The organism is Flavobacterium sp. GSB-24 (genome assembly GCF_027924665.1).
Taxonomy (GTDB): domain Bacteria; phylum Bacteroidota; class Bacteroidia; order Flavobacteriales; family Flavobacteriaceae; genus Flavobacterium.
This window is the reverse complement of the sequence record NZ_AP027043.1, coordinates 4,786,110-4,843,780: the sequence shown is the minus strand read 5'-3', so window position 1 is coordinate 4,843,780 and position 57,671 is coordinate 4,786,110. Positions and strand designations below refer to the sequence as shown.

Annotated in this window: 45 protein-coding genes and 4 tRNA genes (2 of these 49 cut by a window edge); 25 read left to right on the top strand and 24 right to left on the bottom strand. The window is 33.2% G+C overall.

Translation table 11 applies throughout. From position 1 onward, the window contains the following. From QMG60_RS20395 to moaA, 9 genes are all read left to right on the top strand, one after another. Window positions 1-677, top strand: partial view of a sulfite exporter TauE/SafE family protein gene (locus tag QMG60_RS20395; RefSeq protein ID WP_281866225.1) — the 3' portion only. The gene continues 70 nt to the left of window position 1, outside the view; only the last 677 of its 747 coding nucleotides appear in the window; its start codon lies off the left edge, out of view; its stop codon occupies window positions 675-677. A 97-nt stretch (window positions 678-774) separates the two neighbouring features. Further along, entirely contained in the window at window positions 775-1,347 is a 573-nt protein-coding gene (locus QMG60_RS20390; RefSeq protein ID WP_281866224.1) for a molybdenum cofactor guanylyltransferase, read from the top strand. Window positions 1,348-1,352: 5 nt separating this feature from the next. Then, window positions 1,353-2,141 (top strand): uroporphyrinogen-III C-methyltransferase, encoded by a 789-nt coding sequence (cobA, locus tag QMG60_RS20385; protein ID WP_281866223.1) that lies wholly within the window; start codon window positions 1,353-1,355, stop codon window positions 2,139-2,141. A gap of 2 nt (window positions 2,142-2,143) precedes the next feature. Then, complete coding sequence (locus QMG60_RS20380; RefSeq protein ID WP_113679477.1) at window positions 2,144-2,383, top strand: MoaD/ThiS family protein; 240 nt, start codon at window positions 2,144-2,146, stop codon at window positions 2,381-2,383. A 6-nt stretch (window positions 2,384-2,389) separates the two neighbouring features. Further along, window positions 2,390-3,469 (top strand): HesA/MoeB/ThiF family protein, encoded by a 1,080-nt coding sequence (locus tag QMG60_RS20375; protein WP_281866222.1) that lies wholly within the window; start codon window positions 2,390-2,392, stop codon window positions 3,467-3,469. A gap of 8 nt (window positions 3,470-3,477) precedes the next feature. Further along, window positions 3,478-3,831, top strand: coding sequence for a lysozyme inhibitor LprI family protein (locus QMG60_RS20370; RefSeq protein WP_248727574.1), 354 nt, complete (start codon window positions 3,478-3,480; stop codon window positions 3,829-3,831). A gap of 24 nt (window positions 3,832-3,855) precedes the next feature. Continuing rightward, a complete protein-coding gene (locus QMG60_RS20365; RefSeq protein ID WP_115888586.1) occupies window positions 3,856-4,287 on the top strand; it encodes a molybdenum cofactor biosynthesis protein MoaE in 432 nt (143 codons plus the stop codon). Beyond that, window positions 4,287-5,201: a bifunctional molybdenum cofactor biosynthesis protein MoaC/MoaB gene (gene moaCB / locus QMG60_RS20360; protein WP_281866221.1), complete on the top strand. Its 915-nt coding sequence runs from the start codon at window positions 4,287-4,289 to the stop codon at window positions 5,199-5,201. The genes QMG60_RS20365 and moaCB overlap by 1 nt, the downstream gene beginning before the upstream one ends. After that, window positions 5,188-6,195, top strand: coding sequence for a GTP 3',8-cyclase MoaA (gene moaA / locus QMG60_RS20355; protein ID WP_281866220.1), 1,008 nt, complete (start codon window positions 5,188-5,190; stop codon window positions 6,193-6,195). Before moaCB ends, moaA begins: the two co-directional genes overlap by 14 nt. 218 nt (window positions 6,196-6,413) lie before the next feature. On the opposite strand, the gene QMG60_RS20350 is transcribed toward moaA, so the two are convergent. The 3 genes from QMG60_RS20350 to QMG60_RS20340 all read right to left on the bottom strand — a co-directional run bounded on the left by QMG60_RS20350 (window position 6,414) and on the right by QMG60_RS20340 (window position 12,191). After that, window positions 6,414-7,007, bottom strand: a complete 594-nt coding sequence (locus QMG60_RS20350; protein ID WP_281866219.1) for a hypothetical protein — start codon at window positions 7,005-7,007, stop codon at window positions 6,414-6,416. Between the two features lie 141 nt (window positions 7,008-7,148). Further along, on the bottom strand, window positions 7,149-8,579 hold the full coding sequence (locus QMG60_RS20345; protein WP_281866218.1) for a rubredoxin domain-containing protein: 1,431 nt from the start codon (window positions 8,577-8,579) through the stop codon (window positions 7,149-7,151). A 96-nt stretch (window positions 8,580-8,675) separates the two neighbouring features. After that, window positions 8,676-12,191 carry a nitrate reductase gene (locus tag QMG60_RS20340; protein WP_281866217.1) on the bottom strand — a complete coding sequence of 1,172 codons (3,516 nt, stop codon included), beginning with the start codon at window positions 12,189-12,191 and terminating at the stop codon, window positions 8,676-8,678. A 177-nt stretch (window positions 12,192-12,368) separates the two neighbouring features. On the opposite strand from QMG60_RS20340, the gene QMG60_RS20335 reads away from it, so the two are divergent. Continuing rightward, window positions 12,369-13,073 carry a Crp/Fnr family transcriptional regulator gene (locus QMG60_RS20335; RefSeq protein ID WP_281866216.1) on the top strand — a complete coding sequence of 235 codons (705 nt, stop codon included), beginning with the start codon at window positions 12,369-12,371 and terminating at the stop codon, window positions 13,071-13,073. Between the two features lie 78 nt (window positions 13,074-13,151). Here the strand turns inward: QMG60_RS20335 and QMG60_RS20330 are convergent, their stop codons facing one another. From QMG60_RS20330 to nirB, 10 genes are all read right to left on the bottom strand, one after another. After that, a complete protein-coding gene (locus QMG60_RS20330; protein WP_281866215.1) occupies window positions 13,152-13,772 on the bottom strand; it encodes a class I SAM-dependent methyltransferase in 621 nt (206 codons plus the stop codon). 3 nt (window positions 13,773-13,775) lie between these two features. Continuing rightward, on the bottom strand, window positions 13,776-14,489 hold the full coding sequence (locus QMG60_RS20325) for an endonuclease/exonuclease/phosphatase family protein (protein ID WP_134140055.1): 714 nt from the start codon (window positions 14,487-14,489) through the stop codon (window positions 13,776-13,778). Between the two features lie 143 nt (window positions 14,490-14,632). Further along, a complete protein-coding gene (locus QMG60_RS20320) occupies window positions 14,633-14,998 on the bottom strand; it encodes a hypothetical protein (protein ID WP_057116573.1) in 366 nt (121 codons plus the stop codon). Window positions 14,999-15,136: 138 nt separating this feature from the next. Next, window positions 15,137-16,396, bottom strand: coding sequence for an alginate export family protein (locus tag QMG60_RS20315; protein ID WP_281866214.1), 1,260 nt, complete (start codon window positions 16,394-16,396; stop codon window positions 15,137-15,139). Between the two features lie 95 nt (window positions 16,397-16,491). Then, complete coding sequence (locus QMG60_RS20310; protein ID WP_281866213.1) at window positions 16,492-17,976, bottom strand: MFS transporter; 1,485 nt, start codon at window positions 17,974-17,976, stop codon at window positions 16,492-16,494. Between the two features lie 97 nt (window positions 17,977-18,073). Next, complete coding sequence (locus QMG60_RS20305) at window positions 18,074-18,733, bottom strand: response regulator transcription factor (protein ID WP_057116570.1); 660 nt, start codon at window positions 18,731-18,733, stop codon at window positions 18,074-18,076. Between the two features lie 511 nt (window positions 18,734-19,244). After that, complete coding sequence (locus QMG60_RS20300; RefSeq protein WP_281866212.1) at window positions 19,245-21,053, bottom strand: ATP-binding protein; 1,809 nt, start codon at window positions 21,051-21,053, stop codon at window positions 19,245-19,247. A 9-nt stretch (window positions 21,054-21,062) separates the two neighbouring features. Next, the gene (locus QMG60_RS20295) at window positions 21,063-21,647 is read right to left on the bottom strand and encodes a DUF4202 domain-containing protein (protein WP_281866211.1); all 585 of its coding nucleotides are present in this window, start codon (window positions 21,645-21,647) and stop codon (window positions 21,063-21,065) included. A 178-nt stretch (window positions 21,648-21,825) separates the two neighbouring features. Then, window positions 21,826-22,203, bottom strand: coding sequence for a nitrite reductase small subunit NirD (gene nirD / locus QMG60_RS20290; protein ID WP_057116567.1), 378 nt, complete (start codon window positions 22,201-22,203; stop codon window positions 21,826-21,828). Between the two features lie 278 nt (window positions 22,204-22,481). Continuing rightward, entirely contained in the window at window positions 22,482-24,995 is a 2,514-nt protein-coding gene (nirB, locus tag QMG60_RS20285; RefSeq protein WP_281866210.1) for a nitrite reductase large subunit NirB, read from the bottom strand. Between the two features lie 267 nt (window positions 24,996-25,262). On the opposite strand from nirB, the gene QMG60_RS20280 reads away from it, so the two are divergent. Together QMG60_RS20280 and QMG60_RS20275 are read left to right on the top strand one after the other, a co-directional pair. Beyond that, window positions 25,263-26,039 carry an META domain-containing protein gene (locus tag QMG60_RS20280; protein ID WP_281866209.1) on the top strand — a complete coding sequence of 259 codons (777 nt, stop codon included), beginning with the start codon at window positions 25,263-25,265 and terminating at the stop codon, window positions 26,037-26,039. A gap of 106 nt (window positions 26,040-26,145) precedes the next feature. Next, window positions 26,146-26,577, top strand: a complete 432-nt coding sequence (locus tag QMG60_RS20275; protein WP_281866208.1) for an META domain-containing protein — start codon at window positions 26,146-26,148, stop codon at window positions 26,575-26,577. Between the two features lie 41 nt (window positions 26,578-26,618). Here QMG60_RS20275 and QMG60_RS20270 read toward each other — a convergent pair whose 3' ends face one another. Next, complete coding sequence (locus tag QMG60_RS20270) at window positions 26,619-27,902, bottom strand: DUF2130 domain-containing protein (protein ID WP_281866207.1); 1,284 nt, start codon at window positions 27,900-27,902, stop codon at window positions 26,619-26,621. A 232-nt stretch (window positions 27,903-28,134) separates the two neighbouring features. Then, the gene (locus QMG60_RS20265) at window positions 28,135-29,019 is read right to left on the bottom strand and encodes a LysR family transcriptional regulator (protein ID WP_281866206.1); all 885 of its coding nucleotides are present in this window, start codon (window positions 29,017-29,019) and stop codon (window positions 28,135-28,137) included. Window positions 29,020-29,234: 215 nt separating this feature from the next. Between QMG60_RS20265 and QMG60_RS20260 the strand changes: the two genes are divergently transcribed. After that, complete coding sequence (locus tag QMG60_RS20260; protein ID WP_281866205.1) at window positions 29,235-29,942, top strand: class I SAM-dependent methyltransferase; 708 nt, start codon at window positions 29,235-29,237, stop codon at window positions 29,940-29,942. A gap of 88 nt (window positions 29,943-30,030) precedes the next feature. On the opposite strand, the gene QMG60_RS20255 is transcribed toward QMG60_RS20260, so the two are convergent. The 3 genes from QMG60_RS20255 to QMG60_RS20245 all read right to left on the bottom strand — a co-directional run bounded on the left by QMG60_RS20255 (window position 30,031) and on the right by QMG60_RS20245 (window position 32,251). Next, entirely contained in the window at window positions 30,031-30,309 is a 279-nt protein-coding gene (locus tag QMG60_RS20255; RefSeq protein ID WP_281866204.1) for a putative quinol monooxygenase, read from the bottom strand. Between the two features lies 1 nt (window position 30,310). Continuing rightward, window positions 30,311-30,916, bottom strand: coding sequence for an NAD(P)H-dependent oxidoreductase (locus QMG60_RS20250; protein WP_113679454.1), 606 nt, complete (start codon window positions 30,914-30,916; stop codon window positions 30,311-30,313). Window positions 30,917-31,264: 348 nt separating this feature from the next. Next, the gene (locus QMG60_RS20245; RefSeq protein WP_281866203.1) at window positions 31,265-32,251 is read right to left on the bottom strand and encodes an aldo/keto reductase; all 987 of its coding nucleotides are present in this window, start codon (window positions 32,249-32,251) and stop codon (window positions 31,265-31,267) included. A 120-nt stretch (window positions 32,252-32,371) separates the two neighbouring features. Between QMG60_RS20245 and QMG60_RS20240 the strand changes: the two genes are divergently transcribed. Continuing rightward, window positions 32,372-33,217 carry an AraC family transcriptional regulator gene (locus QMG60_RS20240; protein WP_281866202.1) on the top strand — a complete coding sequence of 282 codons (846 nt, stop codon included), beginning with the start codon at window positions 32,372-32,374 and terminating at the stop codon, window positions 33,215-33,217. An 84-nt stretch (window positions 33,218-33,301) separates the two neighbouring features. Here QMG60_RS20240 and QMG60_RS20235 read toward each other — a convergent pair whose 3' ends face one another. Next, window positions 33,302-34,063 (bottom strand): C40 family peptidase, encoded by a 762-nt coding sequence (locus QMG60_RS20235; protein WP_281866201.1) that lies wholly within the window; start codon window positions 34,061-34,063, stop codon window positions 33,302-33,304. A 70-nt stretch (window positions 34,064-34,133) separates the two neighbouring features. Then, a complete protein-coding gene (locus tag QMG60_RS20230) occupies window positions 34,134-35,312 on the bottom strand; it encodes an acetyl-CoA C-acyltransferase (RefSeq protein ID WP_281866200.1) in 1,179 nt (392 codons plus the stop codon). A 237-nt stretch (window positions 35,313-35,549) separates the two neighbouring features. Between QMG60_RS20230 and QMG60_RS20225 the strand changes: the two genes are divergently transcribed. From QMG60_RS20225 to QMG60_RS20185, 9 genes are all read left to right on the top strand, one after another. Next, a tRNA-Ser gene (locus QMG60_RS20225) sits at window positions 35,550-35,633 on the top strand. Window positions 35,634-35,725: 92 nt separating this feature from the next. Further along, window positions 35,726-35,800: transfer RNA gene (locus QMG60_RS20220), tRNA-Pro, on the top strand. 32 nt (window positions 35,801-35,832) lie between these two features. Then, window positions 35,833-35,906 (top strand) — tRNA-Arg (locus QMG60_RS20215). Between the two features lie 54 nt (window positions 35,907-35,960). Beyond that, window positions 35,961-36,036, top strand: a tRNA-Lys gene (locus QMG60_RS20210). A 132-nt stretch (window positions 36,037-36,168) separates the two neighbouring features. Continuing rightward, window positions 36,169-37,371, top strand: coding sequence for a site-specific integrase (locus tag QMG60_RS20205; RefSeq protein ID WP_281866199.1), 1,203 nt, complete (start codon window positions 36,169-36,171; stop codon window positions 37,369-37,371). 211 nt (window positions 37,372-37,582) lie between these two features. Next, a complete protein-coding gene (locus tag QMG60_RS20200; RefSeq protein ID WP_281866198.1) occupies window positions 37,583-39,196 on the top strand; it encodes an N-6 DNA methylase in 1,614 nt (537 codons plus the stop codon). Further along, window positions 39,186-40,571, top strand: a complete 1,386-nt coding sequence (locus QMG60_RS20195) for a restriction endonuclease subunit S (protein ID WP_281866197.1) — start codon at window positions 39,186-39,188, stop codon at window positions 40,569-40,571. Before QMG60_RS20200 ends, QMG60_RS20195 begins: the two co-directional genes overlap by 11 nt. Continuing rightward, window positions 40,568-42,247: a restriction system-associated AAA family ATPase gene (locus QMG60_RS20190; RefSeq protein ID WP_281866196.1), complete on the top strand. Its 1,680-nt coding sequence runs from the start codon at window positions 40,568-40,570 to the stop codon at window positions 42,245-42,247. Before QMG60_RS20195 ends, QMG60_RS20190 begins: the two co-directional genes overlap by 4 nt. A gap of 1 nt (window position 42,248) precedes the next feature. Then, window positions 42,249-43,280: a hypothetical protein gene (locus tag QMG60_RS20185; RefSeq protein ID WP_281866195.1), complete on the top strand. Its 1,032-nt coding sequence runs from the start codon at window positions 42,249-42,251 to the stop codon at window positions 43,278-43,280. 1,281 nt (window positions 43,281-44,561) lie between these two features. On the opposite strand, the gene QMG60_RS20180 is transcribed toward QMG60_RS20185, so the two are convergent. Next, a complete protein-coding gene (locus tag QMG60_RS20180; protein ID WP_281866194.1) occupies window positions 44,562-44,810 on the bottom strand; it encodes a helix-turn-helix transcriptional regulator in 249 nt (82 codons plus the stop codon). 177 nt (window positions 44,811-44,987) lie between these two features. On the opposite strand from QMG60_RS20180, the gene QMG60_RS20175 reads away from it, so the two are divergent. Then, complete coding sequence (locus tag QMG60_RS20175; RefSeq protein ID WP_281866193.1) at window positions 44,988-45,443, top strand: hypothetical protein; 456 nt, start codon at window positions 44,988-44,990, stop codon at window positions 45,441-45,443. Window positions 45,444-46,448: 1,005 nt separating this feature from the next. Here QMG60_RS20175 and QMG60_RS20170 read toward each other — a convergent pair. From QMG60_RS20170 to QMG60_RS20160, 3 genes are all read right to left on the bottom strand, one after another. After that, the gene (locus tag QMG60_RS20170; protein ID WP_281866192.1) at window positions 46,449-47,243 is read right to left on the bottom strand and encodes a 4'-phosphopantetheinyl transferase superfamily protein; all 795 of its coding nucleotides are present in this window, start codon (window positions 47,241-47,243) and stop codon (window positions 46,449-46,451) included. Continuing rightward, window positions 47,230-51,246 (bottom strand): non-ribosomal peptide synthetase, encoded by a 4,017-nt coding sequence (locus QMG60_RS20165; protein ID WP_281866191.1) that lies wholly within the window; start codon window positions 51,244-51,246, stop codon window positions 47,230-47,232. The genes QMG60_RS20170 and QMG60_RS20165 overlap by 14 nt, the downstream gene beginning before the upstream one ends. A gap of 82 nt (window positions 51,247-51,328) precedes the next feature. Next, window positions 51,329-56,650, bottom strand: coding sequence for a polyketide synthase (locus QMG60_RS20160; RefSeq protein WP_281866190.1), 5,322 nt, complete (start codon window positions 56,648-56,650; stop codon window positions 51,329-51,331). A gap of 910 nt (window positions 56,651-57,560) precedes the next feature. On the opposite strand from QMG60_RS20160, the gene QMG60_RS20155 reads away from it, so the two are divergent. Next, window positions 57,561-57,671: the 5' end (the start) of a T9SS type A sorting domain-containing protein gene (locus QMG60_RS20155; RefSeq protein ID WP_281866189.1), read on the top strand. It continues 414 nt past the right edge of the window; 111 of the gene's 525 nt are visible here — the first part of the coding sequence; its start codon is at window positions 57,561-57,563; the stop codon falls past the right edge of the window.

Genomic DNA, 57,671 nt, shown 5'->3' with positions numbered 1-57,671 from the left:
CAAGCGTTGGGCACGGTGGAGCTTCGGGTTATTTGGCTTTGATGAGCATTTTTGCGTTTCCTATTTCGATTATGAAACCATCTGCTTTATTGTTGAATTTATTTGTTTCCAGTATTTCGTTTTTGTTTTACTACCGAAATAATTACTTTAAACCAACGCTCTTTTATCCGTTTGCAATTGCTTCTATTCCCGCCGCATTTATTGGTGGTTTTATAACTTTAGATAATACAATTTACAAAATAGTTTTAGGAATTGTATTGATTTTTGCGGCATTAAGATTATTCGGAATATTTAATTTTAAAGAAAAAGAAGAAGTAAAAATTAATTTACCTTTTGCATTATTAATTGGTTTTACCATCGGATTATTGTCCGGCATGCTGGGAATTGGAGGCGGAATAATTTTAAGTCCGATTTTATTGTTTTTAGGATGGGCTTCTGTTAAAGAGTCGGCAGCGATTTCGAGTTTATTCATTTTTGTGAATTCATTTGCAGGAATGCTGGGATTCTTTTTAGGAGGAAAAACAATTCCGATAGAAAGTTTTTATTTAGTTCCAATTGCCGTAGTAGGAGGAATGCTAGGCGGATTTTATGGAAGTGGTTCTTTTTCTAACCGAACATTAAAAATGGTTTTAGGAACAGTCATTTTGATGGCAAGTATTAAATTGATTTTTCCTTGAAATTAAAATATTACATGATTGCTATATGAAACATAGCCGACGGTTTCGACCATCGGGATAAAGATTGACAACCTGAAACGTGAAATAAAAAAAAGTCATGGAAGCACTAACAGTATTTATTCTTTGCGGCGGAAAAAGCTCAAGAATGCAGTCAGAAAAAGGATTGGTTTTGTTTCAGGATAAACCATTCATTGATCACATTATTCAGGCGATTCTGCCCATTACAAATCAAATAAAATTAATCACAGCATCTAAAAACTATGATTATCTGGAATATGAAAAAATACCAGATTTGATTGTAGATAAAGGTCCGCTGGGTGGAATTTACACAGCATTATCTCATTCTGAAACCGAATTTAATCTGATTTTAAGTTGTGATATTCCCTTGATTTCAACCGAATTATTGCAGGAGTTAATATCAAAACATACGAAAGAGGCGGGAATTACAATTTTTGCTTCAGAAAGTAAAACACATCCTTTAATTGGTATTTACTCGAAAAATATTGTTCCGGTAATAAAAGAAGCAATCGATTCTGATGAATTGAAAATGATGGACTTGTTAGCCAAATTACCGCATCAGATTATAAAAATAGAAGAAAGCGAAAATTTTCCTTTAACCAATATTAATTCAATGGACGAATTAGATGACCTCAATATCAATTTAAGTTAATTATTATGCGAAACTTAAAAACACCAAAATTGACGATTGTAGGCGCAGGTCCTGGAGACGTCGAATTGATCACAATTAAAGCCATAAAAGCACTGAAAAATGCAGACGCAGTTTTGTACGATGCTTTGGTTAACGAGGAATTATTAAACTACGCAGCAAATGCAGAAATTGTTTTTGTTGGAAAACGTCTTGGCTGTCACGCCTACACACAAGATCAGATCAACGATTTGATTGTGAGTATGGCAAAAACATATGGACATGTTGTCCGCTTAAAAGGCGGTGATCCTTTTGTTTTTGGGAGAGGAAGTGAAGAAATTGAATTTGCAGAACAATTTGGAATCGAAACGGCAATTGTTCCTGGAATTTCATCTGCTTTAGGAGTTCCTGCATCGGTCGGAATCAGCTTGACGCAGCGTAAAGTCGCCGAAAGTTTCTGGGTAATTACCGGGACAACTTCAGATCATAAATTATCAAAAGATGTTCAATTGGCTTCAAAATCGGCTGCGACCGTTGTCATTTTAATGGGAATGCATAAATTAGAGGAAATCATTTCTATCTATCAGGAAAACAGAAAGGATGACCTGCCAATTGCAATTATTCAGAATGGAACTAAAAATTCAGAGCAAAAAGTAATTGGAACTATCAATACAATTAGTAAATTGGTATCTGAAAAAAAGATTTCATCACCGGCAATTATAGTTATTGGAGAAGTAGTGCGAAATACGTCAAGCTGGATTTCGTATTTTCAAGAACATTTTGATGACGAATTTATATTTCAGAATTTAAATTTATAAGAATGATCGAGGTAAAATATTTTGGAGCTGTTGCTGAAAAAACAAAATGTGAATTCGAAAAGTTGTCTTTTTCCGAAGAATTATCACTGCAAAAATTACTGCAGGATTTAGACGAAAAATATGAATTTGAATCATTGAGTTTTAGCGTAGCTGTGAACCAAAAAATAGTTTCAAAAACTAAAGACCGCATTTTGATCGCAAGTGATATCGTTGCATTATTGCCGCCATTTGCAGGAGGATAAATACATATGGAAACATCAAATCGATATAACCGACAAATAATTCTTCCTGAAATAGGAGAGGAAGGACAATACAAATTACTGAAATCGAAAGTTTTGGTTGTTGGAGCTGGAGGTTTAGGCGCGGCAATTCTGCCCTATCTGGCTGCAGCAGGAGTTGGCGAAATCGGAATTATTGATGATGATCGTATTGAAATTTCAAATCTGCATAGACAGGTTATTTACAAAACTTCGGCTGTTGGAAAATCAAAAGCAAAAGAAGCCAAACTGATGATTTCAGAATTGAATCCGCAGGTAAAAGTAAAAGCATTTTCAGAGAAATTATCAGGGAAGAATGTTTTTAATTTATTCGAAGAATATGATATAATTGTCGATGCAACAGACAATATTTCAATTAAATATTTAATTAATGATGCTTGTCTGGTTTTAAATAAACCAATGGTTTATGGATCGATTTTTAGATTTCAGGGGCAGGTTTCAGTTTTCAATTATCAAAATGGGCCAACATACAGATGTTTGTATCCCGAGGAAAATAATAATGCTTTGAATTGTGAAGATGCCGGAGTAATCGGAGTTTCCGTTGGAATTATCGGAATGTTTCAGGCAAACGAAGTTTTGAAAATGATTCTTGGTATAGGAGAAGTTTTAAGCGGTAAAATATTAGTTTATAATATTCTAAATAACGAACAGCAGAAATATGATTTTGAAAAAAGCGATTTTCAAATAATAACCAGAGAAGCATTCGACCAAAAATACAATAAATCGGAAACCGAAGAAGTAAGTTTTGAATTGATTTTGGGTGAAAAACAAAACGATGCCGTTTTATTTCTAGATGTTAGAAATACTGATGAATCACCAAAAATCAATTTAAAAAATCAAATCCAGATTCCTTTAATGAATTTAGAAAATGAGATTGAAAAATTAGATAAAAATCAAACCATTTATATTTTCTGCCAATCGGGAATTAGAAGTAAAATTGCAGTAGAATTACTTCAAAAACATCAATTTAAAAATATAAAAAGTATTGCTGGAGGTGCTTTAGCAATGAAAGAATCGTTGCATGAAAAATCCATTCTAATTAATAAATAATAGCTACTATGAAAAAAGTTATTTTCGGATTGTTTTTATTCTTTTGTTTTTCTCAATTCGGTTTTTCACAAAACCAAGTTGATGCTACTGGTGAAACAGAGCTTTATGAAGCTTATGATAAAGCAGATAAAGAATTGAATAAAGTTTATAATCAGCTGAAAAATAAATTAGGAACAAAAGATCAGACAGCTTTAGTTGCTGCTCAAAAAGACTGGATAAAATTTAGAGATTCAAATTGTAAATTTAAATGCTATTCTGAAGGTGACGGTGGTGTTATAGCAAATAAAATGTACGCAGATTGTAGAATGCAGCTTACCATTAGCAGAACAAAGGAATTGAAAAGTTTGATGAATGGCTTTTAAAGTCCTTATTAAAAAAATTTAAAAATGAGTAAAAATGTATTTGTAGAAGGGCCAATTGCTCCTGAGTTTATAGCGGAATCTATCGCTAAACATCAATCCAAACATACGATTGGTGCGCACAATATTTTTTTAGGACAAGTTCGTGCCGATGTCATTCACGATAATACTGTAGTAGCGATTGATTATTCAGCGTACACCGATATGGCAAATGAAGCTTTGTACACGATTCGCGAAAAAGCTTTTGCTAAATTCGATTTAACCTGCATGCACATTTACCATAGTCTGGGCGTTGTAAAAGCAGGCGAAATTTGTTTGTTCGTGTTTGTTTCGGCAACACGCAGAAAACAAGTTTATGAAGCGACAGAAGCCATCGTAAACTGGATTAAAACCGACGTTCCGATTTTTGGCAAAGAAATGTTTGAAAACGATACATTTACTTGGAAACAAAATAGTTAATGGTAGATATTACACATAAAATAAGTACATTAAGAAAAGCAACCGCAACCGCAATTGTAAAAGTCAGCAGACAGGAAACGATTGATGCTGTGGTAAATAATTTGGTCCCAAAAGGAAATGTGCTTGAAATGGCAAAAACCGCGGGGTTATTTGCGGTTAAAAATACACATTTATCTATTCCGGATTGTCATCCAATTCCAATTGAATTTACTTCGGTGGAATATAAAATTGAAGGTTTGGAAATTCAGATCATATTCAATGTAAAAACCGTTTATAAAACGGGAGTTGAGGTTGAAGCCATGCACGGCGCATCTATCGTGGCGCTCACAATGTATGATATGCTGAAACCAATAGATAAAGAAATTGAAATTTCGACAATCAAATTAGTCAATAAAGAAGGGGGAAAATCTTCTTTTAAAAATAAATTTCCAACCGCGATAAAAGCAGCTGTTTTTGTTTGTTCCGATTCAATTTTTGCGGGTGATAAAGAAGATCGTTCCGGAAAAGCAATTGTTGAAAAATTAGATTCTTACGGAGTCGAAACTTCTCATTATGAAATCATTCCAGATGAACTGGATATAATTCAAGAGAAAACAAAAGCTTTCGCAAAAAATCATCAGTTAGTTATTTTTACGGGAGGTACAGGTTTATCGCCAAGAGATGTAACTCCAGAAGCGCTATCGCCGATTTTAGAAAGCAGAATTCCTGGAATCGAAGAAGCAATACGCAGTTACGGACAACAGAGAATGCCTTATGCAATGCTTTCAAGAAGTGTCGCTGGAACGTTGGGTAAAAGTTTGGTCTTGGCACTGCCGGGGTCAACAAATGGAGTAAAAGAGTCGATGGATGCTGTGTTTCCACACGTTATGCACGTCTTTCATATTTTAAAAGGAAAAAATCATGACAGCCTCTAACACTATTTTGACGGATGTTTTTGGGCGTAAACACAATTATTTACGCATTTCGCTACTGGAAAAATGCAACTTGCGTTGTACGTACTGCATGCCGGCGGATGGAATTGCGCTTTCTCCAAAAGCCAGTTTAATGACGGCTGAAGAGATTTTTGGTATCGCTCAGACTTTTGTAAAAAATGGTGTTGACAAAATAAGATTAACGGGCGGAGAACCTTTATTAAGAAAAGATTTTCCAGAAATAGTTTCTAAATTATCAGATTTAAATATCTCACTTTCGATAACCACTAACGGAATTTTAATTGATCGTAATATTGAAGTTTTAAAACAGTTTAAAATCCAAAAGATTAATTTGAGTTTAGATACTTTAGTTTCGTCGAAATTTCATTCGATAACACTTAGAAATCAGTTTGAGAAAGTAATTGACAATCTGCATTTGCTTTTGAATAATGATTTTAAGGTAAAAGTAAATGTGGTTTTAATCAAAGGATTTAATGATAACGAAATTGTAGATTTTGTTAAACTGACGCAGTTTCTGCCTATTTCTGTCCGATTTATTAAATTCATGCCTTTTGCAGGGAACGAGTGGGACAGGAGCAAAATGGTTTCACAAAAAGAGATTTTATCTTTGGTAGAAAATGCTTTTTCTTCAGATGAAATTCAAAAATTAGAAAACGAAAAAAACTTTACTTCTAGAAATTACAAAATAAAAGGTTTTCAAGGTGATTTCGGAATCATAAGTTCTATTACAAATCCTTTTTGTGACAGCTGCAACCGAATCCGCTTGACGGCAGACGGGAAAATAAAAAACTGTCTTTTTTCTAATTCTGAAACTGATTTATTGACTGCTTTTAGAAATGGAGAATCAATTGCAGATTTGATTTCAGAATCCATTCAAAATAAAAAGAAAGTCCGCGCTGGAATGGTTACCATTGACGAAATGGACGATCCAAAAAAACACTTTGATAATCGCAGTATGATTGCGATTGGGGGATAGGTTATTTAATTATGAATTGTGAATTGTGAGTTGTGAGTTGTGAATTGTGAGTTGTGAATTGATAGTTGCGATTTACAAATTGTTTTAACGATTGTCAGGCTGAGCGGAGTGGAAGCCTTTTACGGAACACGAAATTAGTATCTTTTTTTTGATGTTCATACATGCATTTATTTTAAAAAAAAAGGCTCAACCCTAAAGTTAAACCTTTTCTTCAGTAATTATTTTTTCTTTTTAGCCTTTGCTTTTTTCTTGGATTTAGCTTTTTTTTCTGCTGCTTTTTTAGCTTTTTTTGCCTTCTCTTTTTTTGCTTTTTCTTTTTTCTTTTCGGCTTCTTTTAGTTTTGCTTTCTTAGCTTTTTCTAATTTTTTGATAACAGCTTTAATCGCTTTTTCTCTTTTCTTTTCTTTTTCTTTTTTAGCTTTAAGTTTAGCTTTCAGCTTTGATTTTATATCATTGTTTTTACCAATTTTTTCAATTGTCACAACTGGTTGGTTTGCTTCAAAAGGAACTGGAATATCATTTGTCTGGATTTCAACAATTTCAGAAACAATAGGTTCTGTATTTTCAGGTGTTATTGCTTCTTTCTTTACGGTTGCTCTAGGTGCTCCTTTTACTGCCGCTCTCACAGGTGTTTTTGCTCCCGGTTTAACTGCTGCGGGTGTTTTTACAGCTGTTGTCTTTGCAGCAGTTCTGGTTGTTCTTCTAACGGTGGATTTTGCTTCTGGCTGTGTTTCTGTAGTTTGTTCTACAATTGTTTCTGCTGGAATATCGGTAGTATTTACAGCAGGGGTTTTAGTTGTTCTCTTTATCATAACTGTATTTTTATTGAGTAAAATAGACGATTACTAAGAGCTAAACAATAGCTGGAGTACAATGTTTGGATATAAATTCTTAGTTAAGCTAAATATACGCAATTTTTGAATACCCAAATGTTAAGTTTTTTGTAGAAAAAGCTAATGCTCAACGGCTTCCAAAGTTTTGAAATTACTTTTAGGAGCTTCGCAAAGAGAGCAGCAATATGTTTCTGGCAGATTTTCAAACAAAATACCTTTTGGAATTCCCTGAGTTTCATCTCCGTATTCAGAATTGTAAAGCGTTAAACATTCCTGACATTGATAAATATCTAATTGTGGTTTTTCTTTTTTCTGCGGATTCTCTGTTGTTTCTATTGTTGAATTTCCAAGCTCTTCAAAATATTTTCGGCTTAATTCAATTAAAATTGTCGGCAGTTCTAGTTTGTCAATATCCTGAGAATGTACAATATATTCTCGTGTGTTTGGGTCGAAATTTTTAGCAAAAAGAACATTATAAGTATCTCTGATTTTGATTGATTCTAAAGCTGCAGGAAGTTCGTTTTTTTCGATTACAATCGAAGTAAAATAGTGGCCATCACGATTGTATTCTGCAATTCCAAAGTTTAATCCGTATGTGCTGATGTCAAATTGGTCGAGTGTTCGCACCAGAAATGTTTTGAGATTCAATGCCCATTCCATTGCAACAGGCAAATGCCAGTTTAATTCTAGTAAAGAATGACGGACGTTGATTCCTCTTTTACCTAAAAATTTTTCCCATTCTAATTTGCGGTCTTTCGGAATTCCCTTAATAATGAATGATTTCCAAGGTGTGATACAGATTTTACCGATCTTGCATTCAAAACACAAATCACACATTTCTTTTAAAAAATCGAGATCGTACAAATTATTACGCCAGTATAATCCCAGCCAATATTGATCTATCCCCATTCTATTCATTCCTTCGTAATACGGAAACGGATAAAAAGGAACTTTCAAAGGTTTATCAATTGTTCGATTATTAGTATCTAATGCTTCACTGACCAAAGTAAAAAGTAATTCTATATCTATGGCAGTTTCGTCGGTTATTTTTTCAATTTCGTAATAGGTTTTGGCCAAATCCCAGCTGTAAATTAAAACAGGGTAAACCTGCATTTTTTCCCATTGGGGAAGACGAATATACAAATACCAGTAATCTTCGTGCTCTGAAGCAATAAAGTTTATATGACCTGTGAATAAAGGAACAAGCTGCTGTTTTGGATCTGTTATGTTGACTTTTAATTTGGGCTGTTCTTTAAATTCTTCTAAAATATATAAAAAACGATTTCCAGTAAGCCAGTTTGTATTTCTAAAAATATCTGTCGAAACATAAGAAGAAACAATATTATTCCCGCTTTTTTGATCTGGATAAACAAAGTGATGTTTGCCCAAAGTCGTTTTGTCCAATGATTTAAAACCTTGCGGAAAAATAATATCCTGTCTGGAACCAAAAGAAATGGAATCGAGACCTTCTTCCAATGCAATATCAATTACTTCTCGTAATTCCCCCGGCGAAATAACGCCTCCTTTTACTATTAATCTTGTTAGTTCCATTTTTTTTAGTTTCAATTTTTAGGTTTCAAGTTTCAGGTTTCAGGTTTCAGATGCACGTTCCAACAACTTGAAACTTGAAACCTGAAACAAAAAAACTCATCTACACTTCGCAAGAATCTCCTTAACCTCTGTTTTACAGCTGCCGCATCCTAATCCTGCGCCAGTGTTTTTGCATAGATCGGTAAAATCGTTTACGCCGCTTTTAATAGTTTCTTCTATATTTCCAGCACCAACCTGACTGCAGGAACAAACTAGTTTTCCTAAAACAGGTTTTGCATTTGAACTTCCTCTGAGTAATAAATTTCGTTTGTCTGATAATTCTATTTTGCTTTCGATCATCGTTTTGAATTCGGCAAATTCGTTTTTATCGCCCATCAAAATCGCGCCGACCAAAAGATCATCTTTTACGATACATTTTTTATAGTAACGTTTTTTCAAGTCTGAAAAAACAATTTCTTCGTATGAATCGTCGTTTTCGGGGATTTCAATATCACCAATACTGCAAAGATTAATATCTTCCAGTTTTAAAATATTCATTAAAATCGAACCTTTGTAATAACTGCTGATATCGCCCGCTAGAAAGTTAGCCAGAATATCGGCCTGTTCTTCGGCAGCAGAAGTGATTCCGAATAACTTATTATTGAATTCAGCTATTTCTCCAATAGCAAAAATATCGGGATTTGAAGTTTGTAAATACTGATTGACTTTTACACCGCGTCCGCAGGCAAGACCGCTTTCGCGCGCAATTTCAATATTCGGAATTGTTCCAATCGTGTACACAATTGCATTTGCAGTGATGATTTTACCGCTCTTTAAAGCTATTTCAATCTCATTCGGATTATCCGTTTCGAAAACCGTGCTCACTTCATTATCAAAATAAATCTGAATATCACGAAGCTGTACTTCTTCTGCCAAAAGCTTACTTGAAATTCGATCCAGCTGGCGTTCCATTAAACGTGAAGCCCTTTGAACAATTGTAGTTTTTACTTTTTTATGTTTTAAAGCTGCAGCTAATTCCAAACCTAATAATCCACCGCCAATAATCACAACATGCTGTTCTTCTGGAGGAAGATTGGTGCTGTCGAGATGTCTTTTTAAACGATCTGCATCTTCTTTACGTCTTACGGTAAATCGTCCTGGAAGATGTAATTGTGCATTTTCGGGCACAAAAGGACGGCTTCCAGTCGCTAAAATCAAAGAATCAAAAGTATGTGTCTCACCGTGACTGTCTACAATTGTTTTTAATTTAGTATCTACTTTATCAATAGAAACTCCAGCTTTCATGGTGATTTTTAGTTTATTAAAAGTTTCGCCGTCTTTTACTTTTAATAATTGTTCCCAGCTGAATTCTCCAGTCATATATTCTGGAAGTAAAACGCGGTTGTAAAACGGATTTACTTCATTCGAAAAAACAATGATTTCATCAGTTGTATTGAATTCACGATAATTTTGAATGAATCGGAAAGAAGCAGCGCCGGCGCCAACAATTGCAATCTTCTGGAAAGGTTTTACATATTTGGTAATGGAAACAGTAGTGAATTTAAAATCAGGTTCTTTTGAAATTGGATCGACTACTGTATTGGTTAAATTATTGGTTCGATTTAGATCATTTTCTAATTGTTTTCCCCAGTGCATTGGCAGAAAAACAACTTTTTCTTTTATAGAGTCTGTCACTTTTGCTTTTACACGGACTTCTCCTTTTTTGCTGGTAACAGTAACAATATCACCGTTTTTAATATCGTTTTTAAAAGCATCAATCGGATTTATTTCTAAAACAGGACTCGGAATATGTGTTAACAACCTCGATACTTTTCCCGTTTTGGTCATCGTATGCCATTGATCGCGAATTCGTCCTGTTGTTAGTATAAAAGGAAATTCCGCATTTGGCTGTACGGATGTATTTTCGATAGAAACAGGAAGGTTGAAAATAGCTTTTCCAGAAGGCGTATAGAATTTTTTATCGGTAAATAATCTAGGTGTTCCCGGATGTCCATAATCTGGAACCGGCCATTGAAAAGTCCCTTCGGTTTTTAAACGGTTGTAATTTAAGAACGAAATATCGATGTTGGTTCCTTTCGTAAGTGCACAATGTTCTTTGTAAATTTCTTCGGCGCCATTGAAATTAAATCCGTTGAAATTCATTTTTTTCGCAAAGCGAATTAGAATTTCAATATCTGGAAGCGCTTCTCCCGGCGCATTAATTCCTTTTGGTAAATAAGAAATACGACGTTCAGAATTGGTCATCGTTCCCTCTTTTTCCAGCCATCCCGCTGCAGGCAATAATAAATCGGCAAATTTGGCTGTATCGGCATTATGAGAAATGTCTTGGACCACAACAAATTTGGCGTTTTTAAGTGCTTTTTCAGCTCTTCTGGAATCGGGTAAACTCACTAATGGATTGGTGCAAATAATCCAAACTGCTTTCATTTTTCCCGATTCCAATGCTTCAAACATTTCAGTTGCTGTCAATCCAGGTTTATCTGAAATTTCGTCAACACCCCAAAAATCTGCAACTTCTTTTCGATGCGTCGGATTTGCAATATCTTTATGTGCTGCCAAAAGTGTTGCCATTCCGCCCACTTCGCGGCCGCCCATTGCGTTGGGCTGACCCGTTAATGAAAAGGGTCCAGAACCTGGTTTTCCTACCTGTCCCGTTAACAAAGATAAATTCAGCAAAGCCGTATTTTTATCAACCCCAACAGCACTTTGATTTAAACCCATTGCCCAAAGCGAAATAAAACCTTTTGCCTTACCAATAATGTCTGCCGCCAGTTTAATATCGCTTACAGAAATTCCACAGAGTTTAGAAGCTTTTTCTAAAGAGGTATTTAAAACTAAATCCTTATACTGTTTAAAGTTTTCTGCATTATTTTTTACAAAATCATGATCGACATAGCCTTTTTCGATGATTCGTTTGGCAATGGCATGATATAAAATAATGTCAGAACCTGGAATAATCTGCAAATGCAAATCGGCGAAAGCAGCAGTGTCTGTCCGCCTCGGATCGATTACAATTATTTTTATTTTCGGATTTTTCTCTTTATGTTTTTCAAGTCGTCTGAATAGAATAGGGTGGCACCAAGCAGGATTTGCCCCGGTAATTAAAAAAGTATCAGCCAATTCAATATCATCATAAGCAATTGGAACAGAATCTTCTCCAAAAGTTTTTTTGTAACCCACAACAGCCGAACTCATGCAGAGTCTGGAATTGGTATCGATATTATTGGTTTTTAAAAATCCTTTTACAAGTTTGTTTACTAAGTAATATTCTTCTGTTAAACATTGTCCAGAAATATAAAAACCAACGCTGTCTGGTCCGTGTTTTTTGATGATAGAAGAGAAAACAGCAGCAGCACGGTCAAGAGCGGTATCCCAGCTGACACGTTCCAGCGGATAAGATTTACTGCCCCGCATTTCGGGATACAGAATTCTATCAGATGTGTCGTTAACTACGTAGTGCAGATTCATTCCTTTAGAACACAGCATTCCTTTATTAACAGGATGGTCCTTGTCACCTTCAACCATTACACCGTTTTTGGTATCATTAGTTACGATTATGCCGCATCCAACGCCGCAATAGGAACAGGTGGTTTTGATCTTTGTATTTTGCATTACAATTCTGTTTTTGAATACTACTTTATCGAATCTGCTTCACTCTAGATGAATACGTAAACAAAAATAAGTATTATTTACGTATAAATACTTAATTTTTAAATTTATTTTTTTATTTTTGATGCAGTAAAATGACAAACAACAAATTAGTTTTTAATCTGCTAAAAATGAAAAGTCATGAAAGAAGAGCAAATTATTTGTTATTCCTGTACCAATGAAAATTGTTTCATAAAGAAACACTTGCATTTAGAACAGATGACGCAGTATGTTTCGAAAAAACAAAATCTAGTTTGTAAAAAATCAGATCGTTTTATTACGGAAGGTTCACCGCTGCATGGACTTTATTTTATCTGCAAAGGAAAAGTGAAAACAGTAAAGACGGGCATTAACGGCCGTGAGCAAATTGTCCGCCTGACAAAAAATGGAGACATAATTGGCTTTCGCGGATTTGGAACGGGGCAAAAGTATTTAATTGGAGCTTATGCCTTAGAAGATACTGTTCTGTGTAATTTCAGTAACGAAACAATGCTGGAAATTTTAAAAGAAGTTCCTGAATTTACATACGCTCTTATGTTGTTTTATGCCGATGAATTAAACAAAAGTGAAAACAACATTCGCAAAATTGCCCACATGAATGTCCGCGAACGTGTGATCGATTTATTGCTTTACATACATCGAAAATTTGGACAAATCGATGGTTTAATTGATATCGATCTTTCTCGCAAAGAAATAGCCGATTTTGCAGGAACCACAGAGGAACAGGCAATTCGAGTAATTTCGACTCTTAAAAAAGAAGCGTTGATTAAAACAGTTGGAAAACGAATTGGAATTCTAGAAGTTGCCACATTACGCTCCGAAATTATGGAGCATAAATATTTTTGATGTTAGGTTCTAAGTTGTTAGGATGCTAAAGTTTTGACTGTAGAGACGCACTGCAGTGCGTCTCTACTCGTATTAAATTTATTTTTTCCTGCCGATAAATCGAATTACAGAACCAGTTCCGTTATGGAATAAACCTTCATTAAGTTCAATTTCTTTTTCTTCCAATTCAATGATTTCGTAGTTCGGAAAATCGCTTTTGATTTCTTCAATTGAAAAAAGCGATTCAATATCTTTTGGTCCGCCCACTTTTTCGTTTATGGCAAGATATTCTAAATGCTTTTTGCTGAAAGCTTCAAAAATGATAATACCGTCTTCGCGGAGTAATTGATCCAGCTGTTTGTGGATTTCAGATTTAATTGCTGCAGGAAAATGCGCATAAATCAAAGCAAGTGTATCAAATTGTCCTGGCTGAAAGTTTAGTGTTTCCAGTTCACCAACTTGGTAATCAATAGAAACATTATTTGTTTCTGCAAGTTTTATAGCTTTGTTTTTTCCTTCTTCACTAATATCAAAAGCCGAAACTTTCCAGCCTAATTTTGCGGCAAAAACAGCATTTCGTCCTTCGCCTTCGGCAGGAAAAAGAACAGTGCCGGGACTTAATTTTTCCAGTTGTTCTTTTAAATAATTATTAGGCTCTTCGCCGTACGCAAATTCTTCACTGCTATAGCGGTCGTCCCATCTTTTTGTCCAGTTGTTCATGGTTTATATATTGAATTTAATGATTAAAGGTTTGTGGTCGCTGTACAAAGTCCAATCTTTGTAACTTCCCACTTCAACGCTTTCTAAAACTTCTATAAAATCATTTGAGACAAAGCAATAATCCATATGATAAGGCTTGTTTTCATGTCGGTACATATACAAAGTTGGATGTGCTTCTTTGCCTTGAATTTGATTGAAATATTTGTGATAGGTGCTGAAAATATTTTTATCTGCTAATTTGTTTACCACCGTCGTGTGATTTCCTTCTCGTCTCGGTTTGTCCCAAATCGTATTGCTGTTGAAATCGCCAATTAAGATTGTTTTCGTCTCTTTGATTAAATCGTCGTAATAATTAATTGCTTTCCACACTTGAGTTACATAAGCGCCATCTTTATCAGCGGGATTATTTGCCCAAACAGCAAACAAAGTAAAATTAACTTTTCCGCCTGTGACGGCTATGGGCAAAATATTTTTAAAGTCTGGATTATGGCAGTCTAATAATTGAAGTCGGTAGTCACTATAAGAAAAAACACCAATTCCTTTATTCAGATTGGCTCCGTACCAAATAATGTCATTTGGAGTTTGTACGCCGTTTGGGAATTTTAATTTTTCAGGACTTTCGCACTCCGAAATTACAGCAATATCAGGATTGTGAGCGAGAATGAAAGCTGCTTTTTTTCTGAATGCCATGTTGCAATTCCATGCGATGAGTTTCATTAGACTATTAAATTATTCTATCTCAAATATAGCGATTAAAGAGTAAAATAAATTCCTCCCAAATTAAAAAAAATACCCTTTTTCTATTTGGAAAAAGGGTACTGTATAAATTTCAGATTTATAAAATCTCTCTATTTTTAATCTTAACCAACGATTGTTGTTACGCCGCTATTTATGTCAATTTCTGCAAAATGATGTTTTCCCATTACGATAAGCAGTTTATCTGAATTATAACCTACATATCTAATTTCAGGTTGTCCTTTTTTTGGTTCTCCGCAAGCAGAAATTACATTGGTCTGCCATTTCAATTTGCTTCTTTTGTAAGCAGATATGGTTTGTAAATCCTTTTCAACATAATAAACTATGTTGTTTTTTTTAATTCCTCTTTTTTGCGTTTTTGCAAAATTTATTTCTGAGTTTTTTGAAATTAAATCATCATTGTATTTTTGGGCAATGCCAGGCTGGGCTACAATGAAAGTTAACATTGATAATTTTAAAAATGGTTTCATTAGGATAGAATTTGGGGTTCATAATCGGCTCAAATATAATTAATTAAACTATATATCAAGTTTCTTTTAGGTGAAAAAAAAATACCCTTTTCCGAAATAGGAAAAGGGTAAAAAATATAATTTAATTTTGTAGAAAAATTATTTTTTCCAGCTAAAAATTCTTGGATTCACAGAAACCATTAACCAAGCCCAATTATTAGTATGGCTGGCATCTCCATTTTTTATAAATTCCATTGTTTTTGAAGCAAACATTTGAGAATAACCTCCTGTAACTGTAATGTCTTTTTTAAAATTATAGCCAAAAGTAACATCAACCTCCGTCCCTAAATAAGAGTCTAATTTTTCGTTTAAAGGCGTAACTACATCAGCAGCAGCTAAAAATACGTGAGGCATTAAAGCAAACTGCCATTTATTAATATTGTAATTTAATTTGATAAAAGCATCTTGTAAACCTACATTGTTTAAATGGTTTCCAACATAAAAATAATCCATATAACCATTGAAGCCGTGGTTAGTTCCAAAAATCGGATTGAACGATTTAATAACTGAGCTTCCGTCGTTTGAATCTTTTCCAGACAAAAATTCATATCCTAAGCCGGCTTTGAAAGATTCGGTAATTTGATATCCAAAATTTGCCGCCGCATTCCAGGCACTTACTTGTAAATCTGTACTTTTTCCAGTTTGTCCGTATACCCAAAAATTGCTGTCTATTTTACCAGTTTTATAAGTAAGGTAAGGCCCAAAAGTTTGCTTGTAATCTACTAGTAATTTGGCATTGGCATTGGCATATTCGTAACCAGTATTCAATAATAAGAAACTCAAACCTAAATTTTCATTAAATTGATTGTGATACCAGGCATATTGCAAAGTTTTATATGTGGCAACAGTGTAAGGCGTTTGGAAAGTATTTTCGGCAGTAGAATTATAGGCGCCTCCAAAATCAAATTTTTGCTTTTCTGTATGATAACTTACAGTAAGTGCATCATGACTTTGTGCCTGTTGTCCCCAATCTTGTTCTCCAAAAATACGCTGATTATCATAAGAAAGAACTTGGCGTCCCATTCTTGCGCTCCATTTTTCTGTAAAATTATATTGTGCCCAAGCTTCAAAAACGGCAACTCCATTTTTATCAGCAACTGCTGTTGGTGCAACATCGCCCCAGGTTCTGGTGTTTTGAAGAGTTAATTTTACAATTAAATCTTCTTGTTTATAATTGAAATTTAAACGGGAACGCTGTGATATTTGAGATGTTCCTTTTTGTCCCTCAGGGATCAGGGTTTTGTAACCATTACGGTATTCAAAACGCGGTCGAATCTGCAGATTCACATCTAACTCCTGAGCCTGAATTTCGAAACTTAATCCTACGATAAGTATTAAAATTAGTTTAAGTTTTTTCATAAGGTTTTTATGTTTTTATCGAAGGTAAATTTATAAGAAAAAGCTGTTTTTACTATGGCCTTAAATCATATTTCTAATTATTTTTTAATCTACGTTTAAGCTGCTGCTTCTAATATTACTTTGTTTATTGTAACTTCTTTTTTCTTAGCTAGTTGTGTTATAGTGTAATGCATCCAAACTAAACATACTATAGAAAAAAGTAAAATAAAAATCCATGAACTTGACCATATTCCAGTTGCAGTTAATAGATATCCGAAAATAATCGGGCCTAAAAAGCCTCCTAAACCGCCAATCATTCCCACTATTCCGCCTACAACACCAACTTCAGTAGGGAAATATTCTGGAATATGCTTATAAACTGCCGCTTTGCCAATTCCCCATGAAATTCCGATTAAGATCACTAATACTAAAAATACCCACATGTTGGCATCAAATTTAATAACCGTGATTCCTTTTGCGATTAACTCTTTTTTGGCAACATTTTGATTATGAGCTACTACAACATTCTGCCAGCTCGAAGTGGTTGGGAATATAGCATTTTCATTTACAAGTGAGGCTTTCTGTATAATTGGATATTCTTTGTCACCCACTTTTACGATTTTTTCGTTGATTTCTTTCACAACTCCTTTTTTGGCTGCTAATATTCCTGGTCCTGCAGTAGTGATTTCCATTTTCGGAACCATTAATAATGCGCTTAAGATTACAGAAGAACCTAAAACCCAGTACATCACTTTTCTGGCTCCAAATTTATCAGACAAATAACCTCCAAAGGCTCTAATGACACCAGAAGGAAGACTAAACATGGTAGCAAACAAACCGCCCATGACCAAACTGGTTTGATAAACATTCATAAAGTTTGGTAAAAGCCATTGCGAGTACGCTACAAAACAGCCAAATACTAAAAAGTAATAAGCTCCAAAACGCCAAACTCGAGCCGATTTAAGGGGAATCAGCATTTGTGAAACAGTTTTGTTGCTGTTTTCTATTTTTTTATTTTGGGCAAAAATTAGAAATGCGATTCCGATAATAACTAAAGAAATAGCATAAATCGCAGGAAGTATTTTCCATCCATTTTGCGGATCACCAATTGAAAAATGATTTAATAATGAAGGTGCAAGAAAGGTTGTAATAGCTGCGCCTGCATTTCCCATTCCGAAGATTCCTAAAGCGCGCCCCTGCCATTCTTTTGGATACCAGATTGATGTATAGCCGATTCCGACTGCAAAACTGGTTCCGACCATTCCGAAAAAGAAACTTAGTAAAGCAAACATGAAAAAACTGTCGGCGTAGGGAAGGAGAAACAACGGAATTGAGCTGAGAAGCAGTAAAAGTGAAAAAACGTATTTCCCTCCAAATTTATCGGTCAGAATACCAATTGGAAGACGCATAATAGATCCCGTTAAAATTGGGATTCCAAGTAACCATCCAACCTGAACAACGCTCCAGTGGAAAATTCCGTTATCTACTAAAAAGGTTACTAAAACCCCATTTAATGTCCAGCAGGCAAAACACACTGTAAAAGCCAATGTGTTCAAAAATAAGATTTTGTGTGATTGCGATAATGAGTTTGTATTTTTCATAGCACTTATATTTTTTAGTAAAATTAAGTACTATAACTTAGTTAAAAGATGCTAAAACGCAGTTTTTGAAAAATAATTACGTATTTATACGTATTTTTTAGATTAAAGAATACTCTGCAGCTTTATTCGAAAGTTCCATCAAGTTTTTAACTTTTAGTTTTTTCATCAAATTAAATCGGTGTACTTCAGCTGTACGTTTACTGATATCAAGAGCTTCGGCGATTTCTTTGTTTCCTTTTCCAGATAATAAAAGAGTTAGAATCTCTTTTTCTCTTTTAGTGATCATCATTTCTTCTCCTAAATTTTGCTTGGGCTCTAATGATGTAGATGAATTCGTTAATTGACTTATTAAAATAGAAGAAATATCACCGCTGAAATATTTTCCGCCGGCCGCAACACTATGAAGCGCTTTTAAAAATTCTTCTTTGCTTGAACCTTTTAATAAATAACCATCAGCACCAGCTTTTATAGATTTCAAAACATATTCTTCCGATTCGTGCATCGAAAGCATTATAATTTTGATGTCGTTATTTTCGCTTCTAAGTTTTTCTACTACCTCTATACCAGTTAAGTTTGGCATACGAATATCTACTATAAGTAAGTCTGGTTTGCTTTCTGCAACTACTTCAAGCGCATCGGCACCATCTATTGCCTCGCCTACAACCTCAATGTTTGCTTCGTTTTCTAGTAAAGATTTGATTCCGTCTCTAACAAAAACATGATCATCTGCAAGCACTACACGAATGTTATTACTCATAATTTACTTAATTTGATTTCTGGATATTTACGTATATTCATCTATAAAGAAGACGCTAATATACGTACTTTTTTTATTTAAAATTTCAATTTTTTGAAATTCCAAATTCCAACATTAAAAAATCATTAGAAAAAAATGCAATGTCAATGACAATTGCAATATCAAGGACAATTTCAATATCAAGGACGATATCAAATTTCAATTTTTTTAATCGTAAAGTTTGTCATTTCTAGAAACGAGAGATCACACACGGAATTCGACAAAGGTTGCCGATTTAGATTGCTGAGTTTCTTGCGCAGATCCCTCGGTCCTCGGGATGACAAGATTGTGATTAGATTTTTAGACCATATAAAGTTTGTCAGGCTGAGCGAAGTCGAAGCCCGCGCAAAAAATGTCTGCAAAATTGTCGATTGAGATTGAGGTGGCTTCGACTTCGCTCAGCCTGACAAATGGAAAGTTGGACGCTTAGGTAAATTTTCTAATTATCCCATTTTCTAATTACCACATTATCTCATTTAAGAATTGGAATATTAAAAGTGATTCTCGTTCCTTCGCCAGGAATTGAATTGATGAAAACGCGGCCGTTAACGTATTGTATGCGCTCTTTCATAAATAAAAGTCCCATTCCAGATTCGCTGTTGCGTTTTTTGTCGACTGAATTCATGTCGAAACCTTTTCCGTTATCATCGATAATGATGCTGAGGAGCGTTTCGCTGTGTGAGAGCTGCACAATAATATGAGAAGATTCGGCGTATTTTATGGCGTTGTTGATGGCTTCCTGCGTAAGACGGTAAATATTAATCTCGATTAGAGAATCCAAACGCTGGTCGAAATCGGTTTTGTTGTAAAAAAGGATTTCTTTTCCCGTTAGTTTGGAAAGTTCTTGCGTAAGTTTTGCCAGCGAAGAAACGATTCCGTGATCGCTTAATTCTGGCGGCATTAAGTTGAAAGTTGCCGTACGGACACCTTTTATAATATCAAGTGAAAGTTTCTTTAAATACTCAATTTTTTGTTCCGACTTTTCTCTGTCATCTAAATTAATACTTTCCAGACTGAACTTTAAACCTGTAAGCATCTGGCCAATTCCGTCATGGATTTCTTTCGCGATTCGATTTTGCTCGTTTTCTTGATTTTCAACAATCTTGCTTGAAATAATCTTTTGCTGATTGATTTTTTCGGTGGTGTTTTCAAGGTTTAAACGTTCGACTTCGCGTTGTGCTTTTTTGCGTTCTGTAATGTTGAAGCAGACAATTAGAAGTTCTAATTCGTCTTTTTTAATCATAACGGGAACCATAGACAGATCAAGCCAGATTTCGAAATCTTCTTTGGTGATAATTTTTATTTCACCCTGCCAGCCGCTTCGCTGTTTTTCAAATATCAGGCGGTCAAAATTGGATTGTTCTTTTTCGTCAACGGTTAAAACTTCTGAGAATTTTTTGTTGGATGAAAATTTGGTATAATTGAGCAGTTTGGCAAATTTTTCGCCAATATGTATGATCGAACCATCGGGTGCAATTCGGCAATAGAGAAGGGTATTTTCCATTGCATAGTTAAGTGATTTTAATTCTTTAACCGAGTTTTCCTTGATTTCGCTAAGTATTTCGGTGTCGTATGCCAGTTTTAAAGCTTTCTTTTCGGAAGAAAGAAGTTTAGCAATTAAGCGTTCGATTTTCTTATTTGTGGGTTTGAAAATAAAGAAGAACTCTAATAGTAAAACCAAAAGTGTAAAGCCAAAAATCCAATATTCTATTCGGCGTTGTTCGGTTACTTTTTCGTGTGCTTCAAGATCGTATTGCGTTACAATCTGATTCATTTTAGAAAGGAAAATGCCTTCGTTTTCAAGAATAATCTGAACCAGTTTTTGATTTTCTGAAGTTTGTTTTTTCTGTTTTAAATTTGATAGAAATGCATCGGTTGTTTGGGCAATTTTATTAAAAATCGGATTGATTTCTAGATACAATTTATATAATGTCTCGCTTTTTTCTTTAGGAAAAGCTAAGCTGTCACTGCCGTTTACAAGTGCATTTTGGTTCTTTTTCCACAGTGATAAAACGCTTTTTAAATGTGAAATTTGTTTAGCAGAAGCGGTGTCAGAAACATAATGGAGAATCAGAACTTCTTTTACGATTTTCTGACTCAGCATTCTTTGCTTTCCTGAGAAATTAATGATTTTAGAATCGCTTAACTGCTGGTTCAGATTGTATTGTACTAAAATCTGACTTACAATTATAGTTAAAGCAATAGTAAGAAGTGCAAAAAAATACAGACGGCGTAAATTTTTGAAAGTGATTTTATCTTCTTCCTGACTGCTTTTTTTCATATAATTGAATTACAATCCTAAAGAGGCTTTTATAAGATTTAAATTTTCTTCGGAATAGTGGATTTTTAAGGCTTCCTGATGTCCTTTGTCCGACATTTTATCCCAGGTTTTTTTGATGATATTTTTTAGTTTTTCCTCATCGTGTTTATGAACGAAAGGTTCTAAGTAATATTCAAGGAAAACAAGACAAATTACATCTTCCAGTAATTGGGTTTCGGCGTCTTTTTTAAGCAGCTTTTTTTCAATTAAAAACGAAACGCGATCAATAAAAGTCTGGTCGTAACCTGCTTTATCTAGAATTTCGGCAGTAGTTTTGGCGTGGAATTTTTTTAATTCTTCTCTCCATCTTAAATAACCAACGCGATCCATTGGATACGATTCTCGGGCAACTTTCCATCGGCAGATATGCTGTGCCTTTGAAGCGATCTGAATTTCTTCTGATGCATTTGGTTCAAACTGCATTAGTCTGTCGTACATTCTGTTAGAATACAATAATTCTTTCGGATATTCTGTATTTTGATCGATTTCAATGTTTGGATCCTGAGCGTTTTCGGCATCAATCCATTCGCTTGCTTTTTGAAAAGGTGTAGTCATTGTTTGGTTTGATAATAGATTTCAAAGATACGGAATTAGTAAATATGTGAGATGTGAAATGTGAAATGTGAAATGTGAGAAGCAAGAGTCAAGAAGCAAGATGATAAAAGTTCTTCAAATCTTACTTCTTGTTTCTTGCTTCTGGTTTCTTGCTTCTGGTTTCTTGTTTCTTAAAAGTCTAATCTACAAATCCAACAAATACTTCATTCTCCACAACCTTAATCGGATACGTTGCAATTTTAAAATCATCTCCGTTTAGGTTAGATCCATCAACAAGTGAAAATGTTTTTTTATGCATAGGGCAGGCGATTTTCGGGATATCATCGGCAGATCCTGTCATTCCTCTTGAAAGTACCATTTCCATTTTGTGCGGGCAGGCATTTTGACAAGCGTACCATTCGTTGCGGCGTGTAAAATTGAAAATAGCAATCTGCTTGTTTTTGTATTTGATGCAGCCGCCTCGGTTGGTTGGAAAATCTTCTACTTTACCTGCTTTAAACCAAATTGTTGCATCGCTTGCATGAACTGTTTCGTATTGATTTAAGATTTCTTCCATGGTAATAAATTTTAGTTCCTGTTTCTTAGCCCTCTTTTACAATCATGAGAGTTATGATGGCGCAGTAAAAAAGAGGGTAAGAAGGACAGCAACGTTTATGATATTTTTTTTTTGGAGCTGATTTTTTAATTAAAAATTGAGAATTAAAAATTAAAAATTAAAAATTTTTGAAACTGTAATTTTTTGTTACAGCTATGCTATGTTTGTTAATGTAAGTGAAACGCCTTTATATATGCCTATAAGTTATGTTTCTATGTGTTTAAAAATTATTTATAAAACTAAGACCAGGCTTTTGGTGCTTTTTGATCTCTTAACGGAACAAAAACAGCATTATCATCTTTTTCGTCTGAGTTTATAAAGTGACTGAAACGTTTCAATAATCTTGGTTTTTCCAGGACTTGTTTCCATTCGCATTCGAAAGTGTTTACTAATGTCTGCATTTCAACTTCAAGTGTTTCGCAGATTCCTAAACTGTCTTCGATAATTACTTGTTTTAAATAGTCTAAACCTCCGTCCAATTTTTCTAACCAAGTTGAAGTTCTCACAAGCGGACCAGCAGTTCTTATGTAATACATTAAGAATCTGTCCATATATTTGATCACGGTTTCTTTGTCGATTTTCTCAGCCAATAAAACAGCGTGTTTTGGGTTGGCACCGCCATTTCCAGCAATGTATAAATTCCATCCGCCTTCAACAGCAATTAACCCGAAATCTTTTCCACGTGCCTCTGCGCATTCGCGGATGCAGGCCGAAACACCACCTTTTAGTTTATGCGGAGAACGGATTCCTTTGTATCTGTTTTCGAGTTCTATTGCAAATCCTGCGCTGTCGTCCATTCCGTAACGGCACCAAGCATTTCCAACACAGCTTTTTACGGCACGAAGTGATTTTCCGTAAGCGTGACCGCTTTCAAAACCATTATCGATTAAGATTTTCCAGATTTTTGGCAAATCACTCAAATGCGCTCCGAATAAATCCACTCTTTGTGCACCAGTGATTTTGGTGTATAAATCAAATTGTTTGGCAACTTCGCCAATTACGATTAATTTCTCGGCTGTAATTTCTCCTCCCGCAACTCTTGGAACAACAGAATAAGTTCCGTTTCGTTGAATATTCGCTAGGAATCTATCATTTGTATCTTGAGTTGTAACATGTTTGTTCGCAGTATCATTGTATATACTTGAAAAAATTGAAGCCACAACTGGTTTGCAGATCTCGCATCCGTCACCTTTTCCGTGATGATCGATAACGTCATAGAAATTCTCGTATTTATTGATTTTTACCAAATCGAACAATTCTTGGCGTGTATAGCTGAAATGCTCGCATATCACTTCTTTTACTTCTTTTCCAAGTGATTTTTGCGTCGCTTTTACCAAATCTGAAACCATTGGTTTACAACCGCCGCAACCAGAAGTTGCTTTGGTTGCTTTAACAACATCTGATAAGGAACTGCAGCTTTCGTCTAAAATTTTACAGCAGATGGCACCTTTTGTAACATTTTCGCAAGAACAAATTACGGCTGTATCTGGTAAGTCCATTACACTTCCTAAACTTGAACCTTCAGATCCATCTCTTGAGCCAAGAATTAAATCTTCTGGATTTTTAGGCAGAGCCATTTCGTTAACATAGATTTGAAAAAGTGAGTTATAGTCGCTTGCGTCTCCAACTAAAATTCCACCTAATAATTTTTTAGAATCTTTTGTAACGTTAATTCTTTTGTAGATACCGCTTAATTTGTTTTCATAAATAATGGCTGTAATGTCATTATTTTCAATAAAAGGATCACCAAAACTTGCTACTTCCACACCAATTAACTTTAATTGAGTCGACATATCAATAGTTTCTCTCATGGTTTTAGAACCTTTCAAGATTTGCTCAGCGGCAACATCGGCCATTTCGTAACCTGGAGCAACAAGTCCGTAAATGTTTTGATTATAAAGTGCCGCTTCGCCAATCGCATAGATAGAAGGATCTGATGTCTGCATCTGATTGTTTACCACAATTCCGCCTCTTACACCGACTTCCAGCCCAGAAACTCTTGCCAGTTCGTCGCGAGGTTTAATTCCGGCAGAAATAACCAGCATGTCTACTTTTAACAATTCTTCATTGGCAAACATCATTCCTGTTATGCATTCCTTTCCGTCAATATATTGCGTGGCTTTATTAAGATGAATTCCGATATTTAATTCTTCAATTTTAGATTGTAGCATATCGCTCGCGCCCTGATCTAATTGTCTGGGCATTAAACGAGGTGCAAATTCCACAACGTGCGGGTTGAGTCCTAAATCCCTAACCGCTTTTGCTGCTTCAAGACCTAATAATCCTCCGCCTAAAACTGCAGCTTCGGTTGCGCCTTTTTGTTTAATTTTTCTGGCGTATGCCATAATCGCATCCAGATCTTCAATAGTTCTGTAGACAAAAACGCCTTCTTTTTCTACTCCTTCAATTGGAGGAACAAAAGCCGAAGAACCAGTTGCCAAAACTAAGTAATCGTAAGTATGCGTTTTTCCTAGATGTGTATGTATTGTTTTTTGTTCACGATTTATATCAGTAATTAATTCTGATGTATTAAGAGTAATGTTATTTTCAGCGTACCACTCACTTGTTGATAGAGATAAATCATCTGCTGTTTTCCCCCCGAAGTATTCACTTAAGTGAACACGATCGTAAGCTCGTCTCGGTTCTTCACCAAATACGGTAATTTGATACTTTTCTTGTCCTGATTTTGCAACGAATTTTTCGCAAAATTTATAACCAACCATGCCGTTTCCAACTACTATTACTCTAATCATGATTTCTTTAATTAAGTATTATTACGCAAATATAAGTATTTGTACTTATTTAAATACGTATTTATTTAAATTTTTAAGTATAGTAGAGGTTTTTTTACTACGTATTTCAGCGTAATATCATACGTAGTGTAGCTTTTGGATGGATTTGTAAAATTTTAAAAGCATTAAATTTGAAAAGATTCTAAATAAGGTTTTCAAAAAAAGTCGTAAATTCATAGGAATTTTACACCTATTTAAGGATTGGTAACATTTTTAAATAAAGATCTTATGAAAAAAATACTTTCACTTTTGTTATTGTCTCTTTTGATAATAAGCTGTAAAACGGCATCAAATAAAGAATCTAATACAAGCGCATCGACTTCAGGAACTTTACAAGACGATTTAAATTTTTATTTTAAAGCAACAGGAAATGAGCCTTTTTGGGGAGTTAAAATAGGAAATGATCAAATTGTTTTTACTTCATTAATAAGTGGTAAAGAGAGCATCACTTTTCCTGCTGTAGATGCGATACGAGCGATGGACGCCAATGTCAAGATGTATAAATGCAGTAACGAAACGGCATCTATAATTGTCACAATCCAGCAATTAGATTGTCAAGACTCTATGTCTGGCGCAATTTCGCCTTACAGCGTAAAAGTTGAAATTAAAAATAATGCTGACTTGGAGTTTCAAAAGCTGGGCGGCTGCGGTAGGTACATAACAGATTATCGCCTTCATGACATTTGGGTTTTAGAAGAATTGAATGGTTATAAAGTTTTTGCTGCCGATTTTCAAAAGGAATTCCCAAGAATCGAGATTAATTCGACAGAAAATAGATTTTCTGGCTACGGCGGCTGTAATACTATTAGCGGGCAATTTTTTTATGAAAAGGATGTATTGAGATTTACCAAAGTCCTTTCGACCCTTATGGCATGTCCTCAAGGAAATAAAGAAGGAGAATTTACTAAAGCACTTCAAAACGTAACTACTTATTCTATTGAAAATAACAGATTAACACTTTCGAACCCTTCTGCAAAGCTTTTGGTTTTTAGAAAAGTAGATTAATATTTATTCCTAAAATGTCTTAAAGTGGTTTAAAAATAACTTTTAGGGAATATCAATGCTGTAGCGACAAAATATTTTTGTAAAATAAAACTTATATTTATTTTACATGAAAAAGATTTTAATGTTATTTATTGCAGCATCATTGGCTTACAGCTGCAAATCGAGTAAAGAAGCAACATCCGTTGCTGTAACAAATGAAAAATCAGTTGAAAAGAAATTACAACAAACTTGGATTTTAGAGAATTTGAACGGAAAAACAATAAGTGAGAAAGATTTCGCAAGTTTTCCAAAAGTTCAACTGACTCCGTCAAATTTTTCTGGATCAACGGGATGCAATGCTATTAAAGGAAATTTACTTTCTAAAGGAGAAGGAAAAATTCAGTTTTTGGATCTTACTTCAGAAACTAAAAAATGTGATGCAAAAAAAGAAAGCGAATTTCTACAATTGTTAAGAACCACTTCAGGTTATTCTATTGAGAACAATAAGCTTTATCTTTCTAATCAGTTTGGATTGACAATGTCTTTTAAAAAAGGGTAATTAATAGAAAGGCTTCGAAATTAATCGAAGCCTTTTTTTATTTATTCGAATAATTCCTTAGGATCTTCACTTTCGTCTTCTTCAATAAAATCTAATTCTAGAGCCCTAACGGTCTGCACAGCATTTCCGGCAATTCCACGAATCGAACCGTACATTCCTAAAGTGTTATGAACTACTTTTTCGATTTGCTTTTCTCTTTGTTTCCAGATTCGCTGCATCGCTCTTTTTTCAGAATCTAAGTCGTTTTGCATTTGCGTAAATCCTTCTACAATTCCTTCAATCTGTAGTCGGAATTCGTTGCTTGTCAAGAAATCGTATAACATCGACATTTTATCACCTTTGTTTTCCTGCGCCTGTACAGCCTGGCTAATCTGAATTAAGGATTGACGTAAAACTGCACTCAGACCTTTAAATTCTTCATAGGTACAAATCCAGATTCCGTCACGCATTCCCATTCTTTCCATTCCAGAAGGCATCACTTCGGTAACTAGTACGCCAATATTGGCTCTTTTAGTTCTAATATCATTTTTAAACTTTTCAATCCACGATGGCTGAAAAGCTTTTGTTCGTTTACTTTCGTAATAAATAGAACCGCAATTTTGTAGTTCACGTGTATTTACAATTTGAAGACAGTCGGCACCATTTGCGCCTTTTTTAACTTCATCGATACTATCAAGCGGAAAATTATTTGCGAGCCATTCTTCAATCGCCAATTCCATTACTTCGCCTTGCAATTGCATAGAACCTTGTTCCTGCTTGCGTTTCATTTCTTCAATAAGTTTCTTCTGGTCGTCAGACTGCTTTTGGTATTCTTTAATTTTTAGTTCGTTTTTTTCTTCTTCCTGTTTACGAATTTTATCACGCTCTAAAACCAAAGTTGCATTCAGCTGTTTTTGCGCTTCGGCTTCAATTGCTTCTTTCATTTCCAGTTTTTCACGCTGTAATTTGGCAATTTCACCCTGCATTTTATTCAACTCCCTAATTTTATCTGATTTTTCAGAAAGCTCTTTTTCCATTAAAAGCAAACGATCTTTGTTTTCTTCTTCAAGTTTAATTTTAATCTTTTCAGAGATTTCCTTTTCGGCTATTTTTCTTTCTCGCTCCAAGCGTTCAGCAAAGAGTTCGTTTTCTTGTTTTTTCTTGGCTTCAAACTCGGCTTTGGCTTTTTCGAACTGTTCGTTTTTAAGCTCAATTTCACGGTTTTGAATACTGGCTTTTTGTTGAAATTCTTTACGGATGCTATCTTCTAACTGATGTTTTAAAACATCATTGACATCGATAGGAGTTCCGCAGTTTGGACACTGAATTGAAGATTGCTCGGCCATTTTATATTGAAATTTTATTGTAGAATTTGAATTGCTAAGATATTTAAACTTTCTCTTTTTCTTACTGCAATTCGTGTGATAAATTGTAACGAAATTTTTGTCTGCCACGAATTACAACAATTTTCACGAATTGTTTTATATGCTGCAATTTAAATGCGTTTTATATTTAGATTTTACGGATTTCCTTTGTTTTAAAATAATCGCGAAAATTGTTGTAATTCGTGGCAGTTTTTTATTTCTTAGAAAAATTCAATAAAAAAGCAACAGCCGTTTTTGTAATTTCAGAATCATCTTCTTTTGAAGTAATCAGTGAAACATCGGTAGAAAGATTTACTTTTTTTAATTCGATAAATCCTATCTCAGAATCCTGATTGTTTTTAGCAATATTCGAAGGGACGATCGAAATTCCTAATCCATTCTTCACTAATTGTACAATAGAGTTAATGTTGTTTGCTTCATGGATGATTTTCGGCGTAAAGCCATAAAAAGCACAAAGTTCTAACAAAACTTCATGATAATGAGGTGCATAATCTTTGTTGAAAAACACGAAAGTTTCGTCTCTTAAATCCAAAATATCTTTTTCAGATTTTAATTGAATCATGTTTTTATTAAAAACAATAGAAAATCCGTCCTTAAACCATAAGTGTGCTTTTATCTTAGGAGATTGTATTGGTGAACGAATTATTCCCATTTCGATTTTTCCTTGTTCTAATGCTGTAATTTGTTTTGTTGTTGAAACTTCAAAAAGTTTGAAATTGACATACGGAAATTGCGACTTTAAATGCTTGATTAAATCTGAAATAACAGCCGAATAAATGGAACTGATATACGCGATTCTGAATTCACCCGAAACGTTCTCTGCGATTTTTTTTGTTTTTAATGAAATTCGTTCCAAATCTTGAAAAAGGGTTTTTACTTCTTTTTCAAAATATTTTCCTGCTTCTGTAAGTTCTACTTTTTTATTGTTCCGAATAAAAAGCTTTGCCTGAAGTTCTTCTTCCAATTCAGCAATTTGACGGCTCAGCGGTGGCTGTGAAATAAACAGTTTTTCTGAAGCTTTGGTAAAGTTCAGTTCTTCGGCTACAGCCAAAAAATATTTTAAATGACGTAATTCCATGATACTTTATAAGTATTATTAATTGATAAAAATAGTATTTTTAAAGTATTTATGAAAAGAATAGTTTTGAAAAATAAAATATTTCTCAAGCAGGTTTTGCGGATACAGCAGAGTATTAATTTATTTAAATAATTTAATCATAAAAATCTCGATCAATAATAGCAACAAGAGCTGCTGATCTGCAAAGTCTGCGAGAGAAATCTAAAATAAAAAACATGGAAAAATCAACGATTACAGAGATTAAAGAAAGATTTGACAAGGATGTCGAACGATTTTCAAATTTAGAAACTGGTCAAGTGGCAACAATCGATGCTACTATTTCTTTAGAATTAATAACCGAAGCTTCAAAACGAATTGTTCCTAATGCAGCAACTGTTTTGGATGTGGGATGCGGTGCTGGGAACTATACTTTAAAGATGTTGTCTAAAGTGCCAAACTTAAGCTGTACTTTGGTCGATTTGAGTTTGCCAATGTTAGACAAAGCTTTTGAAAGAGTCTCAGCAGAAACAAAGGGAAAAGTTATTGTGAAACAAGGGGATATTAGAGAAATAGATTTAGAAGAAAACAGTTTTGATATTATTTTAGCTGGTGCTGTTTTGCACCATTTGAGAGACGATCAAGATTGGGAAACTACTTTTACCAAATTGTTTAAATTGTTAAAACCAGGTGGATGTCTTATGATTTCTGATTTGATTACACAGGATACCGATTTGTTGAATGAATATACCTGGCAGATTTATGGCGAATATTTAGAAGGCCTTGGCGGAGCAGTATATCGCAAAAATGTATTCGATTATATTGCAAAAGAAGATACGCCAAGATCTATGAATTACCAATTGGATTTAATGAAAAAAGTAGGTTTTTCTAAGGTAGAAATTTTACACAAGAATATGTGTTTTGGCGCTTTTGGGGGAATAAAGTAGTTTTTATAGCCACGAATTCACGAATTTATTTTTAGAATCTATATGTGTAAAGTATTAGATTAATTCGTGAATTCATGGCTGAAAACCTTTATAAAATTTGAGCTGTTTTGTAAACTTGAATTGGGCTTGCGACTAAGCTTTCGGTTTTTGAAATAAAATCAATTAAATAGGATTGTGCGTTATGTAAATCTAGACCAATTTGATCTCTCCATTCTTCCCAAAGAATAAATACGTTGTCGGAAGTATGTAAATCGTAACGAATACATGCTGTTTCTTTTCTAGTTTCGGTTACTAAATGTGTCAGCATATTTTGAACTTCAATTAAGTTCTCTGGTTTACTTTTTAAAATTGCGGTAATCGAAATCATATTATAAGTTTTTAAAAGTTTCTTCCAAATGTTTCGTATAATCTTCTTTAAAGATAACGATATTTTCTGGTGTTGCGCCTTTTTCTACATCATGAAAATGGAATCCGTTTACGCGTTCCATTCCTGTAAATTTATTCATTTTATGAAAACCAAACATTACGCCATCGTCAACAGAAGTTTCTTCGAAGAATTCTCCGGGCAATGTAAACGCTGTTTTTGGAGCATTCCAACTGGTTGTCAGCATATATTTACGACCGTGTAAAAGTCCGCCTGTTCCGTAGTTGATGTCTGGATTGACGCGGCTTCTTCCGTCACTTTTATAGATTCCGTTGTTGTGTCCCTGTGTAAAAACATCATCGATATATTTTTTAAAAAGATTTGGCAGTTGAAACCACCAAACGGGTGTGTGATAGATAATTAAATCTGCCCAAACGAATTTTTCTACTTCTTCCTGAAGATCGATATTGTCTTCTATATGAGTTGTCTTTATCTCATAATTATTGTTTTTTGAAAGAAATTCAACTGTCCAATCCTGAACTGTTTTATTGAATTGTCCGCCTGAATGTGCGAATTTTTGTCCGCCGTTGATTATAAATATTTTTTTCATTTTAAAAATTATTGTTTCTTATGAAAATGGATGCGTGAGGGATTGAGGCGGTATCCTTTTGCGTAATGAAATGGAGCAAAAGATATAGCCGAAAGCCCGACCCGGAGGGACACGCCCAAATTCTAATTATTTAAATTTTGAGATTGTTTGTAAACACATAGAAACATAGGTTTTTCTTTCTTGGAAAAGGGAATGGAAAGAAACTGGTTTCGAACACATAGTTCTCAAAGTTTGTCATTTTGAGTCTCGTCCTCGAAATGAGAAATTACGTTGATTATGTTTGTTAATGTAATTGAAACGTATTTTGTATGCAGTGAAAACGATGTTTCTATGTGTTTAAAAAGAGAATTATTTAATTTTAGCAATTGCCTGATTAATAAAATCCAATTCTGAAGCTGATAAATCGAAATTCATTGTTTTGGCATTTGAAATGGCTTGTTCTGCGTTTCTTGCTCCTGCTAAAACAATTGCAATTCCTTTTTGTAAAGATGTCCAACGTAAAACTAATTGAGATAAGCTTGCTTCTTTTGCATGTGCTAAAGAAGTTAATTCTTCAACTAAAGTTTTAACTTTTTGAAGGTCAAATTGATTGAAGTAACCATTTCTATGATCGTTTTCTTTTAATTTACTGTCTGTGAAATATTTTCCAGTTAACAAACCTCTTTCCATTGGACTGTACGCAATAATTCCGATGTTTTCCGCCACTGTAAACGGAATTAAATCGGTTTCGATTTTGCGGTTTAGCATGCTGTACGCCACTTGGTTTGAAGCAATTTGAACTGTTTTTTGTGCTTCCTGAATTTTAGAAACATTATAATTACTTACTCCAAATGCTCTAATTTTTCCTTGTTGTATTAAGGTTTCTACAGCTTCCATTGTTTCAGAAATTGGTGTTGTAGCATCTGGCCAGTGAATTTGTAAAAGGTCAATGTAATCAGTTTGAAGGCGTTTTAAACTTTCTTCGATTTCTTTAATCACATTTTCCTTTGATGAATATTTGTATACAGGAACTTTTTTTCCGTTGTCATCAGCATCAAAAAAGAAATCTCCTTTTCCGTTATTACTTCCGTCCCAAACCAAACCGAATTTTGTAAGGAGTTGAACTTTAGAGCGATCGTGACCTTTAATAGCTTCACCAATCATTTCTTCACTTAAACCGAATCCGTAAAAAGGAGCAGTGTCGATTGTAGTTACGCCATGATCTATAGAAGCGTGGATCGAATCGATTGAATCTTTCTTTTCGTTTCCGCCCCACATGGTTCCGCCAATAGCAAAAGCGCCGTATGTAATAGTTGATAATTCAAGTTCTGAGTTTCCTAATTTTCTATATTCCATGATATTGTATTTTTAAATCTTAAATTTCACTTGGCAAAATTATACTGTTTTTAGGACTATTAATTTGTATATATTTGTCTTTTTTATGTAAATTTGCAACTTCAAATAATTATCAGTGTCATGAAAAAAGAAAATTTGTACGAACCTTTTACGGTTTCTTTTGAGACTTTAGATGAATATCCAGATGTTGGTGATCGTCATAATTTCTTTGAATTGGTCTATATTTTAAGCGGAACAGGAAGGCAGTGTATCAACAAAAATATTTTTGAATATGATGCTGGACATATGTTTTTATTAACGCCTGAAGATTGTCATAATTTTACAATTGAAACGGAAACAAAGTTTTTCTTTTTGAGGTTTAATGATATTTATTTGAAGAATTCAAGTCTGCAGAATGAAAATGTACAGCGTTTAGAATACATTCTGCAAAATGCTAATCATCAGCCGGGCTGTATTTTAAAAAATGATGCCGATAAATGTCTGGTAAAAGTAATGATCGAAGCAATTTGCCGAGAACATAACGATAAAGATGTTTACAATCAGGAATTGATTCAACAACTTGTAAATACTTTAATTATTATTGTAGCAAGAAATATTGCGAAATACCTTCCTGAGCAAGTAAATATTGGTACCGAAGGAAAAGCAATGGATATTCTGCAATATATTCAGAATAATATTTATTATCCTGAGAAGATTAAAGCAGAATCTATCAGCGATTATTTTGGGATTTCGAATACTTATTTAGGTCGTTATTTCAAGAAACATGCAAGTGAAACGATGCAGCAATATATCAGTAATTACAAAACAAAACTGATTGAACATCGTTTACAGTTCAGCGATAAGCGTATTAATGAAATTGCTTATGAATTTGGTTTTACTGATGAAAGCCATTTCAATAAGTTTTTTAGAAAACAGAAAGGATATAGTCCGTCTGAGTTTAGAAAGACGATTAGATTGAGTGCTTAAACACTAATTGCACTAATTTACACGAATTATTTATTACCGTTGGAAGGATGGTAAACTTTGTTTAAATCGTTGTTAATTTTGTGTTTAAATAATTTTCTTGATTACTCTTAATTTGTGAGTGTGTTTATTCAATTCAGGATTATAAATTCCGGTGTGGTCTAAACGGTCAATACGAACTTTTCCACTGGCGTGAATGATGTAATTGTTGTCCATTATAATCCCGACGTGAGTAATGTTTCCTTCATCGTTATCAAAAAACGCTAAATCTCCCGCTTCGCTTTCTTCGATAAAGCTTAAAGGTTCGCCATCAAGTGCCTGTTGTGAGGCATCACGATGAATTTTATAGCCATTTAGTTTATAAACCATTTGGGTAAAACCAGAACAATCGATTCCGAAAGGTGTTTTTCCGCCCCATAAATATGGAGCATTCAAATACATAAAAGCTGTGTTTATCAGTGCACTTTTAGGTTTGATGCCACTTGTTTTTGTTCCCTCAAAATCAAAATTAGAAACATTGATTTCGCTGTTATTTAGAAATGATAATGAAGCTCCTAGTGGAATTGGAAGTAATAAATTGTCGGGAGCGGTGATGTAATCAATTAAATCGGCATTTAAGATAATCGCCTCTTTACTTAATTGATTGAAATTTGCTTCAGAAATTACCTGATATTGTTTCGAATCTACCCAGCCTTCATAGTCATCAAACTGAATTTTTATTTTAGCCCATTGATTATGGCGTTCTAAAATTTCGATATGCTCGCCAAACAAAAGTTGTGTAACGATTTCACTTCTGTCACTTGGTTCAGATCGAACGGGTACTATAGCTAAATTGCAAATTCCGAACATTTAAGGAAATTTATAAGTTAAAAATTAGGAGTTGTAATTTGTGATAACTCCTAATTTTAGATAATATTATTTAAGCTCTTTCGATAACAATTGCAGATGCACCACCGCCTCCGTTGCAAATTGCAGCAGCTCCGGTTTTAGCATTGTTTTGTTCTAAAACATTTAGTAAAGTTACAATAATACGCGCTCCTGAACAACCCAGTGGATGTCCTAATGAAACAGCACCTCCATTAACGTTTACTTTATCGTTATCTAAATTTAAGATTTTCGCATTGGCTAAACCAACTACAGAAAATGCTTCGTTAAATTCGAAATAATCAACATCTGAAATTGAAATTCCAGCTTTGTCTAATGCTTTTGGTAATGCTTTGGCTGGACTTGTAGTAAACCATTTTGGTTCTTGTGCAGCATCTGCATAGCCTTTTATGTAGGCTAGAGGTTTTAATCCTAATGCATCTGCTTTTTCTTCAGACATTAAAACTAACGCTGCAGCTCCGTCATTAATTGTTGATGCGTTAGCAGCGGTTACAGTTCCGTCTTTTGTAAAAACAGGGCTTAAAGATGGAATTTTATCTAATTTAACATTAGTATACTCTTCGTCTTTTGAAAATATAATTGGTTCTCCGCGTCTTTGCGGAACTTCAACAGGAACAACTTCATTGTCAAATTTTCCAGAATCCCACGCTTTTGCACTTCTCTCATAAGATTGAATAGCAAAATTATCCTGCTCCTCACGGCTGATGTTATATTCAGTTGCACATAAATCAGCGCAAACTCCCATTGCGTTGTTATCGTAAGCATCTGTTAAACCATCTTTCTGCATTCCGTCTAGCATTGTAGCTGGACCAAATTTATTTCCTGCACGCATTTGTACGTAGTGTGGAATTAAGCTCATGCTTTCCATTCCGCCTGCAACAACAATTTCAGCATCTCCACACGCGATTGCCTGCGCAGCAAACATAACCGCTTTCATTCCAGAAGCGCAAACTTTGTTTACAGTTGTAGCGGCAACTTCTTCAGACAAACCAGCAAAAAGAGCTGCTTGGCGAGCTGGAGCTTGTCCAACGCCGGCCTGAATTACGTTACCCATAAAAACTTCATCAACTAATTTTGGGTCTAGGTTAATTTTTTGAAGTGCTCCCTTAATTGCGGCAGCACCTAATTTTGGTGCGGGTACGGTAGATAACCCTCCCATGAAACTTCCGATAGGTGTTCTAACGGCAGAAACGATAACAACTCTTTTGTTCATTTTCTGTAATATTAGTTAATAAAGCAAATTTACTCTTTATTTGAATAAATTCAAATTTTGTGTAGAATAGGGTGATTTTAAATTGAAGATGAAATTTTTGTTAATTCTATTTGTTTGATTGTGAAGTGTTTTAAAAAAAAGATTAAAAAAACTTAAAAAAAAGCGCAAAAATAGTTGTGAGAAATGGAATGTTGTCTTACATTTGCAACCGCAAAACAGAACACGTTTCTTGAGCTTGGAGAGGTGCCAGAGCGGTAATGGAGCAGATTGCTAATCTGTCGACGGGTAACCGTCGCCAGGGTTCGAGTCCCTGTCTCTCCGCTTAAATTTTGCCTTCGGGGTGTAGCGTAGCCCGGTTATCGTGTCCCGATTGAGATCGGGAAGACCACTGATACGAATCTATGACTAAAGCTCGGGGTGTAGCGTAGCCCGGTTATCGCGCCTGCTTTGGGAGCAGGAGGCCGCAGGTTCGAATCCTGCCACCCCGACAGAAACTTTGCCATAAAGTTTTAAAACAAATGGACGCATAGCTCAGCTGGATAGAGCACCTGCCTTCTAAGCAGGCGGTCGAAGGTTCGAATCCTTCTGCGTTCACATCAAAAGCCACTCAAATCGAGTGGCTTTTTTGTTTGCATAAAAATGGTTTTTGATCACGTAGTTCAGCTGGATAGAGCATCCCGATTTTTAATCGGGACGGTCGAAGGTTCGAATCCTTCTGCGTTCACGAAAAGCCACTCATTTGAGTGGCTTTTTTGTTTTGTATCACTTACCAAAACATAAAATTGTTCGTTTATCATGTTTTTTTATAAAATGTTTGCACATAGTTTGCACATGAAGACCATAATTCAACCTTATTATGGCAAACTTAAAAGTCCTCTTAGATACTAGAAGACAAAGATCAGATGGTAACTTTAATATCATCTTTAGAATTACACACAATAGAAAAGTTTACACCTTAAATTCTGGAATTTCTACTACAGAATTGTATTGGAATGAACAAAAAAAAGAGTTGGATAAATCTCATCCGAATGCAAAATTGCTGAATATTAAATTATCAAAAGAGTATTTTAAGATACAGCAGTTAATCTTAGAACTCGATGATTCTTTCTCTATTAGTGACTTAAGAAATAAGATAGAAGGAAAGCCAAATGCTGCAGAATTTGTGACATTTAAGTCATTTTCCGAAAAGTTAATTGCTCAAATGCTTGAAATAAAAAAGACAGGAAATGCTTTAGTTTATCAAACAGCAGTTAATCAGTTAATTTCATTTACCGCTCAACCTAATTTGTTGTTTTGTGATATTGATTATTCTTTGTTGGAGCAATTTATTCACCATCTTGTTGTGAAAGGCCTGAAGCAAAATAGTATTTCAAATTATCTTAGAACAATTCGAGCAATCTATAATAAAGCTATTAAAGCTAAAATAGCGCAAAATTCATTTTACCCTTTTAATGATTTGACTATAAAGTCTGAAAAGACAGGGAATAGGGCTGTTTCGAGGAGGGATATTCTCAAGTTTGAGCAAATGACTTTAATTGAAAATTCAGGCTCTTGGAAAGCAGTAAATTATTTTCTTTTAAGCTTTTATCTTGTGGGAATGTCATTCACTGATTTAGCTTATTTAAAGACTGAAAATGTTGTTAATGGACGGATTTTATTTAAAAGAAGAAAAACACATAAAAATTACTCAATTAAGCTCTTTAAGCAGTCCGAAAGTATTATTAAGCAGTTCGAATCTTTAGGGAATAAGTATTTATTACCTGTGTTAAATGAAAGCATTCCTGAGGATAGCCAACAAGCTAAGAAAGTAATTAAGCAATGGATTAAGACAACTAATAAGTATTTGAGAAAATTAGGAGAGCAACAGGGTATTGTTGTTCCTATAACAAGTTATGTAGCAAGACATTCTTTTGCAACAACAGCTAAAAAGCTTGGTTATTCAAATGAAATCATTGCGGAGGCATTGGGACATGAATATGGAAATAAAACAACTAATATTTACCTAGATTCATTTGATACTGCTGTAGTAGATGAAATGCATTATGAGGTTATTTCATGAACTCTTTAAAAATATTCTTTAAAATTAGAGCATATAGGAATATATGCTCTAATTGATTCAAGGATAAGAAATATTCAATTTGGTTAAGAATAATCCATTTCAAAACTAAATCCTCCCATTTAAAACTGATATATTTACAACAAAATAAAAAATAAGATGGTTTACTTATTACTTATATGGATGTAATAATTAAATTTAAAACAATACAACAATGTTAACAATAGAGATAAAAAATAAAATACAACTTCTTTGGGATAGATTGTGGTCAGGGGGTCTTGCTAATCCAATCACTGCTATAGAGCAAATATCATATTTGCTTTTTATGAAAAAATTAGAAAAATTTACACCTAACTTAAAAAAGAATCTTAAATGGAGCACGTATCATTCTTTTGAAGATGAAAAGCTTGTTAATCATATTAAAGATGTAGTTTTTGAATATATAAAAAATGATTTAGCACAAAAAGAAGAACCTTTTGCAAAAGCAATGAAAGATTCTGTTTTTATGATTAATACTCCTTCTTTGTTAAAAGATTGCATAAATTTAATAGACTTAATTTATCAAGAAATTGAAAAACAGGAAAAAGATAATAATCAGTATTTTCATGATATTCAGGGTGATGTGTATGAGTATTTATTAAAGCATACTAGTGAAGCAGGAAAGAATGGGCAATTCAGAACTCCTCGTCATATAATTCAGATGATGACTGAGATTCTTGATCCAGATATTGATGGTAAAATTTGCGATTTAGCGTGCGGTTCAGGAGGATTTTTAATTGGAGCATATCAATACATAGTAACTAAATATTCTGCTAAAACAACAAAAGATGAAAATGGATTATTAAAAGGCTTAGATGGTAAGAAGTTTCAAGAGATTGAAAATACTGGAAAAGAATTAATTCTAAAAGAAAATACTTTTTACGGATTTGATGTTGATCAAACAATGGTTCGAATTGGTATGATGAATTTAATGATGCATGGTATAACAAAGCCTAATATAGAACATGTTGATACTCTTTCTTTAGATTATGAAAAATTAGAAGCTAAAAGATTGTCTGAAGCTTTTGACCCAAAGGATAAGATTGCTGTTGAGAATACAAAATTATTGGGACAATATAAATACATATTGGCAAATCCTCCATTTACGGGGAAAATTAATAGTGAAACTGTATCTGAAAATTTAGATAGAATTTATCCAATTAAAGAAAATAAGAAGCTAAAGAAAAATGAGAGGCAAAAAACTGTACAATCAGAATTATTGTTTTTAGAAAGAATGATTTATATGCTTGAAGAAGGAGGTAAGGCTTGTGTGGTAGTGCCAGAAGGGTTACTGTTTAATACTTCCTTTGCGCATGTTGCAACTCGTGAAATTTTAATGCATGATTGTGAACTTCAAGGTGTGATTTCATTACCAAGCGGAGTTTTTCAGCCTTATACAGGTGTAAAAACGTCGATAATAATTTTTGAAAAGAAAAAATACAAAAGCCAAACGCCTCAGGATATTGATGTGTGGTTTTATGAGATGAAATCTGATGGATACACTTTGGATACCAATAGAAAAAAATTAAAAGAAAACCCACTTCCGGAATCTATTAAAAAATGGAAAAATAGATTTAAAGAAGAGCAAAAAAACAGAAAGTTACAGCATTTTACAATTCCATTTGTTGAAATACAAAAAAATAAATATGAATTAAACTTTAATAAATACAAAGACTTTGAATATGAATCTGAAGAGTATAGATTGCCAAAATACATTCTTGATGAGTTATTTGTTTTAGAAGAAGAAATTTTTAGAGGACTATCTGAATTGAAAGAAAGTGGAGAATAAAAAAGTAAAAATAAAAGATGTTGTTAAATTAATAAATGGATATCCATTTAAACCAACAGATAGAGATGATTTAGGCGTTAATATCATCCGTATACAGAATTTAAATAATCCCTTGGCAATTTACAATAAGACTGCTAAAAAGGTTGATGATAAGTACATTGTTAAAAAAGGAGATATTTTAATATCATGGTCTGCGTCACTTGGGGTTTATGAATGGAAAAATGATGATTCTTATTTAAATCAACATATTTTTAAAATTGAATTCATATCAGAAAGAATTTTAAAAGATTACTTCAGATATGTTATTAAGCTAGCCTTAGAAGAACTGACTTATAAGATGAGGGGCGTTGGATTAAAACATCTAACTAAAGGACAATTAGATGAATATGAGTTTGCATTACCAAATTTAGAAGAACAGGAAGAAATTATTAATAGACTTAAAAATATAGAATCATTAATTCTAAAAAGAAAGAAGTCAATAATATTATTAGATGAATTTATTAAATCTTTGTTTTTGCAAATGTTTGGACATCCAATACCAAATCATAAAAATTGGGAAAAAAATAAAATAACAAAATATTGCAAAAGTATTGTTCCAGGAAGAAATAAGCCAAGTGTTTTTGATGGTGCAATACCATGGATAAAAACAGAGAATTTAAGAGAGCTAAGTTTTATTGATACTTCAACAAACTATCTTCTCTCGGAATCTGAAATTAAGATTTCCAAGAATAAGATTATTCCAAAAGGAAGTGTTGTTATGACATCAGCAGGAAAAGTTGGAACTGTATCAATTGCAAATAGTGAAATAGTTCTAAATCAACAGCTTCATTGTTTTGTTTGTAAAGAAAAAATTTTACCCGAATTTTTATTATTTGTAATTTTTTTTCAAAAAAGGGTTGTAGAAAATTTGGCAATGAAAGCTGTAATAAGTTACCTAAATAAATCAAAATGTGAAAGCATTGATGTAATTGCTCCAGATTTAAAACTTCAAAAGAAATTTGTTGATTCTTTTTATAAGGTTGATTTGAAAAAGCAACAAATTGATAAATCATTAGAATTACTAGAGGAATTATTTCAATCTTTTTTATACAATTCATTTGCTCAAAATGAAATAAAAGAGGATGAAATTGATATATTAATGAATGATGAGTTAGAGATCGAAACCATAATTCAAGACATTAAAGTTGCAGATTTTGAGTCAATAGCACAATACAACATTTCCAAGGATTTATTATTTAGAATTTTAGAGCGAACAGAAGAAAAAAGACAATTAGAAAACGGATCTTCTAAATTTAATAAAGGAATAGTACAAATTTATTCTAAAAATAAGATTGAAATAAAAACAAATAGAGAACATAAATTAGACAGCAAATGAAATTAGTACGTTTTAAACTAAATTCTAAGTTTAGAAGCTTACCTAAGGACTTTGAATTAGTTTTTAGAGATGATAATTCTCTTAGGCATGAAAGACTCAATCAATTTCATCCATATTGTTTTGCTGGACTAAATGGTAGTGGTAAATCAAATATACTTGAGGCGTTGTCTCTAATTTTCTTTTATTTAGAATGTTCATTTTCGAAGTATTTACCGGATGATTTTAGAAGCACGTTTGAAAAAAATCAAATTCCATTTTCTTTTGAATTAGAATATTTAATTTATAAGAACAAAGAAAATTTAATGATTCCGATAAAAATAATTAAATCTCCAAATAAGGCATTAGAATTTTACCGTACTACAGCAGATAATGAAATTATTAGAGTTAGTACAATCCCAATAAGAGAAGGAATAAATAAAACTAATGCTGTTGCAAAGCAATATCTTCCAGAAATAGTTATTGGGTATTCATCTGGAGAAAATGAGATATTGAGCTTGCCATTTTTAAAAACAAGATTAATTCATTTTGATAATTATAAACAATCACTTATAAGTGATGAAAAGTACGATAAAAAACCCTTGACAAGTCTCGTTTATATCGATTATAGTATGAGTCAGGCAGTTCTTTTGGCAAATTTTTTAATGCAAAAAGAATTTGAAGATGAAAAAAAAGATCTTCTTTATCCAATAAAAGAAATACTAAAAATTGATAAGCTTCATAGTTTTCGACTAGTAATTAGGGATTTTACTATTATAAATAGGGAAAGTTCAAATTCAAAGGAAAAACAATTATTATCTCAATTAAAAGAAGAGAATAAAAACTCAATAATTGATAAGTTAGAAAGATGCTCTACTTCATCATTTTTGACTTCGGACAATCAATTAATTTTGGATTATTATGTAAATAAAGAAACAAAAAAAGCATTTCAAAAAAGTTTTGATTCTTCGTATGATTTATTTCAAGATTTACAAACTTTGCTAGAGCTTAATCTTCATTCAATAAATAATAGCATAAAGAAAGAAATATACACAACAGATAGTATGTATGTGTCGGAAAAAATGCCAAAACCAGAAGGTAAAGATTTGGTCTTTTATTTTAATAATTTTTTTATAAAGAAAAAAGGAGAAGAAAAACCGGTATTAATAAAAAATTTATCTGATGGAGAACATCAATTCCTTCATAGCATGGGAATTTGTTTAATGCTTAAAAATAAAACTGCTTTATTGCTATTAGATGAACCTGAAACACATTTTAATCCAGATTGGCGCTCAAAATTTATAAGTGTTTTAAAAGATAGTTTAGAACGAGGTGAAGGCAATAATTTGGCAAGAGATATTTTAATCACTTCACATTCTCCATTTATAATATCTGATTGCTTTCCTGATAAAGTTGTAGTATTCAAAAAAGGTGAACAGCCAATGAATGCTAAAAAGATGAATTTTAATACTTTTGGCACTTCTGTAAATATTATCTTAGAAGAAATCTTTGGAAAAGAAGAAAGTATACCAAACTATTCATTGTTTGAATTAAATAAAATTAAAAATAGAAAATTTACTTCTATTAAAGATATTCAAAAAGCTAAAGAAGATTCTAGATTATTAGGAGATTCTCCTGAAAAAGTCTTCCTTTTTAGAGATTTATTGTTGAAAGAAGAAGAACTTAAAAAACAAGTTTGATATGTTAAGATCATATAAATATATTGAAACATCACATCGTTTATTAAATGAAAACATAATTGCTTTTTTCAATCGAATTGAATTGGAAACAGGTGATTATTCAACAACATTTTTTGATTTAGATTTTTATAATGATATTGTCAGTCATCATAAAAAAATATTGGAAGAACCCTTAAAAGCTATTTTTGAAATAATTAAAAATTGGGAACAGGGAAAAAGAACTGATTTTTGTAATAAGATAAGAGAAAGTAATGATATAGAAAGAATATGTAGTAGGGTAATTACTCCTTTAAAAATTAGTGAAATTGATAGAGAAATAACAGATATAGTTGATATCAAAAAATTATTTTCAGATTTATACAAACAAGTTTTATATGGTAATCATTGTAAAGTAAGGTATGGAGATATGCAAGAGCATTTTAATTTGTTTAAGACTAATGAAAATGAAATTTTTAAGTGCCCAGTTTGTGGATTAATTCCTCAAAATACAGGAGGGGAAAAGAAGGAAGATTATGATCATTTGTTACCATATACAATCTATCCCTTTTCGTCTATTAATTTTAAAAATTTGGCACCTATTTGTGTTGATTGTAATTCCGATTATAAAGAAGATAAAGATGTTTTAGACAATGGAGGTAAGAAAATATTTTATTATTATGATCATTTACATCAAGGGATTACAATAGATGCTAAGTTAGAAAATGAAGGAGAACATACATTTTCATTTAATTATAGTACAATTGACGATAGAAGGGAGGAGATAGAATCATGGAATGAAATTTTTGATATCAATACACGATATGTAAAAAGAGCTAAAGGAAAAGCAGATAAATGGTTTAGACATTATTGGGAATTTTTAGAAGATCCGACATATAAGCATGTAGATATCGATACCAAAAAGAATATGTACTCATCGATATACAAAAAAGACCCTGATACAGAATGTATTAAATCACCTGTAATAGTAGCTATGGAGAATTCTAAGTTATCTTTAGCTTATCAGGAAAGTGCAAGGTATAAAATGAATTTTTAATTGATTCTATAACTAAACACAATGATGCATTTCTAAACATTCATATAGAAATTGAATATACTAATATTAATCAGAAGGTTTCGGAATAAAGAATAGCTATCCCTTTAACTTTAAAAAGTGTTTACTTTTGATGTTCCTTTTGACAAATTCTAGAAAATTTGAGAATGATTCCGAAAGAATAATTAAGATGTGGTAGCTTTTATCAAGGGATAATAAATAACTCTTGTATTTAAAAAAAAGTTTGAGAAAGAAATAGAAGCTGTCTGATCATTACATCAGAATAAATCTTTTAAAAGAGTTAATAGAAAGTAGCTTCCAAAGAAAATAATATAGCTTTAAATAACTTTTTTGATTAAATACTTTAATAAGTTATTTTGTTGACAGATAATTAAATAGCTATTCAATCGAAACATTTAATGATTTTGCAACCTTGATACTGCTGTAATCAATCGATTAAAACTTTAGTTAACGAAAAAGCATAAAAAACCCCTTCCAAATTTTATCTTTGGTTAGCAGGATTTATCTCTTGCTTTTAAAACTAAACTTATACAGTGTCGTACGTCATAATTTTACTTATTACACCTATGCTAGAAGCTAAAACTCCTGTTAATTCAGGACACTTATTACTCTGTGATATGCTCCAGCCCACTGATTTCGTATTAGTTCCATTTTCCAACCTATCGGAGAAACCTCACCACTATGTTTGCCTATTATTCCAAGGCTATAGCTACAATCCAACTTCTGAGCTGCTGTGACTTTTTTTATCAAGTCCTTCATTGACAGCTGTACACTCTTTTTCAAGAGAGGGTTTAGACTACAAATTTAAGAAAGTTAATGTGTGAAAACAAGAAAATCAGCATCTCAGATGAAAAAAATATAACTATTTTAGTTATGAATTTATAACCATTTTAGTTACGAAATAGTGATACAAACGTTTGTAAAAGATGGTACAATCATTAGTTTGATTTTATTTTAAGGATTAAGTTGTCCTTAGTTTAGGATTCATGTTCTAAGGAAAAAACTTAAATCATAAAACTTGTAATGAACATTTGGAGATGCTCCATAGATCCTCAACATTTGAATACTTATGTTTATTTTATCCATCTCTGGAATAACTAAAAATATATTATGAGATTAAAAAAATATTAAAAACAGTCTTTACAAATTTTTGTAAGATTGCCAACACTTACCAACAAATTATTCTTTTAAAAGGAAAATGAAAAGTTAATTGCAATATAAATAGCATTTTCAAAGTCTGTATAAAGTTTAACTAGAAAGATATTATTCTTTTTCTAAAAAATTAAATAGATCTTCAATTGAGACACCTAATGATTTTACAATTTTTAGCATGGTTGTAATTTTCATTTCTTGTTTCCCTTTCATGTACTTTCTTAGGTTCTCTACGTCTAAATCAGCATCATGCGCTACTATTCTAGTTTTTAATCCTTTTTCTTTTATAATTTCTGCAATACGTGTTCCTAAAAGAACAACTTCTTCATTTATTGCTGTTTTTCTAGCTCTTTTTTCCATTTAGGAAAATTACTTTCATGTGATTAAAAAAAAATGATTGCTATAATCATATTGTATACAACTGTTTTTTTTATATGTTTGTAAATAAATTAACAATTTGCTAGAAGTTAATTTGAATCACTGTAATAATTTAAAAATGATTTCTGCGGAAGTCTTAATCAACTAAATCTCTAGATAATGAAAAAAATCACACAATTAATTGCCATCACATTTTTAATACTTCACTCATGCTCAGGGGATGATAATAGCATACCAGTCGTAAAAGATGTTATTGAGTCTCCTTTCAATGTTAAATATGAAGTAGCTTTTTCAAGTGGTTTAAAGGAGAAAAGAAATTTTACAGTTATTGAATATGCTAGTGAAAATTCAGATAAAAAGTTTGCAATAAATAATAGAACTACAATTTCAGATTTGAGTAAAACTTGGACTCATAATTTTACCTATACAGGTGCTAAAAAACCAACGTACTTAGTAGTTAATACTAATATTGAGCCTGTTAGTGAAGGGAGTGTGCGATTTAAAATATATGTCAATAATAAATTGGTCGAAGATAAAACAATTACTGTAAACCCAAGAACAGATATTCTAGTTGAAAAATTCTTTGGAGCTTCACATTGGGTAAATAAAGAATAAGAAGTTTAAAATATATTATTTAAATAAATAAAGTAATTATAGAAGATAGTTTTATGACTGATAACTTTTTGACAATTGTTTTTATGAGTTCTCTTGTAGTGGCAATTTTAATATTTTTATTAAAAGGAAAAGATGAATCAAAAACTTTTGGATCAGTTGTTATAATAATAATTGTAGCACTCTTTTTACTAACTCTAATGTTCTTTGGGATTAAAAGTTTATTTTAGCTTCTCTTCTGATCTTAGGAGCGTATTTCCACTTCTCCTGCCTACGCACTAGGATAGTTTAGTTGGGTAATCTTCCATTCCCCAAACCCCAAGGATGCCCATTTTTTTAAAGAATTTTAAAAAGTTACATTGAGCAATATTCTTTAAAAAAAAGAGCCTTAAAAAGCTTCTAACTGCTAAATTATTTTTTTTATTTTTAAAAAAGACTACATGTAAAAAATTATAGGGTACTCCTGTCAAGACTCCCCCTAAGTTTTAGACAAGTTGAATGCTCCCCCTAGGAAGTTTCAATTAAAAAAATATTCAATAATCAGGTTTTTGTTTGCACACTATTTGCACGTACTATTTAAAAAAGAAATAAAGTAGCAATTTCAATAGCTCAGCTGGATAGAGCACCTGCCTTCTAAGCAGGCGGTCGAAGGTTCGAATCCTTCTGCGTTCACATCAAAAGCCACTCAAATCGAGTGGCTTTTTTGTTTGCATAAAAATGGTTTTTGATAACATAGCTCAGCTGGATAGAGCATCCCGATTTTTAATCGGGACGGTCGAAGGTTTGAATCCTTCTGCGTTCACATTAAAAGCCACTCAAATCGAGTGGCTTTTTTGTTTGCATAAAAATGGTTTTTTGATCACATAGTTCAGCTGGATAGAGCATCCCGATTTTTAATCGGGACGGTCGAAGGTTCAAATCCTTCTACGTTCACATCAAAAGCCACTCAAATCGAGAGGCTTTTTTGTTTTGGGTTATATTGGTTTTTGATAATTTCTTTCTGAAAAATTAATTATTCTTGATTTGAGCCATTTCTAGAAGTGCTTCCATTTTATTTGGCATAATGTAGAATACCAAATTTCTACTAATTGCCGATAGGTTTTCAAATGCAACAGCGCCCAAATAAGAATCTGCAAGATTAAAACTATTTACCTGCCAGTTTTTACTGTTTTTGATGAGGCTAAAATCAATTTTATGCTGTCCATCTAAACTCGGAATTTGTTTAAAATCTTCATCTATGCCTTTTCCTAACGCCTTTACAAAAGCTTCTTTGCGTGTCCAGGAAGTATAAAAAGCATGTTTTTTATCGGCAGCATTTTGAATCTGCAAAACTTGATTGTCGTCAAACACATCTGGAAGAAGACTTGTAAAATTGAAATCTTTAGACATATATTCAATATCTAATCCAACATTTTTGCGCGAAACTGCTATAGCTGCAAAGTCTTCAGAATGTGAGAGATTAAAAAACAACCAAGGATGTGAAGCCAAATATGGTTTTTTGTTAAATTGATAATCCAGATAAATATTCTTTACATTCAATTTGGTGTGAGCTGCTAAAACGAACTTTAAAATTGATCTGTATATAATGAATCTGCTTCGGTCTATTTCTTTAAAAAAACGTTGTGCTTTCTTAAGTTCTTTAGAAGTTAGAAACTGAGATAAATCAGATTTTAGTTCGATAAAATCAGGCAGATAGATGGTGTAAATGATTATTTCATCAGTATCTAATGGTGCGAGTTTACAAGGAATCAGTTTTATGTCCTTTATCGTTGAATATTCAATGACAGGTTTAAATGTTCTCATGTTTCTCATCTAAAATGTCCTGAAGTAAACGCGCTAATACTTTGTCATTTGGCGGTGCTACAATATCTAAATGATTACCAGAGATATTATGAATTGTAACGCCTCCTAATGCTGCTTTTTTCCATCCCAAATGTGTTGGGTCTAATTTGTAATTAGCGTCATCTTTTGATCGAAATAAATCAACTTCAATGTTTTGTGGTTTTAAGTGGTAACGGTCTACAATCTTTTTAACCATGCCATCGGCTTCTATAAATTGCTGAAGAGCTAATTCTTCCTGCTCAGTCATTTCTTTTTTCTTGCCAAAATGTCTTTGTAGAATGTATTCTTTTTTTCCATTGATACGCATTTTAAAAGCTTCCCAGCTCAATAACATTTCTTTTAAAAAATCCAGCCTTCTGTGTGTAATATCGAAGTATCTCACAAGTTGTTTTCGCCTGTAATTTCCATAATAATAAGAAGAATCAACATAAGAGTCGAGTAGTGCGGTCAAGCTTACTTTTTTTCCCTGTGCTTTCAATTGGCGTGTCATTTCAAAAGCAACAATACCTCCAAAAGAAAACCCTGCTAATGCGTATGGTCCTTTCGGGTTTACTTTTATGATTGCATCTATATAATGAGCAGCCATGGCTTCAATTGATTCGTACCATCCGTCAAAACCTTTAGGTTTAGTTCCTTGAATACCATAAATAGGCTGGTCTGGATCAAAATGTTTGCTTAAATTAATGAAATTTAAAACATTAAGTCCTGCTCCATGAACGATAAAAAGAGGCGCTTTGTTTCCCTGCGGTTTTATTGGAACCAGACAATCCGAATAAATTTCTGTGCCGGTGTTCAAAAGTTTTGCAAATTTTTCTACTGTCGAATATTTGAACAATGCTGATAAAGGAATTCGTTTACCGGTATGCTTTTCAATTTCAATCATAACCTTGACACCTTTGATTGAATGCCCGCCCATTTCGAAGAAATCACTAAAAATATCAATGTTTTCTATATTTAAGCTTTCTTTCCAAATGGTGGCAACTATATTTTCCTCTTCGGTTCGAGGAGCAGTATAAGTTACTTTTTTGTTTACTTTATATTGCGATAATGCTTTGCGATCGATTTTTCCATTAAGCGTTGTTGGTATTTTCTCGATTAAATTAAAATCATGCGGAATTAACTGCACGGGTAATCGTGAGGCTAAAGCTTCGCGCCATTGCGGTATCTGATTTTCTGCATTTTCTAAGCTGCTATCAGGTACTATATGTGCTATAAGAAAATTTTCATCGGCTAGTACGACTGCAGCTTTTATGCCGTCAAGTAATAACAAAGCTTGTTCGACTTCGCCGGGTTCAATACGGTGACCTCTAATTTTAACCTGCTGATCCAGGCGTCCTAAACATTCAATTTCATTGTTGGGAAGTATTTTTCCTAGATCTCCTGTGCGATAAATAACATCCTCTTTATTAGAAGAAAATCTGTTTTCAATAAATTTTTCAGATGTTAGCTCTGGTCTGTTCCAGTAACCTTTTGCAACGCCATCACCTCCAATAACAATTTCTCCGATATTTCCAGGTGCAGCAAGCTGACCATGTTCATCGATTAAATAAATTTGTGTGTTTCCAATTGGTTTTCCAATAGTTATTAATTTATCGTCAGCTTTTATTTGTTTTATAGAAGACCATATTGTGGTTTCTGTTGGGCCATAAACATTCCAAAGAGTATCACATTTAGATAAAAGTTCTTTGGCAAGATCTGCTGGCATTGCCTCACCGCCGCAAAGGGCTTTAAGTGGTAATTTATCGGACCAGCCAGAATCTAAAAGCATTGACCAGGTTGTTGGTGTTGCTTGTAAAAAATTAATATTTTCACGTTCTACTAATTCTAGTAAAAGTCTTCCATCTCTGGCTGTTTCATGATCGGCTATTATTAATGTCGCACCTTTAATAAGCGGGAGGTATAATTCTAAACCAGCAATATCAAAAGATATAGTGGTTATAGATAGTAATCTGTCATTTTCAGTAATGCCAGGTTCTAAAGCCATGCTGCAAAGAAAATTCACCAAATTTTTATGGGTAATAGGAACACCTTTTGGGTTACCAGTTGACCCAGAGGTATAAAGTACATACGCTATATTTTCTGGACTAACGGTTTCAGGAAGCGGTAATGTTGAATATTCATCTAATGAATCCATTGCATCTTCTATAAAAAGCGTTTGCGGCCATGATGGCAAAGAGGCGAACAATGTTTTACTGGTTAATAAAACTTTCGCACCCGAATCATTGAGCATGAATTCTAAACGTTCTTTAGGATATTCTGGGTCTAATGGTAAATAGGCGGCGCCGCATTCCATAATGGCTAATAATGTATAAACCAGTTCTGGACTTCTTGAAAAAGAAACCGCAATAAAATCACCTGATTCAACTCCTTGTGCTTTTAAATAATGCGCCAGCTGATTTACTTTTTTATGTAATTCCAGATAGGTCGTTTTAGAATCGTGAAATTCTAAAGCTATATTATCAGGAGTAATTTCTGCTTGTTTTCGAAGTAATTCAATTAAGGAAACGTTTGGATAAGGCATTTCGGTATTATTCAGCTCACTATAATCTGCTAAATAATTACCTCCTATAAAATTGGATAATGGATTATCTGCATTGTCTATGATTTTATGCAGAATTTCTTCAAATGATGCCATCATCTGAATTATAGTTTCTTCTTTGAATAATGTTGTATTATAAGACCATTGAAATGAAGGTCCATCTTTGGCTTTAAAAATATGCAGCTGAATTTCAAAAGTTCCAAATTGACGTGGATTTACTTTAAGTTCGTGCGAAAGACCTGCAAATGAAAATTCCTCTTCTATAGTTCGATTCATATCAACTGTAAGTATAACTGGAACTAGCGGAATTCTTGAAGGATCTCTGGCAATGGCAAAACTTTTTAATAAATGACCAAAACTAACCTGCTGATGTTCATAAGCATCAAACAATTGAGAATTTCTTTCTTTTAAATAATCTGAAAAACTAATTTCTGAGCTGATTTTACTTCTGAGCGGCAGCAGATTCACACAATCGCCAATCAATTGGCGCATGTCGTATAGTGTATTTCCCGAAGAAGGAAATCCTACGACTAAATCATGCTGGCCAGTAATTTTACATAAGAATACTTCAAATGCTGAAAGCAGTGTGGTAACCAAACTACAACCGGCACTTATTCCTATATTCTTTAATTTATTTATAATAGTTTCATCTAAAGGAAAATCAATACGGCTGCTGTTATAGGTTCGCAATGGAGGTCTTTCGAAATCTAATGGCAGTTCAATTGTAGGAACCGATTCTTTATAAATATTAATCCAAAAATTTTCTAAAGACTTATATTCACTGCTTTCCATAAACGAATTTATTCTTTCGGCAAATTCGCTAAAAAGTTCAGGTTCTGGTAGTTTTGGTTCTTTGTTTTCGAGATATGCAGAATAAATTGTACCCAGTTCTTCTAGTATTATGTCAATACTTAATCCGTCGCCAATTATATGATGGATTGTTAAGGTTACGAGATATTCAAAATCATCGATTTTAAGTAAATTAACCCTAAATAGAGGACCGTTGACAAGATCAAAAAGAGCATTTACTTCTTCTTTTACTAAATTATCTGTGGATAGTTCTTTTTCAATCGCTGAGAGGTTAGAAAAATCATTATGAGAGATTTCAAAGTTGACATAGCTGTAAATGCACATAAAGCGGCCATCTGGACTAAATGTTGCTCTCAAACCTTCATGACGCTGCACTAAAGTTTGAACGGTCTTCTCAAATTTATCTATTACTAAATTGCCTTTCAGTTTAATAGATACAGACAAGTTGTAAGCTTTATTGGCATCACCTCCGCCAAAAATACAATCTGTCCATATTTCTTGCTGCGAATTTGTGGTGTAAATTACGCGTTCAATTTCAGGTGAAAATGGATTAAATTGAATTTCAGTTTCAGTTTCAGTTTCCATTTCTGTTTGTATTTGAGGTTGATTTTTCATTACTACTCTGTTTTAAAGGTAATTGTGCAGTTTTAAATAGATAATTTAAGATGCTAATTACTAGTTATTTCTTATCTGTTTCTTATAACTTGATCTTCACAAAATTTCCATTTTGAGTAGGATCTTGTATAAACCATGCCGGATTTCCGTTTTCATCCCGTCCCAGTTTACTGCCTTGAACAGGAGGTTCATTTGCCATTATTGTATACTTTTTTTCAGCAGTATTATTTTCATTTGAATGGTGATTATTGAGTTTTGAAATTTCAAAAGACTTTTCTTTTTTATGAACCCCATTCGTTCCATTTGTTTCGTTTCCATTTTTAGTATTCAATTTAACCGTGTCAAAATGTTCTGCTTTTAGATGGGTAAACGAAGGATTTCCGTTTGTAGAAGAGCTCTGATAATTTTGTAACTGATCTACTTTCTGACTCAAAAGATGAATTTGCTGTACAATTTGTTCTAACGAAATTTGATTTTGATTGGAAGATAATTGTATGTCATTTGAAGAAATATTTGGTTTAATAGTTTGGTCAGAGCCTATTTCAATTTGCTTATTATTACTATTGATTGAATGCTCTTCGGGTAAATTAAGTTCTATATAATCGGCTAATAATGATGGCGTTGAATAATTTTCGTTAAGCTGTCTAAATGTGATTGGTAAATCAAACTCTTTTTTCAATTTTCCTGATAACTGAGTAAGTGATAAAGAATCTAATCCCAATTCTAAAAAGCTGTACGACGCTGAATCTGAATCGTATGTTATGCCTGATGCATTTTTAATAATCTCTGAAATTTTAAAGAGAATAGATTCTTTTTTAGAATCATTTGACGAATTGTTTATGTTATCAGATTCTATTGAAATTGCAGGTATTTCTTCTTGAATTATTGATTTTTTGACTATTGTTTCAATTGTACCTAAAGGTTCAATCCAGCAAGGTTTGCGATCAAAAACATAACTAGGTAATTCTATTTTTTGTCTTTGCTGTTCCTTGTAAAAAGCTTTCCAGTCTGGGTTTATACCTCTCAACCATAAATCGCCTAAAGTATTTAATATTGTAGCGTATTCATTTTCCTCTTCGTCTTTTGGAAAAGTCAAACTAGGAAAAGCAGCGATGATTTTTCCCGCAGCCTGTTGACGTGCGAGAGTTGTTAAGGTTTGTCCAGGACCAATTTCTAGTAAAATAAAATCATCTAACTCGAATGCTGTATTCATAGCATCGGCAAATCGAACTGTGTTTTTTAATTGATTAACCCAATACATTGAATTTGTCGCTTCTGTATCTGTAAGCCAAGTTCCTGTTGCTGTTGAAATAATTGGCAGGCGAGGAATGTTTAATTTTATTTTTTCTATTTCATTCTTGAAGTTGTCTAAAATCGGTTCCATCATGAAAGAATGAAATGCATGACTTGTATTAAGCAACTTGTTCGGAATTTCTTGAGCATCAAGTTCCTGATTAAAAGCAGCAATGTCTTCTTTCTTACCCGAAACAACACAAAACTGATTTGCATTTATGGCAGCAACAGAAAGTGTATCAGGAATCAGTTCATTTAATTTATCAATAGATACTCGAACAATAAGCATAGAGCCGCCGGGAAGTTCGCTTATTAATCTTCCTCTTACGGCAACTATGTGTAATGCATCTTTCAAACTTAGTATTCCTGCTAAATGTGCAGCTGCAAATTCGCCAATACTATGACCGCAGAGAAAAGTTGGTTTTATTCCCCAGCTTAGCCACAATTGCGATAATGCATATTCTGTGACAAATAAAGAAGGCTGTGTTAAACGAGTATCTTTTAGAAGTTCCTCGGCTTCGTTCGATTTAATCTGTGGATAAATTATATCACGTATATCTAGCTGCAACTCGTCCATTAAAAGCTCGGCGCATTTGTCTACAGCGTCACGATATACTTTTTCATTGTTATAAAGTGTTTTACCCATTTTTACATATTGGGAACCTTGACCAGGAAAAAGAAATCCAATTTCGTTAGGGACACTTTTTAATAAAGAGGTTTTAGAACTTTTTGTTTTTAGGCAAAGTAATTTTTCGGCAGCACTTTTTGTAGAATCTGCTATTAAAAAACTTCTATGGTTAAAGTCATCTCTCGTTACATTCAAAGAATAAGAAATGTCCGCTAAAGGAATTTCTTTTGATTTGTCAATAAAATGTCCCAGCGCATTTTCATAACCCAATAAACTGTTTTGGCTTTTTGCAGACCACATTAATATTTCAAGTGGTCTTCCAGCTGAGGATATTAAAGGTTTCGCTTCATATTCTTCAACAATGGCATGAACATTTGTACTGCCAATTCCAAAAGAACTTACGCCGGCTCTTCTTATACTGTCTGCTTTCCAATCAATTAATTTATTATTGATGTAAAAAGGACTATTGTCAAAATCGATATTCGGATTTGGTTTAGTAAAATTAACCATAGGCGGTATTTGCTTATAGCGCATTGCCAATAATACTTTGATTAAGCCCGCAACTCCGGCCGCAGCTGTAGTGTGACCCATGTTGCTTTTAATAGAACCTAATGCGCAATAATTATTTTTTTCTTGTCTGCCGTAAGCAATTTTAAGTCCTTCTATTTCTATTGGATCACCAATTGGAGTTGCAGTACCATGCGCTTCCATATAACTAATTGTTGAAGGTGATATTTGAGCATCATTAAAAGCATTAATTATTGCTCCTGCTTGACCTTTTGGACTTGGTGCCATAAAACTGCCTTTGTCTCCTCCGTCATTATTTACGCCAACTCCTTTAATTACACCATATATAATATCGCCATCTTTTTCAGCTTCTTCTAATCTTTTAAGTACAACTACTCCGGCGCCGTCACTAAAAACAGTACCTTTTCCAGAAGCATCAAAAGATCGGGTAGAACCGTCGGGGCTTTTAATAAATCCATCATCGTAAAGGTGACCGCTATTAATAGGTGCAGTAACACTAGATCCTCCTGCAAGAGCTAGATCGCACATGCCAGTTCGTATGGCTTTTACGGCTTCCGCAACTGCTAATAAAGATGTGGAACATGCGGAATGTACACTAACAGATGGTCCTTTTAAATTTAAATGATAAGAAGTACGCGGTGCAATAAAATCTTTTCCGTTTACGGTATAGATCTGTAATTCACCAATTGAGCTTTTTAGTTCTTTGTTGTTAAAGATATTGTTTTCGTAATACGAATTGATTTCACTGCCAGAATATACCCCAATGCTTCCTTTATAATGTTTCGGAAGATGCCCGGCTTGTTCCAGCGCTTCAAATGATATTTCTAAAAATATTCGGATTTGAGGATCCATTGCTGCGGCAAGCTGCGGATTTAATCCGAAGAAATTAGCATCAAATGTTTTAGCTGAAGGCAGAATTCCTCTAGCGCCTATATAAAGCGGATCTTTACGAAGACTTTCGGGTAAGCTGCTGTCTAATTCCTCTTTTGTAAATAATGAAATTGTTTCTTTTCCATCTCTTAGGTTTTCCCACAATTCGTCTATGGTGTCAGAACCAGGAAATCTTCCAGCCATCCCAATTATTGCTATGTCTGGAGAAGTTGTTTTATTAGTTTCCTTAAATTTAAATAAGTCTTCGTTGGCAGTATCGCTGTTATTTTCTTCTAAAATAGCTACAAGTTCTCGAATTGTTGGATGAATATAAATTTTGGAAACAGGTACATCTTTCGATAATTGCTGTTTCATTAATGTAGTTACTTTTTGTGCTAATACAGAGCTGCCACCCATATCGAAAAAGTCATCATCGATTCCAATACTTGATATTTTCAATTCTTCGCTCCAGATTTTTGCAATATCTTTTTCTAATTGTGTGTTTGGTTTCTTAAAAAGAGGAGCAGAGTCTGGTCTATTATATTCAGGAACGGGTAAATTCTTTTTGTCAATTTTTCCATTTGGAGTTATCGGGAAATCATCAACCCAAATGTATTTAGAGGGTAGCAATATTTCTGGTAAAACTTTTGAAAGCGCTTCGTGTATTTGTTTTTCATCTTGTATTTGTTCACTAGATTTTAAATAAGCCACAATTTTGTCTTCATTACCAAAGTGATTGCTGACAATTACTGCAGATTGTTTTATGCCAGATAACGTATTTAATGTAGCTTCTATTTCGCCTAACTCAATGCGGTGGCCTCTAATTTTTACTTGATGATCTATACGTCCTAAACATTGAAACTCTCCATTTGGTAAAATTTTACCTAAATCTCCCGTACGATACAAAATCGAATCTGGGTCATTAGAAAACGGATTTGTAATGAATTTTTCGGCTGTAAGTTCTGGACGTTTCCAGTAACCTTCTGCGACTCCGTCTCCGCCAATAACTATTTCTCCAATTGCTCCTGTTGTAACAATTTGACGCTGTTCATCTAATAAATAGATTTGTGTGTTTGCTATTGGCAGTCCAATTGTTATTAATGCATCATCAGCTTGAATTTGCTTTACAGCAGACCAGATTGTAGTTTCTGTTGGGCCATACATATTCCAAAGAGAATTGCATCTCGAAGTTAGCTGGCGGGCAAGGTTCAAAGGCAGAGCTTCGCCGCCGCAAAGTGCTTTTAAAGCAAGCGGAGTTTCCCAGCCAGAATCAAGCAGCAACTGCCAAGTAGTTGGTGTAGCTTGAAGTATTGTAATTTGTTTCTTTTGCAAAAGATTCAATAATAACTGTCCGTCACGAGTAGTTTCATGATCTGCAAAAACGACAGCGGCACCTTTTATTAAAGGAAGAAATAATTCTAATCCAGCAATATCAAATGAAATAGTGGTAATAGACAATAGTTTATCTTCTGCATTTATGCCTGGTTCAATCGCCATGCTGAAAAGAAAGTTCACTAAGTTTTTGTGGGTTACAGTTACACCTTTAGGTTTTCCGGTAGATCCAGAAGTATACATCATATAAGCAACTGCTTTTGGATCGACTGAAATAGAAAGCGGTTCTACAGCAAATTGTTCTAATGAAGCCAATACATCTTCGATCACTATATTTTTGGATGAATTTGGCAGCGAGCCTGAAAGTGCTTTTGTGGTTAGCAGAAAACTAGCTTTAGAATCTTCGAGCATAAATTCCAAACGTTCAGCGGGAAATTTTGGATCTAAAGGCAAATAGGCAGCTCCACATTGTAAAATTGCCAAAAGAGAAGCAATTAAATTTGGGCTTCGATCCATAGACACAGCAACAATTTGTCCAGAAGATAAACCTTGAGCAGCAAAATAATGAGCTATTTGGTTTACTGTTTTTGCTAATGCGCTGTAGGTAATCTTTTCGTTTTCGAATTCAAGTGCTATTGAATTGGGAGATACTTCAGCTTGTTGTGCAAAAAGCTCGTGCAGCGGACGGTTTGGATATTCCATTTGTGTCCCTTTTATTCCTTTTTCTAAACTATTGTTGTTAGGTCTTTTCATTTTAAATTATATTAAAATTAAAGTTTGAGCAAAATAATATGATAATATTAGCGTTGGGACTAAAAGAACAGAATTTAATTTATTGGCTTACAGTTTATTAGTAGGAAAAGATTACATTTTTTTTATTTGCATTTCTGCTTGGTTAGTAAATAGATGTAAGAATTTTGATTGGTTTTAGCCTAAATATTGTCTTTATATTAAAATAGTATTTACAGCTTATTATTCAATAAGTTGATCAAAAAAAGGAAAAATATTTCATTAATACTTGCATTTTCTATATAAAGCTATTATTATCGATGAAAAGCATTTTTTAAATTAAAGAAGACATAATTTATCAAAAATTGATGATAGCCTTTCATCGTTATTTTTCATTTTTTAACATCCTTTTTGTGTCAAATTCTTAAATTTTAAAAAGGAATATGATTTAGGTTAATTTTTTCCTTTGAAAAAAAAATATTTTGGAGTTAATCCATTTATTAAAAGAAATAATTAATTTTATGTTTTTGATTAAGTGATTTAAAATCAAATAGATATATGTTAATTAAATGAATTATGTTTATTTGCATGCCTAATAAATGTGAATTATAAATTATATAGACAGCTGTATTGAAGATTAGATAAAACTGATGTTCTGATATAATTTATACAATATTGCAGCGTTATTTCATAGATAACATTCGTTTCTATTGCGAGCCAAAAACATTTAATCTTAATTGTTTCGTGTAGTTAAATTTATTTTCCCAAATTGTTTTGTTAACCATCAAATTAATTTTTTTAACTTTTTCAATGTAAGTAAAAAGTCATTAAAATACTACATTTGGTGCGTTTAATCGGAATTAAATTTAATTATATCGATTAATTTTTGAAATTAAATATTTTTGCAGTATAAACAAAATATAGGATATAAACTGTGAAGTATTTAAGAGCGAAATATACTAACCTACACATAATTGCACTATTTTTCATTCCTTTTTTAGGAATTAGTCAAAGTACGCCGGCCAACGATATTATGGAAACCATA

What these genes read in the sequence shown, in the direction of transcription:
- QMG60_RS20390 (WP_281866224.1), top strand. Translation starts at nt 775, where the DNA reads ATGGAAGCACTAACAGTATTTATTCTTTGCGGCGGAAAAAGCTCAAGA.
- cobA (WP_281866223.1), top strand. Translation starts at nt 1,353, where the DNA reads ATGCGAAACTTAAAAACACCAAAATTGACGATTGTAGGCGCAGGTCCT.
- QMG60_RS20380 (WP_113679477.1), top strand. Translation starts at nt 2,144, where the DNA reads ATGATCGAGGTAAAATATTTTGGAGCTGTTGCTGAAAAAACAAAATGT.
- QMG60_RS20375 (WP_281866222.1), top strand. Translation starts at nt 2,390, where the DNA reads ATGGAAACATCAAATCGATATAACCGACAAATAATTCTTCCTGAAATA.
- QMG60_RS20370 (WP_248727574.1), top strand. Translation starts at nt 3,478, where the DNA reads ATGAAAAAAGTTATTTTCGGATTGTTTTTATTCTTTTGTTTTTCTCAA.
- QMG60_RS20365 (WP_115888586.1), top strand. Translation starts at nt 3,856, where the DNA reads ATGAGTAAAAATGTATTTGTAGAAGGGCCAATTGCTCCTGAGTTTATA.
- moaCB (WP_281866221.1), top strand. Translation starts at nt 4,287, where the DNA reads ATGGTAGATATTACACATAAAATAAGTACATTAAGAAAAGCAACCGCA.
- moaA (WP_281866220.1), top strand. Translation starts at nt 5,188, where the DNA reads ATGACAGCCTCTAACACTATTTTGACGGATGTTTTTGGGCGTAAACAC.
- QMG60_RS20350 (WP_281866219.1), bottom strand. Translation starts at nt 7,007, where the DNA reads ATGATAAAGAGAACAACTAAAACCCCTGCTGTAAATACTACCGATATT.
- QMG60_RS20345 (WP_281866218.1), bottom strand. Translation starts at nt 8,579, where the DNA reads ATGGAACTAACAAGATTAATAGTAAAAGGAGGCGTTATTTCGCCGGGG.
- QMG60_RS20340 (WP_281866217.1), bottom strand. Translation starts at nt 12,191, where the DNA reads ATGCAAAATACAAAGATCAAAACCACCTGTTCCTATTGCGGCGTTGGA.
- QMG60_RS20335 (WP_281866216.1), top strand. Translation starts at nt 12,369, where the DNA reads ATGAAAGAAGAGCAAATTATTTGTTATTCCTGTACCAATGAAAATTGT.
- QMG60_RS20330 (WP_281866215.1), bottom strand. Translation starts at nt 13,772, where the DNA reads ATGAACAACTGGACAAAAAGATGGGACGACCGCTATAGCAGTGAAGAA.
- QMG60_RS20325 (WP_134140055.1), bottom strand. Translation starts at nt 14,489, where the DNA reads ATGAAACTCATCGCATGGAATTGCAACATGGCATTCAGAAAAAAAGCA.
- QMG60_RS20320 (WP_057116573.1), bottom strand. Translation starts at nt 14,998, where the DNA reads ATGAAACCATTTTTAAAATTATCAATGTTAACTTTCATTGTAGCCCAG.
- QMG60_RS20315 (WP_281866214.1), bottom strand. Translation starts at nt 16,396, where the DNA reads ATGAAAAAACTTAAACTAATTTTAATACTTATCGTAGGATTAAGTTTC.
- QMG60_RS20310 (WP_281866213.1), bottom strand. Translation starts at nt 17,976, where the DNA reads ATGAAAAATACAAACTCATTATCGCAATCACACAAAATCTTATTTTTG.
- QMG60_RS20305 (WP_057116570.1), bottom strand. Translation starts at nt 18,733, where the DNA reads ATGAGTAATAACATTCGTGTAGTGCTTGCAGATGATCATGTTTTTGTT.
- QMG60_RS20300 (WP_281866212.1), bottom strand. Translation starts at nt 21,053, where the DNA reads ATGAAAAAAAGCAGTCAGGAAGAAGATAAAATCACTTTCAAAAATTTA.
- QMG60_RS20295 (WP_281866211.1), bottom strand. Translation starts at nt 21,647, where the DNA reads ATGACTACACCTTTTCAAAAAGCAAGCGAATGGATTGATGCCGAAAAC.
- nirD (WP_057116567.1), bottom strand. Translation starts at nt 22,203, where the DNA reads ATGGAAGAAATCTTAAATCAATACGAAACAGTTCATGCAAGCGATGCA.
- nirB (WP_281866210.1), bottom strand. Translation starts at nt 24,995, where the DNA reads ATGATTAGAGTAATAGTAGTTGGAAACGGCATGGTTGGTTATAAATTT.
- QMG60_RS20280 (WP_281866209.1), top strand. Translation starts at nt 25,263, where the DNA reads ATGAAAAAAATACTTTCACTTTTGTTATTGTCTCTTTTGATAATAAGC.
- QMG60_RS20275 (WP_281866208.1), top strand. Translation starts at nt 26,146, where the DNA reads ATGAAAAAGATTTTAATGTTATTTATTGCAGCATCATTGGCTTACAGC.
- QMG60_RS20270 (WP_281866207.1), bottom strand. Translation starts at nt 27,902, where the DNA reads ATGGCCGAGCAATCTTCAATTCAGTGTCCAAACTGCGGAACTCCTATC.
- QMG60_RS20265 (WP_281866206.1), bottom strand. Translation starts at nt 29,019, where the DNA reads ATGGAATTACGTCATTTAAAATATTTTTTGGCTGTAGCCGAAGAACTG.
- QMG60_RS20260 (WP_281866205.1), top strand. Translation starts at nt 29,235, where the DNA reads ATGGAAAAATCAACGATTACAGAGATTAAAGAAAGATTTGACAAGGAT.
- QMG60_RS20255 (WP_281866204.1), bottom strand. Translation starts at nt 30,309, where the DNA reads ATGATTTCGATTACCGCAATTTTAAAAAGTAAACCAGAGAACTTAATT.
- QMG60_RS20250 (WP_113679454.1), bottom strand. Translation starts at nt 30,916, where the DNA reads ATGAAAAAAATATTTATAATCAACGGCGGACAAAAATTCGCACATTCA.
- QMG60_RS20245 (WP_281866203.1), bottom strand. Translation starts at nt 32,251, where the DNA reads ATGGAATATAGAAAATTAGGAAACTCAGAACTTGAATTATCAACTATT.
- QMG60_RS20240 (WP_281866202.1), top strand. Translation starts at nt 32,372, where the DNA reads ATGAAAAAAGAAAATTTGTACGAACCTTTTACGGTTTCTTTTGAGACT.
- QMG60_RS20235 (WP_281866201.1), bottom strand. Translation starts at nt 34,063, where the DNA reads ATGTTCGGAATTTGCAATTTAGCTATAGTACCCGTTCGATCTGAACCA.
- QMG60_RS20230 (WP_281866200.1), bottom strand. Translation starts at nt 35,312, where the DNA reads ATGAACAAAAGAGTTGTTATCGTTTCTGCCGTTAGAACACCTATCGGA.
- QMG60_RS20205 (WP_281866199.1), top strand. Translation starts at nt 36,169, where the DNA reads ATGGCAAACTTAAAAGTCCTCTTAGATACTAGAAGACAAAGATCAGAT.
- QMG60_RS20200 (WP_281866198.1), top strand. Translation starts at nt 37,583, where the DNA reads ATGTTAACAATAGAGATAAAAAATAAAATACAACTTCTTTGGGATAGA.
- QMG60_RS20190 (WP_281866196.1), top strand. Translation starts at nt 40,568, where the DNA reads ATGAAATTAGTACGTTTTAAACTAAATTCTAAGTTTAGAAGCTTACCT.
- QMG60_RS20185 (WP_281866195.1), top strand. Translation starts at nt 42,249, where the DNA reads ATGTTAAGATCATATAAATATATTGAAACATCACATCGTTTATTAAAT.
- QMG60_RS20180 (WP_281866194.1), bottom strand. Translation starts at nt 44,810, where the DNA reads ATGGAAAAAAGAGCTAGAAAAACAGCAATAAATGAAGAAGTTGTTCTT.
- QMG60_RS20175 (WP_281866193.1), top strand. Translation starts at nt 44,988, where the DNA reads ATGAAAAAAATCACACAATTAATTGCCATCACATTTTTAATACTTCAC.
- QMG60_RS20170 (WP_281866192.1), bottom strand. Translation starts at nt 47,243, where the DNA reads ATGAGAACATTTAAACCTGTCATTGAATATTCAACGATAAAGGACATA.
- QMG60_RS20165 (WP_281866191.1), bottom strand. Translation starts at nt 51,246, where the DNA reads ATGAAAAATCAACCTCAAATACAAACAGAAATGGAAACTGAAACTGAA.
- QMG60_RS20160 (WP_281866190.1), bottom strand. Translation starts at nt 56,650, where the DNA reads ATGAAAAGACCTAACAACAATAGTTTAGAAAAAGGAATAAAAGGGACA.